This is a genomic window from Paenarthrobacter sp. NPDC089714, assembly GCF_044748905.1.
GTDB lineage: Bacteria > Actinomycetota > Actinomycetes > Actinomycetales > Micrococcaceae > Arthrobacter.
In genome coordinates this window covers 230687-288212 of sequence record NZ_JBIVGX010000005.1, presented here as the reverse complement: position 1 = coordinate 288212, position 57526 = coordinate 230687, and the positions used below count along the sequence as shown (strand labels likewise).

The 57526-nt window shown below is 64.4% G+C and carries 50 protein-coding genes (2 of these 50 cut by a window edge); 26 read left to right on the top strand and 24 right to left on the bottom strand.

All coding sequences use genetic code 11. From position 1 onward, the window contains the following. On the bottom strand, nt 1-1314 hold the 5' portion of the coding sequence (locus ACIPY3_RS12135; RefSeq protein WP_400334351.1) for a Tex family protein. Its footprint begins 1149 nt before the window's first position; the window shows 1314 of its 2463 coding nt (coding positions 1-1314); it begins with the start codon at nt 1312-1314; its stop codon lies beyond the left edge, outside the window. Nucleotides 1315-1394: 80 nt separating this feature from the next. Here ACIPY3_RS12135 and ACIPY3_RS12130 point away from each other — a divergent pair, with 80 nt between their 5' ends. Then, nucleotides 1395-1691, top strand: coding sequence for a hypothetical protein (locus tag ACIPY3_RS12130; protein WP_400271552.1), 297 nt, complete (start codon nt 1395-1397; stop codon nt 1689-1691). Nucleotides 1692-1734: 43 nt separating this feature from the next. Here the strand turns inward: ACIPY3_RS12130 and ACIPY3_RS12125 are convergent, their stop codons facing one another. After that, nucleotides 1735-2169 carry a CBS domain-containing protein gene (locus ACIPY3_RS12125; RefSeq protein ID WP_400334349.1) on the bottom strand — a complete coding sequence of 145 codons (435 nt, stop codon included), beginning with the start codon at nt 2167-2169 and terminating at the stop codon, nt 1735-1737. Between the two features lie 389 nt (nt 2170-2558). On the opposite strand from ACIPY3_RS12125, the gene ACIPY3_RS12120 reads away from it, so the two are divergent. Next, nucleotides 2559-4793, top strand: coding sequence for a hypothetical protein (locus ACIPY3_RS12120; RefSeq protein WP_400334347.1), 2235 nt, complete (start codon nt 2559-2561; stop codon nt 4791-4793). Between the two features lie 90 nt (nt 4794-4883). Here ACIPY3_RS12120 and ACIPY3_RS12115 read toward each other — a convergent pair whose 3' ends face one another. After that, entirely contained in the window at nt 4884-5336 is a 453-nt protein-coding gene (locus ACIPY3_RS12115) for a nucleoside deaminase (protein WP_400334345.1), read from the bottom strand. A gap of 109 nt (nt 5337-5445) precedes the next feature. Here ACIPY3_RS12115 and ACIPY3_RS12110 point away from each other — a divergent pair, with 109 nt between their 5' ends. Continuing rightward, on the top strand, nt 5446-9009 hold the full coding sequence (locus tag ACIPY3_RS12110) for a TM0106 family RecB-like putative nuclease (RefSeq protein ID WP_400334343.1): 3564 nt from the start codon (nt 5446-5448) through the stop codon (nt 9007-9009). A 48-nt stretch (nt 9010-9057) separates the two neighbouring features. Here ACIPY3_RS12110 and ACIPY3_RS12105 read toward each other — a convergent pair whose 3' ends face one another. From ACIPY3_RS12105 to ACIPY3_RS12050, 12 genes are all read right to left on the bottom strand, one after another. Further along, a complete protein-coding gene (locus tag ACIPY3_RS12105; protein ID WP_400334341.1) occupies nt 9058-9819 on the bottom strand; it encodes a triose-phosphate isomerase family protein in 762 nt (253 codons plus the stop codon). After that, complete coding sequence (locus ACIPY3_RS12100) at nt 9816-11165, bottom strand: MFS transporter (RefSeq protein ID WP_400334339.1); 1350 nt, start codon at nt 11163-11165, stop codon at nt 9816-9818. Before ACIPY3_RS12100 ends, ACIPY3_RS12105 begins: the two co-directional genes overlap by 4 nt. A gap of 188 nt (nt 11166-11353) precedes the next feature. Beyond that, complete coding sequence (locus ACIPY3_RS12095) at nt 11354-12118, bottom strand: SDR family NAD(P)-dependent oxidoreductase (RefSeq protein WP_400334337.1); 765 nt, start codon at nt 12116-12118, stop codon at nt 11354-11356. Nucleotides 12119-12137: 19 nt separating this feature from the next. After that, on the bottom strand, nt 12138-13106 hold the full coding sequence (locus ACIPY3_RS12090) for a 3-hydroxyacyl-CoA dehydrogenase family protein (RefSeq protein ID WP_400334336.1): 969 nt from the start codon (nt 13104-13106) through the stop codon (nt 12138-12140). Nucleotides 13107-13108: 2 nt separating this feature from the next. Further along, entirely contained in the window at nt 13109-13591 is a 483-nt protein-coding gene (locus ACIPY3_RS12085) for a ribose-5-phosphate isomerase (protein ID WP_400334333.1), read from the bottom strand. 2 nt (nt 13592-13593) lie between these two features. After that, nucleotides 13594-15336, bottom strand: coding sequence for a dihydroxyacetone kinase subunit DhaL (gene dhaL, locus ACIPY3_RS12080; protein ID WP_400334331.1), 1743 nt, complete (start codon nt 15334-15336; stop codon nt 13594-13596). 5 nt (nt 15337-15341) lie between these two features. After that, nucleotides 15342-16343 carry a sugar phosphate isomerase/epimerase family protein gene (locus ACIPY3_RS12075; protein WP_400334329.1) on the bottom strand — a complete coding sequence of 334 codons (1002 nt, stop codon included), beginning with the start codon at nt 16341-16343 and terminating at the stop codon, nt 15342-15344. Between the two features lie 669 nt (nt 16344-17012). Beyond that, nucleotides 17013-17711 (bottom strand): GntR family transcriptional regulator, encoded by a 699-nt coding sequence (locus tag ACIPY3_RS12070; protein ID WP_400334327.1) that lies wholly within the window; start codon nt 17709-17711, stop codon nt 17013-17015. A 230-nt stretch (nt 17712-17941) separates the two neighbouring features. Beyond that, nucleotides 17942-19012, bottom strand: a complete 1071-nt coding sequence (locus ACIPY3_RS12065; RefSeq protein WP_400334325.1) for an alkene reductase — start codon at nt 19010-19012, stop codon at nt 17942-17944. Between the two features lie 79 nt (nt 19013-19091). Then, nucleotides 19092-19754, bottom strand: coding sequence for a hypothetical protein (locus tag ACIPY3_RS12060; protein WP_400334323.1), 663 nt, complete (start codon nt 19752-19754; stop codon nt 19092-19094). Nucleotides 19755-19853: 99 nt separating this feature from the next. Continuing rightward, a complete protein-coding gene (locus ACIPY3_RS12055) occupies nt 19854-20468 on the bottom strand; it encodes a phosphoheptose isomerase (RefSeq protein ID WP_400334322.1) in 615 nt (204 codons plus the stop codon). A gap of 26 nt (nt 20469-20494) precedes the next feature. Next, nucleotides 20495-21046 carry a hypothetical protein gene (locus ACIPY3_RS12050; protein WP_400334320.1) on the bottom strand — a complete coding sequence of 184 codons (552 nt, stop codon included), beginning with the start codon at nt 21044-21046 and terminating at the stop codon, nt 20495-20497. Between the two features lie 315 nt (nt 21047-21361). Between ACIPY3_RS12050 and ACIPY3_RS12045 the strand changes: the two genes are divergently transcribed. From ACIPY3_RS12045 to ACIPY3_RS12025, 5 genes are all read left to right on the top strand, one after another. Further along, nucleotides 21362-22537, top strand: a complete 1176-nt coding sequence (locus tag ACIPY3_RS12045) for a zinc-dependent alcohol dehydrogenase (RefSeq protein WP_400334374.1) — start codon at nt 21362-21364, stop codon at nt 22535-22537. Nucleotides 22538-22638: 101 nt separating this feature from the next. Then, nucleotides 22639-22824, top strand: coding sequence for a CsbD family protein (locus ACIPY3_RS12040; RefSeq protein WP_397323006.1), 186 nt, complete (start codon nt 22639-22641; stop codon nt 22822-22824). A gap of 274 nt (nt 22825-23098) precedes the next feature. Then, nucleotides 23099-23470 carry a DUF6507 family protein gene (locus tag ACIPY3_RS12035; protein ID WP_400334316.1) on the top strand — a complete coding sequence of 124 codons (372 nt, stop codon included), beginning with the start codon at nt 23099-23101 and terminating at the stop codon, nt 23468-23470. Nucleotides 23471-23472: 2 nt separating this feature from the next. After that, on the top strand, nt 23473-25836 hold the full coding sequence (locus tag ACIPY3_RS12030) for a hypothetical protein (RefSeq protein WP_400334313.1): 2364 nt from the start codon (nt 23473-23475) through the stop codon (nt 25834-25836). A gap of 361 nt (nt 25837-26197) precedes the next feature. Next, a complete protein-coding gene (locus tag ACIPY3_RS12025; RefSeq protein ID WP_400334310.1) occupies nt 26198-26497 on the top strand; it encodes a hypothetical protein in 300 nt (99 codons plus the stop codon). Nucleotides 26498-26568: 71 nt separating this feature from the next. On the opposite strand, the gene ACIPY3_RS12020 is transcribed toward ACIPY3_RS12025, so the two are convergent. Next, entirely contained in the window at nt 26569-28299 is a 1731-nt protein-coding gene (locus ACIPY3_RS12020) for a purine-cytosine permease family protein (protein WP_400334307.1), read from the bottom strand. A 202-nt stretch (nt 28300-28501) separates the two neighbouring features. Here ACIPY3_RS12020 and bioB point away from each other — a divergent pair, with 202 nt between their 5' ends. From bioB to ACIPY3_RS11990, 6 genes are all read left to right on the top strand, one after another. Continuing rightward, nucleotides 28502-29527: a biotin synthase BioB gene (gene bioB, locus ACIPY3_RS12015; RefSeq protein WP_400334304.1), complete on the top strand. Its 1026-nt coding sequence runs from the start codon at nt 28502-28504 to the stop codon at nt 29525-29527. Nucleotides 29528-29744: 217 nt separating this feature from the next. After that, a complete protein-coding gene (bioA, locus tag ACIPY3_RS12010; protein WP_400334302.1) occupies nt 29745-31061 on the top strand; it encodes an adenosylmethionine--8-amino-7-oxononanoate transaminase in 1317 nt (438 codons plus the stop codon). Between the two features lie 8 nt (nt 31062-31069). After that, on the top strand, nt 31070-32200 hold the full coding sequence (locus ACIPY3_RS12005; RefSeq protein WP_400334372.1) for an 8-amino-7-oxononanoate synthase: 1131 nt from the start codon (nt 31070-31072) through the stop codon (nt 32198-32200). Continuing rightward, on the top strand, nt 32197-32880 hold the full coding sequence (gene bioD, locus ACIPY3_RS12000) for a dethiobiotin synthase (RefSeq protein WP_400334299.1): 684 nt from the start codon (nt 32197-32199) through the stop codon (nt 32878-32880). The genes ACIPY3_RS12005 and bioD overlap by 4 nt, the downstream gene beginning before the upstream one ends. After that, nucleotides 32877-34052, top strand: a complete 1176-nt coding sequence (locus ACIPY3_RS11995; RefSeq protein ID WP_400334296.1) for a cytochrome P450 — start codon at nt 32877-32879, stop codon at nt 34050-34052. The genes bioD and ACIPY3_RS11995 overlap by 4 nt, the downstream gene beginning before the upstream one ends. Before the next feature lie 143 nt (nt 34053-34195). Next, on the top strand, nt 34196-34657 hold the full coding sequence (locus ACIPY3_RS11990) for a very short patch repair endonuclease (protein WP_400334293.1): 462 nt from the start codon (nt 34196-34198) through the stop codon (nt 34655-34657). Here ACIPY3_RS11990 and ACIPY3_RS11985 read toward each other — a convergent pair. Then, a complete protein-coding gene (locus tag ACIPY3_RS11985; protein ID WP_400334290.1) occupies nt 34627-34785 on the bottom strand; it encodes a hypothetical protein in 159 nt (52 codons plus the stop codon). The genes ACIPY3_RS11990 and ACIPY3_RS11985 overlap by 31 nt on opposite strands. 205 nt (nt 34786-34990) lie before the next feature. Here ACIPY3_RS11985 and ACIPY3_RS11980 point away from each other — a divergent pair, with 205 nt between their 5' ends. From ACIPY3_RS11980 to fdxA, 10 genes are all read left to right on the top strand, one after another. Next, nucleotides 34991-35371, top strand: a complete 381-nt coding sequence (locus tag ACIPY3_RS11980; protein WP_400334287.1) for an Hpt domain-containing protein — start codon at nt 34991-34993, stop codon at nt 35369-35371. A gap of 91 nt (nt 35372-35462) precedes the next feature. Further along, nucleotides 35463-36062 carry a helix-turn-helix domain-containing protein gene (locus ACIPY3_RS11975; RefSeq protein ID WP_400334284.1) on the top strand — a complete coding sequence of 200 codons (600 nt, stop codon included), beginning with the start codon at nt 35463-35465 and terminating at the stop codon, nt 36060-36062. A gap of 164 nt (nt 36063-36226) precedes the next feature. Beyond that, nucleotides 36227-37555, top strand: coding sequence for an MFS transporter (locus tag ACIPY3_RS11970; protein WP_400334281.1), 1329 nt, complete (start codon nt 36227-36229; stop codon nt 37553-37555). A gap of 10 nt (nt 37556-37565) precedes the next feature. Next, nucleotides 37566-38930: an FAD-dependent oxidoreductase gene (locus ACIPY3_RS11965; RefSeq protein WP_400334278.1), complete on the top strand. Its 1365-nt coding sequence runs from the start codon at nt 37566-37568 to the stop codon at nt 38928-38930. 5 nt (nt 38931-38935) lie between these two features. After that, nucleotides 38936-40195, top strand: coding sequence for a CaiB/BaiF CoA transferase family protein (locus tag ACIPY3_RS11960; RefSeq protein ID WP_400334370.1), 1260 nt, complete (start codon nt 38936-38938; stop codon nt 40193-40195). Next, entirely contained in the window at nt 40192-40998 is an 807-nt protein-coding gene (locus ACIPY3_RS11955; protein WP_400334275.1) for an enoyl-CoA hydratase-related protein, read from the top strand. The genes ACIPY3_RS11960 and ACIPY3_RS11955 overlap by 4 nt, the downstream gene beginning before the upstream one ends. 51 nt (nt 40999-41049) lie before the next feature. Continuing rightward, a complete protein-coding gene (locus tag ACIPY3_RS11950; protein WP_400334272.1) occupies nt 41050-41997 on the top strand; it encodes a dihydrodipicolinate synthase family protein in 948 nt (315 codons plus the stop codon). Further along, nucleotides 41997-42809 carry an SDR family oxidoreductase gene (locus ACIPY3_RS11945; protein WP_400334269.1) on the top strand — a complete coding sequence of 271 codons (813 nt, stop codon included), beginning with the start codon at nt 41997-41999 and terminating at the stop codon, nt 42807-42809. Before ACIPY3_RS11950 ends, ACIPY3_RS11945 begins: the two co-directional genes overlap by 1 nt. Before the next feature lie 24 nt (nt 42810-42833). After that, on the top strand, nt 42834-44309 hold the full coding sequence (locus ACIPY3_RS11940; protein ID WP_400334266.1) for an aldehyde dehydrogenase family protein: 1476 nt from the start codon (nt 42834-42836) through the stop codon (nt 44307-44309). 6 nt (nt 44310-44315) lie between these two features. After that, the gene (gene fdxA / locus ACIPY3_RS11935; protein ID WP_400334263.1) at nt 44316-44633 is read left to right on the top strand and encodes a ferredoxin; all 318 of its coding nucleotides are present in this window, start codon (nt 44316-44318) and stop codon (nt 44631-44633) included. Between the two features lie 58 nt (nt 44634-44691). Here the strand turns inward: fdxA and ACIPY3_RS11930 are convergent, their stop codons facing one another. Continuing rightward, nucleotides 44692-45435, bottom strand: a complete 744-nt coding sequence (locus tag ACIPY3_RS11930; RefSeq protein WP_400334260.1) for a response regulator transcription factor — start codon at nt 45433-45435, stop codon at nt 44692-44694. A 101-nt stretch (nt 45436-45536) separates the two neighbouring features. Between ACIPY3_RS11930 and ACIPY3_RS11925 the strand changes: the two genes are divergently transcribed. Further along, nucleotides 45537-47207: a sensor histidine kinase gene (locus ACIPY3_RS11925; protein ID WP_400334257.1), complete on the top strand. Its 1671-nt coding sequence runs from the start codon at nt 45537-45539 to the stop codon at nt 47205-47207. 15 nt (nt 47208-47222) lie between these two features. Here ACIPY3_RS11925 and ACIPY3_RS11920 read toward each other — a convergent pair whose 3' ends face one another. The 5 genes from ACIPY3_RS11920 to ACIPY3_RS11900 all read right to left on the bottom strand — a co-directional run bounded on the left by ACIPY3_RS11920 (nt 47223) and on the right by ACIPY3_RS11900 (nt 56107). Beyond that, on the bottom strand, nt 47223-47468 hold the full coding sequence (locus ACIPY3_RS11920) for a PLDc N-terminal domain-containing protein (protein ID WP_400334368.1): 246 nt from the start codon (nt 47466-47468) through the stop codon (nt 47223-47225). A gap of 33 nt (nt 47469-47501) precedes the next feature. After that, on the bottom strand, nt 47502-48710 hold the full coding sequence (locus ACIPY3_RS11915; RefSeq protein WP_400334254.1) for a restriction endonuclease: 1209 nt from the start codon (nt 48708-48710) through the stop codon (nt 47502-47504). A gap of 154 nt (nt 48711-48864) precedes the next feature. Then, nucleotides 48865-51093, bottom strand: coding sequence for an McrB family protein (locus tag ACIPY3_RS11910; protein WP_400334251.1), 2229 nt, complete (start codon nt 51091-51093; stop codon nt 48865-48867). A 60-nt stretch (nt 51094-51153) separates the two neighbouring features. After that, nucleotides 51154-53082, bottom strand: coding sequence for a DUF5107 domain-containing protein (locus ACIPY3_RS11905; RefSeq protein ID WP_400334248.1), 1929 nt, complete (start codon nt 53080-53082; stop codon nt 51154-51156). Between the two features lies 1 nt (nt 53083). Continuing rightward, a complete protein-coding gene (locus ACIPY3_RS11900; RefSeq protein ID WP_400334245.1) occupies nt 53084-56107 on the bottom strand; it encodes a glycoside hydrolase domain-containing protein in 3024 nt (1007 codons plus the stop codon). Between the two features lie 166 nt (nt 56108-56273). Between ACIPY3_RS11900 and ACIPY3_RS11895 the strand changes: the two genes are divergently transcribed. Then, nucleotides 56274-57173 carry a phosphotransferase gene (locus tag ACIPY3_RS11895; RefSeq protein ID WP_400334366.1) on the top strand — a complete coding sequence of 300 codons (900 nt, stop codon included), beginning with the start codon at nt 56274-56276 and terminating at the stop codon, nt 57171-57173. An 84-nt stretch (nt 57174-57257) separates the two neighbouring features. On the opposite strand, the gene ACIPY3_RS11890 is transcribed toward ACIPY3_RS11895, so the two are convergent. Next, on the bottom strand, nt 57258-57526 hold the final stretch of the coding sequence (locus tag ACIPY3_RS11890) for a copper homeostasis protein CutC (protein WP_400334242.1). It continues 496 nt past the right edge of the window; only the last 269 of its 765 coding nucleotides appear in the window; its start codon lies off the right edge, out of view; the stop codon is at nt 57258-57260.

Sequence of the window (57526 nt, the reverse complement as noted above, 5' to 3'; positions counted from 1 at the left end):
CACGGAAGCTCCGGCCTCCGAGACCACCAGCTTCTGGACTCCCTTCACACCTATGGCTTCGAGGGACTTGATGAGTTCCGTAGCCAGCTTGTCCGTTTCCCGCGACGCCGTGCCGTTGCCAATGGCCACGAGCTCAATGCTGTGCTGCTTGGCAAGGCGACCGAGCGTGGCAAGGGCTTCGTCCCACTTCTTGGCCGGCGCGTGCGGGTAGATGGTGTCGGTGGCAACCACTTTGCCGGTGCCATCCACCACAGCCACCTTCACGCCGGTCCGGAGTCCCGGGTCCAGGCCAAGGGTGGCGCGGTTTCCGGCCGGGGCCGCAAGCAGGACGTCACGCAAGTTGGCTGCAAAGACCCGCACGGCTTCGTCCTCAGCGTCGGCGAACATGCGGCCGCGAAGGTCCGTCGTGAGCCGGTCCAGGATGCGCCCGCGCCAGGCGAGCTGGGCCGTCTGGGTAAGCCAGAGGTCGGCGGGACGGCCTTGGTTGGCGACCCCGAGTGTCTTGGCCACAGCGTTCTCGTAACGCCCGCGGGCGGCGGCCAGGGCGTCGTCGTCGTCGGGGTCTGCTTCGGCGAGGTCCAACTCCAGGACGCCGTCCTTCTCACCGCGCAACAGCGCGAGCACGCGGTGAGAGGGCATTCCCGACGGAACCTGGGTGAACTCGAAGTAGTCCTTGAACTTCTGTCCTTCGGCCTCCATGCCCTTCTTCACACGGGACACCATGCTGCCTTGCTTCCACAGGCGTTCGCGGAGGTCCTCGGCAAGATCCGGATCCTGGGCCACCCGCTCCACCAGGATGGCGCGGGCTCCGGCGAGCGCCGCGGCGGCATCCTCGATGGAGTGCTCAGCGTTGAGGTACTTGGCAGCCTCCGTCTCCGGGTTGAGCTGTGGGTTCGCCAGCAGGACGTCGGCCAGCGGTTCCAGACCGGCCTCGCGGGCGATCTGGGCCTTGGTGCGGCGCTTGGATTTGAAGGGCAGGTAGATGTCCTCGAGCCGGGCCTTGGTATCGGCACCGACGACGGCGGCCTCCAGTTCCGGGGTCAGCTTGCCTTGCGCCGCGATCGCCTCGAGGACGGTCTTGCGGCGTTCCTCCAGTTCGCGCAGGTACCTCAGCCGTTCTTCGAGGTCGCGCAGCTGGGTGTCATCGAGCGTCCCGGTGGCTTCCTTACGGTACCGGGCGATGAAGGGAACGGTGGATCCGCCGTCGAGCAGTTCCACCGCGGCTTTGACCTGCCAGGCCTGGACGCCAAGTTCCTTGGCGATGAGTTGGTGGATGGCAGAGTCGGCTGACTGGTGTTGGAGATTTTGGGTCACCCTGACAGTTTGCCCCAGATGGCTGACAGTTTTCAGGTCCGGCCCTATGCCGGGGGCGCTGTTAGTGCTGTAGTTGGACCATGCAGGAACTGCTGATCATCCTCCAGGACGGATTCGCTTCCGATGACGTGACGGTCACCGTCAACGGCAAGGAAGCCGTGTCCGAGCGGGACGTGTCCACCAAGATGCTGCTGGGCATGGCCGACGAGGTCACGGTGGAACTTCCCGCGAAGGGAGCCACCGTGGGGGTTGAGGTCAGCAGCCGGAAACTCAGCGCAACCAGGAAGCTCGCGGGTAAGCCGAAGAGCCTGATCGTTTCGATCGAGGACGGCGAGCTGGTGTTGCGTGAAGGGACGGGCCGCGAGGCGTTCCTTTAGGGAGCGCTTCGCGGCGGCTGGATTACGTGCGGCTCGAGGCCGGTCAGTGGGCCATGTGCTCCTTGGCGGAAATGTGCTCCACCATCTCGCCCAGACGCTCTTCCGGGACGTGGTTCCGGGCAATATCGCCTTGGCTGATGATGCCAACCAATGTGTGGGCGCTGATGACGGGAAGCCGGCGGACCTGGTGCTCCTCCATCATCCGGATACATTCATCAATGCTGGCATCCGCATCAATCCAATAGGGCTTGCCCTGGGCGAGTTCGCTGGCGCGGACTTCCCGGGCATCCTTGCCTTCGGCCAGGCATTTGACCACAATGTCGCGGTCGGTGATGAAGCCGGAGAGCTTGCCATCGTTTCCGCAAACAGGAAGCGAACCGCAGTCCAGTTCCTTCATCTTGCGGGCAGCTTCCTCAAGAGTCTGGTCTTCAGGAATGCACCAGGCGTTGGTTGTCATGAATTCACGTACGACACTCATGGGATCCTCCTTCATCGATTGGGGTCATCGACGCAGGGTCCTGAGGGGCGGGGTCCTTGTGGGGCTGGGTCCTTCGGCTCCGGCGCCGATGGAGCCAGACTACGCCCGGCGGTGTGCACTGACCAGCCGACGACGCTACCTGACACCCGAAAATTCCCCCACAATTCTCTGGATATAATCCATTCGTTGGAGTATTCTCGTTTTGGGTTATTCACGGCTTCTGGGCATTGGCCAAACACCCTTCGGGACTCCCCAACTCGCACCGCCTCGCCCTGAACCGTCATGCCGCCGATCCGCCCGGAGCAGGCCGACTCACAAGGTCCTGCTGCCCTCGGCACGGCATCGGCGAACGCATTGTTGTTTGCTTGCAGCGCGAGAAAGATCCTCCCATGGACATCCCCAACGTCCCCAGCACCCTCCTTGACCCCGTCCCCCATCACCCCACCGCTATCCCTTCTCCCCCTCTGCCCGCACCGTCGCCCGCGTCGTGGTCGTGGCCTACCGAAGATTGGTGGCGGTGCTGGCGTTCCGCGGCCGTGAGCGGCCGCTATGAAGGGAACCAGGCCGTCACGGGTCCCGTCGGCAGCGCGCTTGAGTTGAGGCTCGACGTCGATCCCCGCCAGGGCCTCGAATCTCCCGTCCTTAACAAGGTCAGTGGGGATTTCTTCAGCACCCGCCAGGTGAAAGTCGGCGGCCTCACGCAGATCGTCAAGACCTATGTGGAGTCGTGGATCGTTGACGCCCCCGTGGTGACCATGACCCGCTCGGATGCACACATCACCGGAACGGTCCGCTATTGGAAAGGCACCCACCCCACAACCACGGTGGACATCGTGGTCACGTGGCAGCACGGGGCCATCACGGGAGCCGTGGCTACGTTCACCGGGGGCGGCGTGGCGGGCGAGCCGTACGCCTGCAAGTACCGCTCCGACTGCTTCCGGGACGTCAACCTCGAGCTGGATTATTGCCAGTCCGTGGACATCGACCCCAAGGTCCCTGTGTACAACAGCCACGCTCATAACAACCGTCCGGCCGACCTTGCCGAGCGGACCCTGTCCATCGAGTCCTCCTACAAAGACGCCGGAGTTTCGGTAACCATCGATCCAGCGCACACGGTCATCGATGACAGTGCTGCAGGCTTCGCTTCGTGGAGTGTCGGTGAACTCCACGACGCCATGGAAACCTCGTTCGGCAAGTACAACTCGGGCTGGCCCGCGTGGAACCTGTGGGGTGTACAGGCCGGTCTCTTCGACAGCGCGGGCGTGGGTGGCATCATGTTCGACGCCGCTGCGGGCTTTGGCGGCGCCGGTCGCGGTCCCGACCGCCAGGGTTTTGCGGTCTTCCGCAACCACACGTGGTTCACCAACCTCGTCAGCAACCCCTCCACGCAGGACCAGGCCTGGGCCATGCGGCATTTCCTCTACACCTGGGTCCACGAGGCCGGGCACGCCTTCAACTTCCTGCATGCCTGGGACAAGGCCCGGCCGGACTCGCTGTCCTGGATGAACTACGACTGGAAATACGATCAGCGCAACGGTGCGGACACCTTCTGGGCGAACTTCCGCTTCCGTTTCGACGACGACGAGTTGCTCCACATGCGCCACGGCGACCGTGCTGCCGTCATCATGGGTGGCGATCCGTGGGCATCCGGTGGCCACCTCGAATCCCCTCCGGGTGCCATGACGGTCTCCGGGCCGGGCAGCGACGTGGAACTGGCACTGTCGGCCAAGAGCTACTTTGAGTACATGGAGCCGGTGGCCATCGAGTTCAGGTTGCGCAACACCAGCGATGCCCCCGTCCTGGTGGATGGCCGCTTGGATCCGCGGTACGGGAACACCACCGTCTACGTCCAGAAACCCGATGGAACCGTGGTGTTGCACGAATCCGTGGTGTGCTTCTACGGCCTGCCGGAGCTGGTGGCGCTGGCGCCCGCTGGCACCACGGACGGCAGTGACCGCTACAGCCAACTGGTCCAGCTGGCGTACGGGACTGTTGGCTTCGCCTTCGATGAACCCGGCCAATACCTGGTCCGGGCCGTTTATAGCACGGACGGCGTCGTACAGGCCTCCAACACCTTGCCGCTGCGCGTGGGGTTCCCGGTCACCAAGGAAGAGGACCGCTTCGCCCCGGAGTTCTTCACCCGCGAAGTCGGGCTCACCTTGGCCTTCGAAGGGTCCATGTCCCCACACTTGAGCAAAGGCCTGGACACCCTGACCGAAGCTGCCGAGCGGTTCAGTGGTGAGCCATTGGGCGTCAAGGCCGCTACCGCCGTCGCGCAATCCGTGGGAGACGACTTCTACCGGCGCAAGGACGACAAGATGGTCAAGCACCACACCGCCGATCCGCAGCGGGCACTCGCGCTGACGGATGCGGGACTGGCCACATTCCAGGAGTCAGGGGCTCCCACGAGCAACCTGGCCTACCGGAACCTGGTGGAACTGCGCACCGAACTGCATGTGAAGGCCGATGATTCGGCGGCCGCGAAGTCTGAGGTGGAAACGCTCGCCAAGGACCTCGGGACGCGGGGCGCCAACGCCGCCGTTGTAGCCCAGGTCAAGGAACTGATCCCTGCAACTCCGGCGGCCCGTTCCCGCCGGTCGGCTCCGAGGAAGCCCGCCACATAGTCGTCGGATGACTGTTTGACGCGTGGCTCCCCAGCAGCCGGTGACGGCGGCACCCCGCCCTTGGTGCCGCCGTCGCTCCTTGTCTGCGCCTTACTCGGCAATGTCCTCGGCCCACAGTTCGGGGTGCTCGTCCTGGAAGGTGCGCATCATCTCCACGCAGCGGGGGTCGTCGAGGACCACTACCTCCACTCCGCGGGAGCGCAGGAGATCGAATTCGCCGGGGAAGGTCACGGCTTCGCCCACCACTACGCGCGGGATCTTGAACTGGATGATGGTTCCCGTGCACATCGCGCAAGGGGCCAGCGTGGTGTAGAGCGTGGTGTCCCGGTAGGTTTTCTGCCGGCCCGCCGCACGGAGGGCGGACATCTCACCATGCGCGATCGGATCGCCGTGCTGCACACGTTCGTTGTGGCCGCTGGCGACGACTTCTCCGCCACGGGTCAGCGCGGCCCCGATAGGAATGCCACCTTCACTGAGGCTCTTCTGTGCTGCTTGGTACGCGGCTTCGAAACCGGGGTCCGTTGTGCGGGCTGATTCAGTCATGGGGGCAGTCTAGAGTGCACGGCCTCCTAAAATGTCGGGGCCCGCTGATAGCTTGGCAGCAAGGGTTCAGCTTTGCTTGGCGATTTCTAGGCGATAGGAGTAGGTCACCGTGTTCTTTCTCGATCCGGAGAGTGCTGGCGCACCGAAAGACCTGGTGTTCTCCGCGAGCGACCTCGTCGTTGCGGCCACGTGCGAATACCAGGTGCTCCGCAAACTGGACGAGAAACTTGGCCGGACACCCGTTGCCTCCTTCGCCAAGGACGCGATGCTGGAACGCACCTCGAAATTGGGAGACGTCCACGAGCACAAGGTTTTGGACGAGTTCGTGGCGGAATTCGGTCCTTGGGATGCGGCTACTGGACGAGGCGTGTACGACGTCGTTCCCGCCGCCGCGATGGACCGCGCCAGCCTTTCGGCCAAGCATGCGGAATCGATCGACGCCTTGCGGTCCGGGGCTGATGTCGTGTTCCAGGCTGCCTTCTTCGACGGCGTGTTCCACGGCAGGTCCGACTTCCTGGTCAAGAAACCGGTCGGCACGTACGCCGTGTTCGACACCAAGCTGGCACGGCATGCAAAGGTTACGGCGCTGCTGCAATTGGCGGCCTACGGGGATCAACTGCTCAAAGCCGGGATCACTCCGGATCCGGTGGTCACGCTGGTCCTGGGCAACCGGGTCCACTCAGACCATCCCTTGGCCGAAATCCTCCCCGTCTTCAAGGAACGTCGTGATCGGTTCCTGCGGATGACCGCAGCGCACATTGCCGGCAACGGCCCGGTGGAATGGGGCGATCCCCGCTACTCCGCCTGTGGCCGTTGCGACTACTGCGCCGAGCAGGTCCTGTTGCATCGCGACCTCCTGATGGTGGCCGGCATGCGCATCAGCCGGCGCAAGAAGTTGATCGAGGCCGGGGTCACCACCATCGACCACCTCGCCGCGCTGCCCGCCGAGGGCGACCACACCCTCCTGCGGCTGCGCGAGCAGGCACGGCTTCAAACGGGCACTGGAACTCCGGACGGAACGGTCAACTACAAGGACAAGGCCGGCGTGGCCAAGACCGTCTCCTACACCGTCCTCCCGGACAACACGCTCGGCAGGCTGCCCGCGCCTGATCCCGGGGATATCTTCTTCGACTTCGAAGGCGATCCATTGTGGCAGGACCCTGCCACAGGAAGGTGGGGCATCGAGTACCTTTTTGGCGTCATCGAGAACCCTGCAGAACCTGGTGGGGAGCCGGTGTTCCGTCCCTTCTGGGCACACTCGCGGGAGCAGGAACGGCAGGCCTTTGTCGACTTCCTGGATTACGTGGCCAAACGGCGTGCCCAGTATCCGGGCATGCACATCTACCACTACGCCGCCTACGAGAAAACGGCCCTCCGCAACCTGTCGTTGACGCACGTGGTGGGTGAAACCGCCGTCGACGATTTGCTGCGTCAAGGCGTGCTCGTGGACCTCTACGACACTGTCCGCCACAGTATCCGTGTTTCCGAAAATTCCTACAGCATCAAGAAGCTGGAGCCCCTCTACATGGGCCAGCACTTGCGCTCAGGTGACGTGACCGACGCCGGTGCCTCCGTGGTTGCCTACGCCGACTACTGCACGGCCCGGGACACTGGGAAGGCTGAACAGGCCGCCACGGTCCTTGAAGGTATCCGCGATTACAACGAGTACGACTGCCTGTCCACGCTGGAACTGCGGAACTGGTTGCTGGCGCGGGCCGCGGAACGGTCCATTTCGCCCGGTCTCACCGTGGCGGACGAGATCCAGGCCGAACCGGAAAAGTACGAGGCTCCTCCGGAAGAGCAGGCCCTGTTCGATTACCTCGAAGGGTTGTCGGAAGCCGAGCTGGCCTCGGCGGATTCGCGGGCGATCGGCATTGTCGCCGCCGGTGTGGGGTATCACCGCAGGGAGGACAAGCAGCACTGGTGGGGGCACTTCGACCGGCTCGAGAAGCCCACTTCCCAGTGGGACGACGGCCGCGACATCTTCGTCGCGGACCACGCCGAGTTGCTGCAGGATTGGGCCAAGCCGGGGCCGCGGAAGAACCCGGTCCGGATCGTGAAACTGCTGGGCAGGTCGGGCGACGGCGCCGGGCTGGAACCGGGTAAGAAGTACTTTCGCATGTATGGTCCGCCCTTGCCTGACGCTTTGGTGGCCAAGGAGTCATCTGTGCTCGGCCGGGCCGGCTGGAGTTCTACGGAGGTCGTCGAAGTCGGTGAGGATGGAGACTTCGAAGCCGTCACCATCGCCGAGAGCCTCCGCAAGGACTCCACGGAGTTCAGCCAACTGCCCATGGCCCTGACGCCGGACAGCCCGATTGCCACCAACGGCCAGCGTGCTGCGTTGGCCGCATTGGCCACCAAGCTTCGGGCGGCCTTGCCGTCCTGGCCGAAGGACCCGGCCCTGGACCTGGTCCGCCGGAAGCCACCGAGGCTGGCCACCCTGACGGAGTTGCCTGCAGTCCCACCGGGACCGAACGGCTACATCGAGGCCATCACCGAGGCCGTCAAGGACCTGGACAACTCCTACTTGGCGGTCCAAGGCCCTCCCGGCAGCGGCAAGACTTACGTTGGCGCCCACGTGCTGGCCAGCTTGGTGGCTGAGGGGTGGAAGGTGGGCGTCGTGGCCCAGTCCCATGCCGTGGTGGAGCACATGCTCTGCGCTGCCGTGGAGAAGGCCGGCGTGGATCCCTTGCGGGTGGCCAAGGAAGTTAAACACAACGATCCTGTGCCGTGGAACGGGTGCGCCAAAGGCGACGTCGAGGAAATCCTGTCCACGCCCGGCGGCGCGCTGGTTGGCGGGACGGCCTGGACCATGGTGGGAAGCACCGTCCCGGCCGGGTCCTTGGACCTGCTGGTCATTGACGAAGCCGGTCAGTTCTCCCTCGCCAACACCATGGCTGTCAGCCGGGCCACCAAGCGGCTCCTGCTCCTGGGCGATCCCCAGCAGCTGCCACAAGTCACCCAGGGAAAGCATCCGGAACCAGTGGACGAGTCTGCGCTGGGCTGGCTTTCGGACGGGTACAACACCCTCCCCTCCGAGCTGGGTTACTTCCTTGCCCACTCATGGCGAATGCATCCGGCCCTGTGCGGGGCTGTGTCCGATCTGTCCTACGACGGGCGCCTCGAAGCAGCCCCCGTCGCGTCAAAGCGGCACCTCGCGGGAGTGGAGCCCGGGGTTGCGTGCGTCTACGTTGACCACACGGGTAATTCCACATCCTCCCCCGAGGAAGCCGCAGTGGTGGTGCAGCAGGTCCAGGCGCATCTGGGCTTGTCCTGGCTGGATCCGTCCGAGGAAAACGACGGCCCCCGTCAACTCTCTGAGTCGGACATTCTGGTGGTCGCGGCCTATAACGCCCAGGTGCAGCTCATCAAGCACCACTTGCGGGAAGCCGGGCTCGGCGCGGTCCGGGTGGGGACGGTGGACAAGTTCCAGGGCCAGGAAGCACCGGTGGTCATCGTGTCCATGGCGGCCTCCGCCGCTGGAGAAGTTCCCCGGGGCATGGAGTTCCTTCTCTCACGCAACCGGATCAATGTGGCGGTGTCGCGCGGAAAGTGGCGTGCCGTCGTCGTGCGTTCGCCCGAACTGACCAACTACCTCCCGACGCATCCCGAAGGGCTCGAGAACCTGGGCGGTTTCGTAGCCCTCTGCCAGCGCGCCCAAGCACCCAACTGAGTCGCATTAGTGCGCGTTTTGAGGCCTCAAAACGCGCACAACTGCGACCTACTTGGGGAGGTTGAGGGCTTCGTCGAGCACGCGACCGAAGTTCACGGGATCATGCGCGAACCGGCCCAGGAACAGCCCCGACACTCCGGAAAGCTGCGGGAGGAGTCCCGGCTTGGCCGAGCCGCCGTAGATGATGGGCAGGCCCGCCAAACCCTGCGCCGCCAGCGAATCCCGCAGCCGCGACACCACCTCGGAGACGTACGCCGGCGAGGCAGGCTCAGGGGCACCAATCGCCCACACGGGTTCATAGGCGATCACCATCTGCGTGGCCACAAACCAATCGCCGGATACCGCCGCCTCAACCTGCCGGAAGACAACGTGCGCCGCCTCCGCGGCGTCACCCTCAGCGGCCTCCCCGACGCACAGCAACGGCATCAGGCCATGCTCGACGGCGGCACGCACCTTGAGTGCCACGATCGCGTCGGTCTCGGCAAAGTGTGCGCGCCGCTCGGCATGCCCGATTTCCACCAGGCCCACACCCAACTCCGCCAGCATGGACGGTGAGACCTCGCCCGTCCACGGCCCGTCCGCCCAGCCGCAGTTCTGCGCGCCGAGGACAAGCGGGGAACCAGCCATCAACTCAGCTGCCGCGGGCAAGACCGGGAAGGACGGAATGACGAACGGGACCACCCGCCCGGCCGCGAGGGCCGGACGGGCGTCCACTTCTTTCACCAGTTGCTCCAGCCACGCCAGGGATTGCGCGTAGCCGAGGTACATCTTGGTGCTGACCCCGATGTAGAGGGCCTCGGGCAATGTCACTTGCCCAACAACTCGTCAGCCTTGTTGGTGAAGGCCCGGGTTCCGAACATCATGATCGCGGCCAGGAACGGCAACACCCCGAGGGCATAAACGCCCATGGTTCCGGTGTCCGACGCCGTGACTTCGTTGACGGTGGTCCGCAGGATCGGTGCCACAAAACCGCCCAGGTTGCCCAGGGAGTTGATGAGTCCGATTCCCGCGGCCGCGGCAGTTCCGGTGAGGAACGCCGTCGGGTAGGACCACGCGATCGGTCCGATGGCGAGGAAGCTGCACACAGCCAGGGTGATGAAGATGATGCCCAACGTCGGCTGGTGGTTTGCGCCAGCCCAAGCGGAGCCGAAGATGCACAAACCGGTGGAGACGAACAGTGCCGTGCCCCAGCGACGGCGGCGGAGGACCGTGTTGGCTGCCTTGCCGATGAAGAAGCAGGCGAAGATGCCGAAGAACCACGGGATGGCGGTCAGGAGTCCGACGGCGAGGCCCACCTTCTGGCCGGTCAGCTGGGCCACCTGCTGGGGCAGGTAGAACGTCACGCCATAGACGGCTATCTGCAGGCAGAAGTAGATGATGGTGAAGTACCAGACCTTGCCGTTCCGCATGGAGGCGAGCACGCCGCGGGGACCGGATTCTTCCTTGACGGTATCCTCGAGCGCCATGACGTCCGTCAGTGCGGTCTTCTCCTCCTTGCTCAGGAACTTGGCTTCTTGAGGGCTGTTGATCAGGAAGAAGAACGCTGCGATGCCTGCCAGCACGGCCAGCATGCCCTCCACGAAGAACATGACCTGCCAACCGGCCACGCCGGGAACCTGGTCGCCGATGTTGATGAGCCACCCGGAGAGCGGAGCGCCGATCATCTGTGAGAACGGCTGGGCCAGGTAGAAGATGGCGAACATCTTCACGCGGACCTTGTTGGGGAACCAGGCGGCCAGGAACATGATGACGCCGGGGAACAGGCCTGCTTCGGTGACACCCAGCAGGAAGCGCAGGATCACGAAGGACGTTTCGCCCTGCACGAAGGCGAAGCACGCGGACACGATGCCCCACGTCACGGCGATGCGGGCAAGCCACACCTTCGCGCCGAACTTGGTGAGCAGCAGGTTGCTGGGGATTTCAAACAGTGCGTAGCCAATGAAGAAGATACCCGCGCCCAGTGCGTAGGCACCGGCCGTGATGCCCTTGTCCACACCGAGCGCGGCTTCAGCAAAGCCAACGTTGGTGCGGTCAAGGAAAGCCACCACATACAGGATGACCAGCATGGGCATGAGCCGGAAGGAAGCCTTGGAAATGGCCGACTTCAAGACCGGCGAATCCAGCAACTCCTTGGTGGAAGTTGAGGCAACGGACATTGAAACTCCTCTTTGAGTAGTCAGTTGGGGGTGATGGCTTCTTGAGGGCGCGCCATCAACGCGGCAACCCAGCGCGGAAACGATCTGTCAGCGCGGGAAGAAAATGAGCACCAGGCCCACTGCGCAGGCGAGGATGCCTACGGCGAGGTAGATCTTGCGTTCACGAGTCCAGGTCCGCATGAAAGGGCCTAGTGCATGTAGAGCCCGCCATCCACATTCAGCGTCTGGCCGGAGATGTACCCGGCGTCCTCGCTGATGAGGAAGGCGATGGCTGCTGCGATGTCGCGGGTGGATCCGACGCGGTTGACCACGAGGTCCTTGACCAACTCGTCCTTGCGCTCGTCGCTGAGGGTTCCGCCCATGATGTCGGTATCGATCGGGCCCGGCGAGATCGCGTTGACAGTGATGTCGTATTCACCCAGCTCGCGTGCCGTGGCGCGGGTCAGGCCAATGACGCCTGCCTTGGCCACGGAGTACGGGGTCTTGGAAAACGTGCCGCCGCCACGCTGGGCCGAGACGGACGAGATGTTCACGATGCGGCCAATCCGGTTCTTTACCATGGACTCGGCCACGCGGCGCGTGGCGAAGTGAACGCCGTTGAGGTTGATGCTCAGGACGCGGTCCCATTCGGCGGGCTCGAGTTCCAGGTAGCCGATGGGCGAGCTGACGCCTGCCACGTTGGCCAGTGCCACGATCTGCGGCAGTTCGGCTTCAAGCTCGTCGATGGCCGCACGGACTTCGGCTTCGCTTGAAACGTTGGCGCCGACTCCGTGGGCCTGGACACCGTATTCAGCGGCGATTTCCTTGGCGGCGGCCTTGCAGGCGGCGTCGTCAAGGTCGATGATGCCGATGTTCCACCCCTGGGCTGCGAGGTAGTTGACCGTGGCGCGGCCAATGCCACGCTCGGAGACAGCACCGGTAACGACGGCTGTGCGTGATGCGGGGAAAGTCATGTCGTATCTCCTAAAAGTGTCAGTTGATCGGTGCCGGGCCAAGCTCTTCAATGAGCTTCTGCATGGCCACGTACGCCTTGTTCCGGTAGGCGATGAGTTCGGGAGTCCGTTCGGCGGGAACGTTGAGGAAGCCGGCTCCGGTCTTGGTGCCGAGCTTGCCTGCTTCCACCAGGTCGGAAAGGATCTTCGGCGTCGCGAAGCGCTCCGGGAACCCGGTCTGCAGCGACTTGTAGCAGAAGTTGTAGACGTCCAAACCGGCCATATCGGCGATCGCGAACGGCCCAAAGAAGGGCAAGCGGAAGCCGAACGTCGTACGGACCAGGGTGTCGACGTCGTCCGCTGTTGCGATCCCCTGTTCCACCAACTGTGCCGCCTCGTGAAACAGCGCGTACTGCAGGCGGTTGAGCACGAAGCCGGTGACGTCCTTCACCACGGCGGTCTGCTTGCCCGCCGCGTGCACGAGGTCACGCGATGCGGACACCGTTTCCACGGACGTACCTGCGTGCGGGATGACCTCGACGCCCGGGATGAACGGCGAAGGGTTGGAGAAGTGCACGCCCAGGAAGCGCTCAGGGTGGGTGACTGCCTCCGCCAGAGCCGCGATGGAGATGGTGGACGTGTTGGAGCCGATCAAGGCATCCGGCTTGGCTGCGGCGCTGATCCGGGCCAAGGTCTGGTGCTTGATCTCGAGGACTTCCGGGACTGCTTCTTCGATGAAATCGGCGTCTGCAACGGCTTCTTCGATGTCCTTGGCTGCCCACAGGTTCTGCTTGAGGACCTCCGTGGAGCCTTCAGGGAACAGGCCGTCTGCGCTGAACTGATCCGACTCTTCCAGAAGGCGGTCGTAGTTCTTCTGGGCAACTTCGGCGGACACGTCCGCGAGGGCCACGCGGGCCCCACCGAGCGCCAGCACCTGGGCGATGCCGCCGCCCATGTAGCCGGAACCCACGACGGCGATCTTCCGGGCTTGGGTTTGCGTTGAGGTCATGATCAGACCGCCTTCGTGTAGTCGGGTTCGTAGGAGCAGATGGCATCCACCTTGGCGGCGGAGGCGGAGTTCTCGTCGAAGCGGTGGCCGAGCCATTCGCCCACGAGTTTCTTGGCCAGTTCCAAGCCAATCACCCGCTGACCGAGGGTGAGGATCTGGGCGTTGTTGCTTAGCACGGAGCGTTCGACGGAGTATGCATCGTGCGCCGTGACAGCGCGGATTCCGGGGACCTTGTTGGCCGCGATGGCTACTCCGAGGCCCGTTCCGCAGATCAACAAAGCGCGGTCCGCTTCGCCTTCGGCCACCTTGCGGGCTGCGTCCACGGCCACGTGCGGGTACGCGGTGGAATCGTTGGCGCCAACGCCGACGTCGGTCACGGAAGCCACGCGCGGGTCGGCTTCGAGCAGGGCCTTGAGGGCGTTCTTATACTCAACGCCTGCTTCATCATTGCCGACGACGATTCGCCAGCCTTGGGTGTCGGTCATGCTCATGCTCCGTCCCCGGCCGGCGCAGAGGCAGCGGCCAGTTGTGTATCGAGGAATTGCGAGATGCGTGCTGCGATCAGTCCGAACGAGACGGCACCGGGGTCCGGGTGGCCGAGGCTCTTTTCCGCCAGGGGACGTGCCCGGCCCTTCAACGGGCGCAGCTCGGCGGTTGCCGCGGCAGCGGACTGGGCTGCCGCAGCGGCGAGTGCCAGTGCCCGGTCGACGGGTGCGCCGCCGTCGAGCTCTGCGAGGAACGCGTCCCGGAACGGCAGGAGGGCGTCCACCATGGTCTTGTCCCCTGCGTCTGCCTTGCCGAGTTCGGTGATGGCGTTGGTAAAGGCTGTGACCGCCGCGCGGGCATCGGCGTCTGTGTACGAGTCACGGTTCCCGAGCGCCTGCCCTGCAGCGATGACGGCCGAACCCCACAGGGCACCGGAAGTACCGCCGGCCTTTTCGCTCCAGGCCTCGCCAGCCGCGAGGAGGACGCGGGCCACAGAGGAACCGGAGGCCGCCTCGCTGGCGGCCGCAGCCGCCTCCACGCCGCGGCGCATGCCGATACCATGGTCGCCGTCGCCGGCGATCGCGTCCAGCTTGCCGAGCTCTTCTTCATGCTCGACGACGACGTCCCGCACCTGCGCGAGGACCGCCACGGCCTGCCGCCCGAGTTCAGCCGCCGCCGGGGTGGGCTGTTCCACCTCGGAGGTTTCGGCGTCGTCCGTCACTGCCGAGGTGCGGAGCGCGCGAGGCGCCATGCTTCCCTTGCGGAAGGCGGGAGTGTCGGCCGGCGCGGACCAATACTGCTCGAGTTCCTCGTCCAACCACAACAGCGTCAGCGACAACCCGGACATGTCCAGGCTGGTCACCAATTCACCGCATTCGGGCTCAACGACCGTAAGTCCCGCCGCGGTCAGGAGCTTTTCGATCTTGCCGAAGAGCAGGAAGAGCTCATCGTATTTGACCGTGCCCAAGCCGTTGACGATCGCAACTAGCCGGTCCCCTGCGTCCTCGGGCTTGTCCGCGAGGAGCCTGGCCACCAGGAGCTCGGCAAGCTCGGAAGCCGTAGGCATGGGGTGCTCGGAAATTCCCGGTTCGCCATGGATTCCCAGCCCCAGGGACATCTGCCCGGCGGGCACATGGAACAGCGGTTCCTTGGCCCCGGGCAGGGTGCAACCGTCGAACGCGACACCGAGGGACCGCGTGCGGTGGTTGGTCTTGATGGCCAAACGCTCGACGTCGTCAAGGTCCAGTCCCGCTTCGGCAGCGGCTCCTGCGATCTTGAAAACGGTGAGGTCACCGGCGATGCCCCGACGCTTCTCGACCTGATCGATGGGTGCGCTTGCGATGTCATCCGTGACGAGGACGGTGCGGGTCTCGATGCCTTCGGCGTTGAGCCGCAGCTGGGCCTGGCCAAAGTGGAGGACGTCGCCGGCGTAGTTGCCGTAGCTCAGCAGCACACCGCCGCCGGCATTCGCAGCCTTGGCTACGCGGTAGACCTGGCCGGCAGCCGGGGAGGCAAACATGTTGCCGCAGGCGGAACCCGTTGCGAGGCCCGGACCAACCAAGCCGGCGAAGGCCGGGTAGTGTCCCGAACCGCCGCCGATCACGAGCGATACCTGTCCTGTGGGAACCTCGGTGGAGCGGACCACTCCACCGTCAACGCGGGCCACGTAGTTGCGGTTGGCCGCAACGAAGCCGTCCAGTGCTTCATCGGCGAAGTCTGCCGGGTTGTCGAAAATCTGCGTCATGGTTCCTAGACCCCGGCGAACTGCGTGGACGCGGGCTGGCGACCTTGGGCCACCTTGCTCTGGCCCAGTGCATAGCTGTCCTTCTTGGGCAGGACGTGGCGGCGCAGGTAGTCCTGGTTGCTCGCGGTGACGCTGAGACCGTCTCCCCCGTAGTGCTCGGTGCAGAGGATGCCCTGGAAACCGACGGACAGCGCGAACTTGAAGGCTTCGCGGTAGTTGATGAGACCGCTTTCCATGGGCGCCGGCATGGTGATGTAGCTGTCGCGGGCGACGTCTTCATCCCGAACGTAGTTCTTCATGTGCCAGTAGTTGGAGTAAGGGAGGGTCTTGTGGACCAGTTCGCGCCAGTCCTCGATGGGTCGGTGCAGGCGGATCAGGTTGCCCAGGTCCGGGTTGAGGCCAACGTTGTCCAGCCCGATGTCCTGGACCAACTGGACGGAGGAATCGCCGGTGCCGAGGAAGGTATCCTCGTACATTTCCAGGGAGACCAGGATGCCTGCCTCAGCGGCGTGCTCTCCGAGTTCGCGGATGCGGGACACTGCGTTGTTCCACGCTTCCTTGTCACCGACGGGGTCCTTGTAACCCTCTACCGTCCAGAACCACAGCTGCTTCTGCTGTTCGGGGGTGATGGCCTGGTGCAGGCCGAAGGAGACAACTTCGCAGCCGAGTTCCGCGGCGGCGTCAATGGTGCGGTGGCTGTAGGCGAGGTTCTCGGCCCACTCTGTTTCATGGATGACGCTGCGGCGGATGGCCGAGATGACGGGGACTCCGATGCCAACCTCGTCGGCGGTCTGCTTGAACTCGGCAAGGCGTTCCTTGCTGAGGTCGCCGGGACGGACCCAGCTGTCAGTGAGGTCCGCATTGGCGAAACCTGCGTCCTTCACTTCCTGGAGGACGTCGGCCCAGACGGAAACGTCGGCGTCGTTGACCTGCAGGCCGGAAGCGTCAGTGCCCGGGAACTGGAGGAGGGCCGCGGTGATGGGCCAATTTTCGGCGGTGTACGCCATGTGTGATCACTCCTTTGTGGAATCCTGTTTCCTATAGGATTTACGAATGAAGCAAAGCTGTCAACCCTGTTCTGGAAACTTCCTAGATCCTATATGTCTTACATATGATTGTGAAGGGGATCACGGGGAGGGCTGACGGGCGGGCGCACCACTTGCCGCCAACCGCACCCGTAACCACAGGAGCACGAGGCGCGAACGGGTGCGCTACCCACGCAGCACAGGAGCACCAGGCGCGAACGGGTGCGTTGAAAGGGCTGACGGGCGGGGCACCACTTACCGCCAACCGCACCCGTAACCACAGGAGCACGAGGCGCGAACGGGTGCGCTACCCACGCAGCACAGGAGCACCAGGCGCGAACGGGCGCGTTGAAAGGGCTGACGGGCGGGGCACCACTTACCGCCAACCGCACCCGTAAGCTCAGGAGCACCAGGCGCGAACGGGTGCGCTACCCACGCAGCACAGGAGCACCAGGCGCGAACGGGTGCGCTGAAAGGGCTAACGGGCGGGGCGCACCACTTGCCGCCAACCGCACCCGTAAGCACAGGCGCATCAGGCGCGAACGGGTGCGCTACCCACGCAGCACAGGCGCACCAAACACGAACGGGCGCACGCACAAGTGTTCTTTCGGCGGTGGTCCGCCCTGGCGGTGGTCCGCCCTGGGGAGGGGATCAGCCCTGGGGAGCGTCGGCGATTGCCCGGCCGCGGACCTGCTCAACATGGTGGACCATCGCTTGGGCGGCTTGCTCTGGATCGCCGCCCAGCATGGCATCGAGGACGGCCTGATGTTCTGCGATGGCCTGCTCGGCGTCCGTGATGCCCACTCCCCCGAACAGGCGGAAGCGTTGAATCTGCCCACCCAGGGTGTTGTAGGCGGCGAGAAGGAACTGGTTGTTGGCTTGGGCCGCGATGAGTTGGTGGAAGCGCTCATCGGCTTCGAGGTAGCTGCGGTACTCCGCGAACGTGCCACCCCGCGGCGCCGTCTTCAGATCCTCCACTGCCTGCCTCAGCGCATCCAGTCCTTCCGGCGTCATCCTTGTACACGCCAACCGCGCATTGACCGGCTCGATCGATAGACGCGCTTCCATGAGCTCGGCGAAATCTTCCCGGGTGAACACCGGAGCGACGCGATAACCCTTGAGCGCCACACGCCGGACCATACCGGTGTGCTCCAACCTGGCCAGCGCCTCGCGCACCGGAGTGGGCGAGACCTCAAGTTCCCGGGCCATACCATCGATACTCACGGCCGCGCCGGGCTCCAGCCGACCGTCCATGAGCCATTCAAGGAGGGCCTCATATACATGGTCGGCCAGGACTTGGCGGCTCACGGCAAAGCCGGTACGGACAGAGCTCGGGGAAGCTTCAGGCATGCCCAAATCCTATAGGAACGCCCTCCACAACCCTCCAACATCCCCAAAAGCGCCCACCATTTTGCCGTCACATTCCGCCCACACTCCCCCCCAACTGAGTCGCATTTGTGCGCGTTTTGAGCGTTCAAAACGCGCACAAATGCGACCCAGTTGGGTTCGCACCGGTTAAGGTTCGACGCCGGCACTCGGGTGAGTGCCGGCGTCGGGATCCTGCTGGGGTGCTTTGCGCTTTAGTTGGCGTAGAACGGGTAGTCCGTGTAGCCCTCTGCGCCGTCAGCGTAGAACGTGGCCGCGTTCGGTTCGTTGACGGGAAGGCCTTCGCGCCAGCGGCGTGCGAGGTCCGGGTTGGCGATGGCGGGACGACCAACAACCACACCGTCGGCGAGACCGTTATCGATCAGTGCGGTTGCCTCATCACGCGTGGTGATTGCGCTGAAGCCGGTGTTCACCAGGAAGGTTCCGTTGAAACGCTCGCGGAGGTCCTGCACCAAAGACCCCTTGGGATCGTGGTGCAGGATGCTGAGGTACGCGAGGTTCAGGGGCGCGATGGTGTCCACCAGGACCTCGTACGTGGCGCGCACGTCCGCAGCGTCCACTTCCGCGATGCCCTGCACGTTGTGTTCCGGCGAAATCCGGATGCCAACGCGGTTCGCGCCAAGCGCTTCCACCACTGCATTGACGGTTTCGATGACGAAGCGTGCACGGTTTTCCGGCGACCCACCGTAGCTGTCAGTGCGGACGTTCGAGTTCGGAGCCAGGAACTCATGCAGCAGGTAGCCGTTGGCGGAGTGCAGTTCCACACCGTCGAACCCTGCCTCAATGGCGTTGCGGGAAGCTGCGACGATTTCCTGAATCACGGCGGGGAGCTCGTCGGTGCGCAGTTCGCGCGGAACCGGATACGCCTGCTTGCCCTTCGGGGTGCGGAGTTCACCTTCGATGGCAACGGCGCTGGGTCCGACGATTTCGTGACCACCGGTGATGTCAGCGTGCGAAACGCGGCCACCGTGCATTACCTGGGCGAAGATCCTGCCACCGTCGGCGTGGACGGCGTCCGTGACCTTCTTCCAGCCCGCGATCTGCTGTTCGGTGACGAGGCCGGGCTGGCCCGTGTAGGACTGGCCGGCAGGCGTGGGATAGGTGCCTTCGCTGACGATCAGGCCAAGGGAAGCGCGCTGGCGGTAGTGCTCGGCGATGAGGTCGTTCGGAACGCCTTCCAGGCCCGCGCGCAGGCGGGTCAGGGGCGCCATGACCAGTCGGTTGGGAAGTTCGAGCTCACCGAGTGCCAGTGGAGAAAACAGCATGCGCAGTTCCTTTCAGAATGAATCAGGTTCACTCTGCCCAACTGTGCGGCGTCTGCAACTATTCCAGATGAGGCGCAGATCACAGCCCGCGCTCTATGACGGCCTGTCGATCCAAGAGGACCCGTATCTCACCGAAATGCTTGTCCCAATACTGACGACACATGTCTTCATTCATCACCGCGGGCTCAGGCACCTCGAACTCACTCTCGACAGTCAACTTCGCTCCCCGAGGTGCAATTTCGAGTCGATACGTCGTTTGGGTTTGCACATCTCCAGCGGGCAACACGGGGCGCGTAACAGCCAACTGTTCTGGAATCTCTTGGACAACTTCAATGGCCCCTATGTTGCCGTTGCGATGGAAGAAGCACTGCAACTCCCCGGGTCCATCGGGAAGGGGAGGGACGGAGACGGCGTGATACACGCCGTCGGTCAGCGATAGTGCCGACTCGGCGGGACGGATCAGCGCCCACACCGCCGAAGGCGGGTGCGGAAACTCCGCAGAGCTGGAAACAGTGACAGTTTTGTAGCGCGGCGGTCTGCTCGCTGACGCCCGTTGAGCGCGGCCTCTGCGGTCCGCCGTGAGCCCGTAGATAAACGTCAGTAACAACCCGCCCACAACCAGCGCCAAGACGACCAGACCCCGGCCGTCGTTCTTTTGCACCATGGACGCCCCCAACACGCTGAGGGTTACCATCCCGACCAGCGCCATCAAGACAAAGTAGGTCAAAACAGTGTTCTTCACGAGGTTCAGGGTGCCACAGGGACGGAGCCACACCGCGCAAGGACACCCGTCCAGGATCCCCGGAAGGAAGGGACCAGCAGACGTGCCAGCCAGTTTGCTTTACTTGGTTAGCTCCCGTATCGATTCATCGAAGCACTCGCAGAGCGTCAGGACGGCCACCAGGTGCGCTTCTTCGGCGTGGGGCGGGTCCGTGTTGACGCAGATGGGCTCGCTGACCAACTGCCCCAGGTCCTTGGACTCCTTGCCTGTCAGTGCCCACACTTTGGCCCCGGCGGTCTTGGCGGCGGCTGCGGCGTCGCGGAGGTCATCGGCGATGCCACCGGAGGCGAACAGCACCACGATGTCGCCTTTACGGACGTGTTCCGTGAGCTGAGCACCAATGGACCCACCCTCACCATCCTTGCGGGCAGTGATGGTGGTGAAAGCCGAGCCGTCGCCTCCGTTGCGGGAATCATGCACGGCCAACTCAATGGTGAACCGGTCGGCTTCGTGGGCGGACCCTTTGCTTCCCGCCGCGAAGATCCTGCCGCCGCGGAGTTTTACCCGGGCCAATTCCTCGCCCCACTCCGCCAGCCTCGATGATTCCCGCCGCAGGGCAGCAACAGCCGGGCCAATTTCGCCCAAGTGGCCGAGGACCACATCAACCGAATGCCTGTTTGGCTTGACTTCCGTCGAGCGCATCGCCTGCCCTGTCCGCCTTACCACGATGCTCACTTTCTTCCTCCGTCTCTTCCTAGAAACTATGCGTTCCTATCGCCGTCCCGTAAAGGCCTTTCGCGCACGGATTCTTCGCGGGTCGTGCCCTCAGCTACATTTCCGTCATGCCTCGTTCCGTCAGGGATCCCGGCGTTGCGGCCGGTACGATCCCGGGTCAGCCTCTGCCCCTGGGGCTCAGCCACTTGCGCCCTGACGTCATCGTCGGTGCGGGCCTGCTCCGAAGTTCGCGTCCCGTCCTTGGTGGTGCGCACATCAGGGTCTACTTTGTCCGCGTGGCGCAAGTGTTCGTCCACCCGCTCACTGGCTTCCTTGGCTTGCGCCGAATGACGCTCGGCTTCGCGGCGGAGCCGGTTCGCTTCCGCTTCAGCCTGCACGGCAGCCGCTTCCGCCTGGGCGGACTCGACTTTGGCCTGGTGGGCACCTACGGCTTCCTGATCCGCTTTTTCGCGCAGATCGACTGCTCGACGGCGGTTCGCTTCAGTCTTTTTCCGCCGACCAACCACCACCGCGATAATCACCGCGGCTATGACGATGACGGCCACTACGATAATCAGAACCAATTGCCCGGTATCCATGTGGATTGCCTCCTTGGTGAACGGCTTTCTTGGGCGCCGCTCCTGGCCCACGCTGTGCGCGGTCGCCGCCGTGATCGCGGTGTACCCCGCCGGCCCCGCTTCCAATCGCCATGCATTCACTCCCCGGTCTTCACTGTCCGACAAATGTTTGTACCTTCCACCATCTTAACACTTTTCATCAGGCTGCTTACTAATGCGGGCGGGCGGCAGCTTGTCCCGGAGTCCGGGTCCCTTGTGCCCGGGCCGGGACTCTGATTCGCTGGGAAGGTCTCCTGCAGCGCGGGACTACTCCAGGCAAGAGCAGGGAGATCAATGATGAAAGCAGTGACATGGCAGGGACGACGCTCAGTGGGCGTCGTTGACGTACCGGATCCAACCATCCAGGAACCCACGGATGTGATCGTTCGGATTACCTCAACAGCGATTTGCGGCTCGGACCTGCACCTCTACGAGGTCCTCGGGCCTTTCATGCACAAGGGCGACGTCATAGGGCACGAGCCCATGGGCATTGTGGAAGAAGTGGGGTCCGAAGTCCACAGGCTGAAAAAGGGCGACCGTGTGGTGGTCCCGTTCAATATCTCCTGCGGCCGCTGCTACATGTGCAACCAGGGCCTGCAGTCGCAGTGTGAAACCACGCAGGTCAAGGAAAAGCATTCCGGGGCAGCACTCTTTGGCTACTCCGAGCTGTATGGTTCCGTTCCCGGCGGACAGGCACAGTACCTACGGGTTCCCTTCGGCGACTACGGCCCCGTCAAGGTGGACTCCGACCTGCCCGATGAGCGGTACCTGTTCCTTTCAGACATTTTGCCCACCGCGTGGCAGGCCGTCGACTACGCCAGCGTCCCCGACGGCGGTACGCTCGCCGTTCTGGGGTTGGGGCCGGTTGGACAGTTCGCTGCCAGGATTGGCAAGCACCAGGGCTTCCGGGTCATTGGCGTGGACCCTGTCCCCGAACGTCGGGCGATGGCCGAAGAACATGGCGTGGAGACGATGGACTACAGCCCTGACGTCTCGGAAATGATCCGGGACACAACGCTTGGCCGAGGACCTGATTCCGTCGTGGACGCGGTAGGCATGGAAGCGCATGGCTCCCCTGTGGCGTCGTTCCTCCACAAAGCGGTTTCGCTGCTTCCCGACAAGCCGGCACAGGTGGCCATGGAGACCATCAGCGTGGACCGGCTGGCCGCCTTGCACACCGCCGTCGATCTGGTGCGCCGCGGTGGGACCATCTCGCTCAGCGGCGTCTACGGCGGGCAAGCGGACCCGATGCCAATGATGACGATGTTCGACAAGCAAATACAACTCCGTATGGGGCAGTGCAATGTGCCCCGGTGGACCGACCAGCTGCTCCCCCTGGTGGAGGACGACGCCGATCCGCTGGCAGTCATGCATTTGGTCACCCACACCGGTGGTCTGGAGGAGGCTCCGGAGCTCTACGAGAAGTTCCAGAAGAAGGAAGACGGCTGCATCAAGGTAGTCCTCAAGCCCTGATGCCAACGCTCCGGAAGACCGCAGCGGATACTCAGCAAACTTACAGAATTGCTAGGTAATCTAGCGATTGTCAGCGTTCGACTATCCGGAAGGGGGCCCTCATGGGACTCGGAGACAAGATCAGCAACAAGGCCCAGGAAGTCACCGGCAAGGCAAAGGAAGCCCTGGGTGACGCCACCAACAACGAGAAACTGCAGGCTGAGGGTGTAGCCGACCAGGCCGCCGCGAAGGCCAAGCAGGCCGGCGAAAACGTCAAGGACGCCGCCAAGGACGCCTTCGACAAGTAACCCGCATGAGGGAAAAGGACGCTTTGGCCCACCGGCCAAGGCGTCCTTTTTCGTGCGCGCAACCAGGAAGTTCACCACCTAGATGATTTTCTCTTCCACCTAATTTTTGAATATCAGCACCTAATTTCCCCTGTTTCGGTCTAGGGAAGCCATTTTTTGCCACCTAGACCGATTTTCGTGTGCTCACAATGACCCCGACCGTGTGACCAATTCCGGTCTTCGCCACCCATCAGGTTCGCGGTGGGTGATGGTTCGAGGCTGTTGGGGGCTCTTGATGGGTGTTTGGGATATCGACTTGGCTGCTGCAACCACTACGCTGACGGCCGCTGCGTCACAGATTGAGACGACGCAACCATCAGTTGCCGGGATGGGTAAGGCACTGCAAAAAACGGCGGAGGCGATCCCACCGGAGGCTGCGACGGTCCTGAATGCACTCAATGACGTGGTGGAACTGAAACTCACGCCTGCTGCCACCGAGGTGGCCAGCCGGTCAGAGACCATCATCACCTCCACGGCGAAGGCCCTGGCTTTCTACCGGCAAGGTGACCTGGACATGGCAGCCGTCGCCCAGCGCAGCGCTGCCCAGGTGGAGGCCCCCGACCCGTCACCGGTCCATGGTGGCCCCGCCCTGCCCTTGCGGGGTTAGGGATGAGTGCCTTCCCTGAGACGTCGTCCGGATTAAATCCTTCGGGTGGTTTTGCGTTGCCCGATGTTGACGACCTGGATGCCGGAGCACGTTCATTGCGGCAGCACGCTGATGATTTCCTGACGGATTTCTGTACTACCACCGCGCTGTGGCGGCAGCTCTCCACCTCGTACAAGACCGATGACTCGGCGACCGTACTGGCGGCCTTTGACCATCTGACCCCAACCGCGCAGCGCGTCCAAAGCACAGCGACAGCCTCGGCAAAGGCCCTGGAGACGTTCTCCACCACCTGCCGGGACTTGAAGCTTCGTTTGGAGGCGTATGGCCGGGCTGTACACACCTTGGATGCGGACATCTCGGTCTATCCCACCAGCGTTGAGGTCACCCACCGGCTCAAGGATGACGAGATCACCATCACCGAGCACCGCACATGGAACGGCGACGCGGACCTCAGCGACAGGCGCGCCCGGCTCGCCGCTGACATCAAGTCAATCCATGAGGAATACCTGACGGCGCAAAATACCTGCGCCGCGTCCCTGGCCGAGGTGTCCGGCGGCACGGTCTACACCGCCAGCGCGCTGCCACACGTCGATCTGCGGTCGGGCAGCGTGGTGGATGAGATCCTGTACGACGCCGGGACCACACTTGGCGTGGACCACCCCGAGCCGGAACCGCCGTGGGGCCGGGCGACGGTGCCGTACCGGCCATACGACGCTCTGGGGTTCATTCAGGGCTTTGGCGCCGGCGCGATTGAGCTGGTGGACGGCGTGTGGTCATTCGTGGGGACCGGAAACGACACTAAATCCGAGCTGGCTTGGGGTGGCGTCGGCGCTCTGGCCAGTGCTGCTCTAACTGTTAATTGGGCCAAAGTAAACGAGGGCTTCCGGAAGGAACACGCCGAGGAGGTGGCCCAGGCCGAGGAACTGCTCGGATCCCTCGGACCGGCCCTGATCCACACCAACGAGCACGCCACCAATCCGAACTGGGCCGCTGGCCAAAACATGTTCACGGTGGCCAGTGCTTCCGTGGGTTACGGCGCCGGGGCACTCATCAAATCAGGAACGGTCTTCAGCAAGGCGGGGGCACTCGCCGTACGGATGTCCGTAGCGGCCATGGAGAGTGGCAAGTACGCGGCGTTGGCCGCCAGGCTCGCCGCGAGCTCCCATATCCTTCTCACCGCCGGGGACTTCCTGGCCAAGCCAGGCTCCCTGGCGTTGAAGGTTTCGGACATCCTCGCCCCCGCCACCACCGCGAAGGTCCAAGCCGCGTTGACCAGAGCCAGCGTCGGTGCCTGGAAGTTTGCTGGAGCTGTTCCGACGGCAGCAGGCGAACTCGTCACCGGTGCCAAACGTGCCACTGCCGAGGCCCTCACCAAACTTGCAGACGGAGTACGGGCCGCAGACGCCGTCCTGCCCAAGGCCGCGTTTCCCGATGCCCATGGGACCCTCACCCACACCCACACCGGTCTCGCCGACGGGCTCGAGGCCAAAGCCGCAAAGATCCGGGAGGACAACCCGCCCGCTTTCACGCCGTCCCACCGCGCAGAACCGGACACCCCGCGGCCGTCATTTGCCTCGGCGATGGAGACCAGGTTCCCCAAACCCGGGCACGTGACCGACACTGTGACGCTGCGGCACGGTGACCCCAGCTTCCCGATCCACCGCAAGGAGAACTTCGCCGCCCGAACCAACCTCAAGCCCAACACCGAGTACATCGTCGAGAACCGGCGCGTCATGAAGGGCAGCGAGGGAAACGTCGACGTACCCTCCCTTGAGAAGTACTACACCGACGAAACCGGACAAGTCACTCGCGTGGACACGTACGCAGGTGTAAGGGGTGCGTGGTCGCCGGAGCTGAACAAACCCATGCCCAACGTGACCTACAACGTCATCGCCGAAGTGGACGGCGGCCTGCGGAACACGTTCACCCTCGTCATGGACCAGTACGCCCACCTCGCCTCCGCCAAGGGCCACGTCGTCTCCACCCTCGTAGGGAATTCGAACCGGAACGGCTACCAACAATGGAAGGCCGGCAGGCTCGGCGGGCCAGGCTACGACGGCGGCCACGCCAGCCCGTCCGCCCTCGGTTTCATCGGAGAGAAAGCCGGTCTTTTCCCGCAACACCAGTGGCAAAACCGTGCAGCGGGCAAACCCAACGATGACCACAACTTCCACGAAGTCGAAATGGACGTGATCAACAAGGTCAAGAACGACCTCATGAATGGCGAGCCCGTTGATCTCAGATGGGAAATGGTGCTGAACCGATCCGACAGTGAGGCAGTCCCGGCGTCAACCGACCTATGGTTCTCATTCGACGGTATGGATCGAACAACTGCCCGGTTCAATAATCTCAAGACAAGTGAGTAGGCTTCATCAAATGGAAAAATTGGATCTGAACCAAGACCCATGGATCCGCCAAGGTCTTGCAAGGCTTCGCGAGGAGGCTTTCGGGCCACGTGGCTTTGCAATCGGCTCCGATGAGCTTGTTGACGTCCTTGTCCACCGAACGTCAAGCACCTTCCGACGTGGCCGCATGTACAGGAGTGGCCAAATCGTACCTCGCCTCGATCATGCCCAGTATGCCGGGAGATTGGTTGAGGACTGGTTGACAGAATGCAGGATTCGAAGTTACCTGCCGGGGTGCGGAACGTGGACCACTGCTGAGGTCCACGTTTACCCTGACAGGCCGGGACATGTGGATTTCTTCGACGAAGAGCACCTCGATCGAATGTCTGATGGAAGCTGGTTCCCAGGGGGCTACCCCTCCAGCGCCGCCGCTTGGGCACGACAGTTGCTCTTTTACCCCCGCACCGTCGACAACATCCCGCCCTGGATGTGGGACATCTTCCGCGCCGAAGGGATCACCCCACCCGTCTACAACCCCCGGTTCAACTCGGTCGACTGGAAGAACCGACGCCGCCCGGTCACAGAGCGCGGAACCGACCTGACAGTGGAACCCACCATCATCGACCCCTCGAAAGAACCCGGTCGCCTCGCGAAATTAGCCAAGAAGCTCTTCAACAAGTAGAGCGAAAAAACAGAGCGCGCTGTGATGCCCCACAACGCGCTCCGCTGCATCTCGGCACCGGGTACGGACAGTTAGCGCTCCGACGCCGGCAGCACCAATGTGCCTGACTTGTCCGTGGACAAGGCGAGGGACGAGATGTACTGGGGTTCGCCGTCGGGCCCGTCCTGGGCCGACCGCAGCATATCCGGGCGCTCGAACTCGAGGCCGGTGACATGGCAAAGGAGTTTGGCATCGCTGGGGTTGCCGTCGGCGTCGAACATGGGGAGATCAATGCCGTCGTCGATCCGGCGAAGGTAGCAGCGTCCCCGGGTCCACAGGGCCAGGACCGGCGGCAACACGAGCGCCAGGAGCACTGCGAAGATCGGCGAGTACGGCTGCACGGCAGAACCAAAGGCTCCGAAGAACACTGCGATGGACACCCCTGCCGAGACCAGCATGGACACGAAGCCCACCGGGTTGATGGCGTAGAGCATGCCGCGGCGGAATTCCGGAACCTTGGGCGAAATCTTCAGGAGGTACTTGTTGATGGTGATGTCCGAGGCCACCGTGACCACCCAGGCCATGGCGCAGTTGGCATAGAACCCCAGGATGGTGTTGAGGAAGTCGAACATGTTGGACTCCATCAGGATCAGGGCAATGACCAGGTTGACCACCACGAAGACCATGCGGCCCGGGTAGGTCTTGGTGATCCGGGTGAAGGAATTCGTCCAAGCGAGCGAGCCGGAGTAGGCGTTGGTGACGTTGATCTTGATCTGGGAGATGACCACCAGCACCACGGCCAGTGTCATGGCCAGCCAAGCAGGCATCATCTCCTGGTACACGCCAAGGAACTGGTGCACGGGTTCGTTGGCGTGGACGGAGGCGGCGGGATCGAGCGTGGCGATGAGGTAGATCGCGATGAACAGGCCAACGATCTGCTTGATGGCACCGAACAGGACCCAGCCCGGGCCGGCGAGGATCACAGCACGCCACCAGGCGCCCTTGTTTTCAGCGGTCTTGGGTGGCATGAAACGGAGGTAGTCGATCTGCTCGGCGATCTGGGCCATGAGCGAGAGGCAGACACCCGCGGCCAGCATCACGGAGGCCAGGTTGGGTCCGCCGTCACCTGATTCACCTGTGTAGGCGAAGAAGGAGTCGATGCTTTCCGGGTGGGAGATGACCAGGTACCCCACGGGGACCACCATCAGGAGCAGCCACAGTGGGGTGGTCCAGACCTGCAGCGTGGCCAGTGTCTTCATCCCGTAGATCACCAAGGGAATGATGATGATGGTTGAAACCGCGTAGCCCAACCACTGCGGAACACCCAGGCCGAGCTCCAGTCCCTGCGCCATGATGGAGCCTTCCAGGGCGAAGAAGATGAACGTGAACGTCGCGAAGATAACGTTCGTGACCACGGATCCGTAGTAGCCGAAGCCCGAACCGCGGGTGATGAGGTCCAGGTCGATGTTGTACCGGGCGGCGTAATAGGCCAGCGGGAAACCGGTAGCGAAGATGATGACCGCTGCCACGATAATGCCGAGGATGGCATTCACCGTGCCGTAGGCGATGCCGATGTTGGCGCCAATGGAGAAATCGGCCAAGTAGGCGATTCCGCCCAAGGCACTCGTCGCCACCACACCGGCACTCCATTTCCGGTAGGACCGCGGGGCAAAACGAAGGGTGTAGTCCTCCAGGCTTTCCTTGGCCGCGCTCATCGCGTCGGCGTTGCCTGCCGCTGCCGCGATGGGGGCGCCGCTTACGACGGCGGTACTCGCCGCCGTCGTCGGCTCCAGTGTCCGGGTACTGGTCACATCGTCACTCATGCGTCATCACTTTCCTTGGCCGGTGGTTCGCCCACGACGCTAGTCACGCAGCGCGTCAAATCAGTCACAAGCATGTTTCACGGCTGTAACTTCTGCACCTAGCGTCACGCCTTGAGTTCGCAGAAGCCGTCCAAAATGGGCCCTGCCGGTTTGTGAGCACCCCACAAAATCGCTGTTCCGCGGCGCGGATACCGTCTACTGCATGACCACCGATTCAACCCAAGAAACCACTGCTTACGCCATTCTTGACCTCGCAAGGGAGCAGGTCCTGGATCGCGGCGAAGGCCTCACCGAAGCCCAACTTGTGGAGATCCTCCAACTCCCGGACGAAGCGATCCCTGGCGCGCTGCAATTGGCGCACGAGGTCCGGCTCAAGCATTGCGGCGAGGACGTGGAGGTTGAGGGCATCATCTCCATCAAGACCGGCGGCTGCCCCGAGGACTGCCACTTCTGCAGCCAGTCCGGACTGTTCGACTCCCCCGTCCGCGGCGTGTGGCTGGACATCCCGGAACTGGTCAAGGCCGCGAAAGAAACGGCTGCGACTGGTGCCACCGAATTCTGCATCGTGGCCGCCGTCCGTGGTCCGGACATCAAGCTGATGAACCAGATCAAGTTCGCGATCGACCGCATCAACGAAGAAGTGGACATCAACATCGCTTGCTCGCTGGGCATGCTCACCCAGCGGCAGGTGGACCAGCTCAAGGAGTGGGGCGTCCACCGCTACAACCACAACCTCGAAACGGCCCGAAGCTATTTCCCCGAGGTCGTCACGACACACAGCTACGAGGAACGCCTGGAAACCTGCGCCATGGTCAAGGCTGCCGGGATGGAGCTGTGCTGCGGTGCCCTGATCGGCATGGGCGAGACGCTCCACCAAAGGGCCGAACTCGCGGCCCAGCTCGCTGCACTGGAACCCCACGAGGTCCCCTTGAACTTCCTCAACCCCCGCCCCGGAACGCCCTTGGAAAACCAAGGAATCATGGGCGGCAAGGACGCCCTGCGTGCCATCGCCGCCTTCCGTCTGGCCATGCCGCGCACCGTCCTGCGCTACGCCGGCGGCCGCGAACTGACCCTGGGAGACCTCGGCACCAGGGACGGCTTGCTCGGTGGCATCAATGCTGTGATCGTCGGGAACTACCTCACCACCCTGGGCCGCCCCGCCACCGCGGACCTCAACCTCCTGGTGGAACTCAACATGCCCATCAAGGAATTCCAGAAGTCGCTGTGAATGCCGAAGCCGGCTACTGCGGACACTGCGGCGGCGAAGCTACAGGCGAGACAGCCACCCAGGGTGGGAGTCCGACGTCGGCCGCCCACCACGGCTGCCAACAGCAGTTGGTGATGGAGCCACCCAGGTACTGCGCCCAGTGCAGGCGTCGCATGAAGGTCCAGGTCACTCCGCTGGGTTGGACCGCCGAATGTTCCCGTCACGGAAGGGGCACCCCATGAGATCGCTCATCGAACGGGACCGAGCCAGCTTGTGGCACCCGTACGCCCCTGCCTCGGAGACCCTGCCGTTGTGGGCCGTGGAGGCGGCCGACGGCGTGGCGCTGCGGCTGCGGGACGAGGACGGACGGATCCATGAGGTGCTCGACGCGATGTCCTCGTGGTGGTCGGTGATCCACGGCTACCGGCACCCCGTACTCGACGCCGCCGCCCACCGCCAAGTGGAGCATTTCAGCCATGTCATGTTCGGCGGCCTGACCCACCAGCCAGCAGTGGAACTCGCGGAACGGCTTGCAGCTATGACGCCGGGAAACCTCGAACGGGTGTTCCTGGCTGATTCGGGGTCCATCTCCGTGGAGGTGGCGCTGAAGCTGGCCGTGCAATTCCAGACGGCGAAGGGGCGTCCGAAGCGCCGACGCTTCCTGACCATCAGGGGTGGGTACCACGGGGACACCTTCGCTGCCATGGGCGTTTGCGACCCAGTGGACGGCATGCATTCGGCGTTTCCCGGCTTGCTGGCAAAGAACGTCTTCGCGCCACGTCCACCGGCCGCAGCCACCGCGACACCTGCCGCGATGGAACAGTGGCGTGCCGACGTCGAAAGCCAGGCAAGCGAACACACCGATGAGCTGGCCGCAATCATCGCGGAGCCCCTCCTGCAGGGCGCCGGCGGCATGTTCGCCTATCCCGCTGAGTGCGTGCGGATCCTGCGCGAGGTGGCGAACCACCACGGACTGCTGCTCATCCTCGACGAAATCGCCACGGGTTTCGGACGCACCGGCGAGCTCTTCGCAGCCGACCACGCCGGTGTCACTCCGGACATCATGTGCGTCGGCAAGGCCCTCACCGGCGGCTACCTCACGCTTGCCGCAACCGTGTGCACCGCGGAGGTAGCGAAGGCTGTGTCCGGTGGAGATGCGGGTGCGTTGCTGCACGGGCCCACGTTCATGGCCAACCCCTTGGCGTGCGCCGTGGCGAACGCCAGCCTGCGGTTGCTGCAGGATGGCGCATGGCGCGCTGACGTGGCCCGGGTGGGTGCCGGGCTCGCGTCCGGGCTGACCCCGGCGTTGAAGCTCGACGGCGTCACGGACGTTCGTACCATTGGCGCTGTAGGGGTCATCGAGCTGAGGGACGCCGTGGACGTCGCCGCGGTGACGCGGACCGCCGTCGAGCATGGCGTCTGGGTACGCCCCTTCCGGAACCTCATCTATGCCATGCCGCCCTACATCAGTTCTGCGGCCGAGGTGCAGTCCATCGCTGAGGGAATGGTGGCGGCCGCGGAGGGCGTTCAGGCAAGCGAAGGGGTGGCCGCATGAGCCGCGCCATGACCAATTGGCTGGAACAGCAGGCCGCCGTCCGCGAGCGCCGGGGGCTAACCAGGACGCCGGGAGTGCGCGGCCCACGGGACGGGATGGTGGACCTGGCCGGCAACGACTACCTTGGGTTGGCCACGGATCCACGCCTGGCTGAGGCCGCAGGAGAAGCTGCTGCCCGGTGGGGCACGGGTGCCACGTCGTCGCGGTTGGTGGCCGGGACTACAGAACTCCACATGGAACTCGAACATGAACTCGCAGGCTTGGTGGGGGCAGACGCGGCGTTGGTATTTTCCTCCGGCTACCTGGCCAATCTGGGGATCATCACGTCCCTCGGCGGGCCGGGGACCTTGATCGTGGCGGATGAGCACTGCCATGCCTCCATGATCGACGGGTTCAGGCTCAGCCGCTCGGAGACGGCAACGTTCAGGCACAACGACGCCTCCCACGCGGGATCGTTGCTCCAGGGCAGGACGCAACCACGCGCGCTGGTGGTGGTCGAATCCATCTACAGCGTGGGAGGTGATGCCGCGCCCTTGGGTGACTTGCTGGGCCTGGCCGAGGAGCATGACGCTGTGCTGTTGGTGGACGACGCCCACGGACTGGGCGTTGCCGGATCGGACACCCATAGGGGCCATGGTTCCGTCGCAGGGACGGCCCTTGCCGGCCATCCGAACGTGGTGGTGACGGCGACGCTTTCGAAGGCTTTGGGTAGCCAAGGAGGGGTTGTGTTGGGTTCAGCCTTGGTTCGGGAGCACCTGGTCAATCGCTCGCGGAGTTTCATTTTCGATACCGCCCTGACCCCGCCCGCAGCGGCGGCTGCGCTTGCCGCCGTCGGGATTGTCCGGCGGGAGCCTTGGCGCGCGGCCGCGGTGCACCGGAACGCGGCACGCCTCGCCGCGCACCTGGAGCTGGAGCTTTCCGCGGGCGCCGTGCAGACCCTCCGCATGCCTTCAGCCGAAGCCGCCGTCGCAGCAAGCCGGGCAGCGGCAGTGGCGGGCGTGCGCGTTGGCTGTTTCCGCCCACCATCGGTTCCGGACGGGACCTCCCGCCTGCGCCTGACCTTCCACGCGGGCCTCACCCCGGACCACCTTGACCACGCGTGCGCCGTGCTGCGCCACATCCTGGAGGAAACCCCATGACCCTTGCACGCATCATCCTGGTGACCGGTACCGACACTGGGGTTGGGAAAACCATGACGACGGCGGCGCTCGCCGCAGCCTTGCAACAACACGGGCACGCTGTGGCCGTCTACAAACCGTGCCAGACCGGCAACAACGTGGGCGACTCGGACATGTCCGAAGTGCTCCGGCTCGCGGGACCCCTTCGGGCCGAGGCGGGCGTTGTGTTGGAGGAACCGATGGCGCCGGTGCCTGCCTCCGAAATCGAGGGGGTGGCACTGCCGCCGTTGCTGGTACACGCCGAGCGCATCCTTAGCCTGGCGTCCGGCCACGACTACGTCTTGGTGGAAGGGGCCGGCGGTTTGCTGGTGGAGTTGGATCACGACGGCGGCACTTTGGCTGCGTTGGGCTCTGTCCTTGGCAGCCGGGCTGGTTTCGTCGTGGTAGCCCGGCCCTCGCTGGGCACGTTGAACCACACCGCCTTGACGCTCGAGGCCCTGGAGCGGCGTGGCCTGCATGTTTCCGGGGTGGTGCTGGGACGGTGGCCGGCCACGCCGGGTTTGGTGGAACGGGGCAACAGGGCCGCCTTGGGTTCGGGGCGTGTTCCTCTTCTGGGCGCCGTCGATGACGGCGCGGCGACGTTGGAGCCCGACGTGTTTCGCCAACGGGCAACCTCTTGGTTTGAGGGGGCCGCCGTATGAGCGGGGCTGTGGCCATGCCCTCGGTTCAGCCCGCGGTGCTCGAGTGTCCCTACAAGGTGGTGCGGGACCCGGATACCGTGCGCCAGGTCCTGCACCGGCCCGATGATTTCAGCCCGGCCAATGCGCTGCTGGCTGTCACTCCCCTGAGCGGTCAAGCCCTTCGGATTTTGCAGAAGGCCCGGTTCGCTCTTCCGCCTGTCCTGGCCAGCAACCCTGGCCCGTCACATGCCGGTATCCGCCGGGTGGTGGCCGGCTTCTTCACACCGGCCAAAGTAGCTGCGATGGAGCCACGGATCCACGCTTTGGCCCGCGATGCGGTGGCAGGGGCAGGCAGTGACCTGGCTTCGAAGGGCACCGTGGATCTGGTCCAGTCGGTTGCTGCGTTCCCTCCTGCAATTGTCATGATGGAGATGCTGGGGTTGCCCGTCCGGGACCTTCCACAGCTCAAGGCCTGGAGCCTGGACTCGCTGGAGCTGTTTTGGGGCTGGCCAGAGCCCGTGCGGCAAGTGGAACTGGCGCACAGCGCCGCCGGGTTCTACACCTGGTTGCGCGAACTGGTCCATGAAGCCGTGGCGGCCCCCGGCGTGAACCTGTTTAAGGCGTTGGCACAGCATGGCCTGAGTGTTCCGGAGGTGTGCTCGCTCGGATATTTCCTCCTGATCGCGGGGCAGGAGACCACCACACAACTCATCAGCACCGCACTGTTCCGGCTCCTGGAAGGGTCGCGGGGCATGAACTGGGAGGATGCAGCGTCCGGTGCCAAAGCCCGGGACTTCGTCCGGCATATCCTGGCCACGGAGTCATCCGTTCCAACGTGGCGGCGGGTCGCGGTCCGGGACACGGAGCTCAAGGGCGAGCCCGTTGCTGCGGGCCAGGAGATCCTGGTTGAACTGACCGGGAACCACGGATTTCCATGGGCTCCGGCAGGCGACCCTCCCGGCGTCGGAGATGTACCCGGGCAGCCGGGCCCCACACCCTATGGCCTTGCTTTTGGCTCCGGCATCCACCGCTGCCTCGGTGCGAAACTCGCGGAGCTTGAGGCCGCCGTCGTGGTTGAAGAGACTGCCTCGGCGCTCAAGCGGGTCAGGCTGCACGGACCCGCCCCGGAGTGGTTGCGCCTCCTGTCCTTCCAGGCACCCCGGACCGTCACGGTAGCCGCCCCACCCAACTAGCCACAGCCCCGCCCCTGCCCAACTGGGTCGCATTTGTGCGCGTTTTGACCGTTCAAACGCGCACAAATGCGACCCAGTTGGGTGCACGGTGGGCGGGCGCCTGGGTAATGCGCTCGGATAACGCGCCTGGGTATGGTGGAGCCATGGGCCAAAGCCGGGACCTGCTGACGCCCGAACAGCGCAGCCGCAACATGTCCAGGATCCGGGGCAAGGACACCAAACCGGAGCTGCTGGTCCGGAGCCTCCTGCATTCCAAGGGGTACCGTTACCGGCTCCACGGACAGGCTGGCGCGGGAAAGCTGCCGGGTCGTCCGGACCTGGTGTTCGCGGGCCGCCGCAAAGTGATTTTCGTGAATGGGTGCTTCTGGCATTTCCACGATTGCAAGGTGGGCCTTCATGCCCCGGCAGCGAACGCTGAGTTTTGGGAGGCCAAGCGGACCCGCACCCGCGAGCGCGACTCGCAGCAACGGGCGCAGTTGCATGCCGCCGGCTGGGCAGTCCTGACGGTGTGGGAATGCGAACTCAAGGACCGGTCAGTGCTTGAGGAGAGACTGACGGACTTCCTTGAGAAGGGTTACGGGGCCGAGGACGCCGAGCCGCTCTGATCCGATTGGGCGTGGGAGGACTGTTCCCAGAGCGCGAAGGCGGACGTGCCACCAATTCCCAGCAGCACGGTCATGCAAAAGACGATGATGACCATCAGTCCCGGCGAAGGCCGAACACTGCTTTCCATGCTGCTTTCCTTCCCTGAATCCATGCCCCGAATCCCCCTGGTCCGCGATCACTCGACTGGTGATTGTCACTTTCCGGCAGTCCCCTCAAGACTTCCTCTGGGTCCGCTCAAGATTGGATCAAGCTTTGATTTTGCGGCACTTGCGTTGTTCCGGCGGTCCTACTGTTGAATCGTGAATCCATTGTCTGGAGGCGGGAGGAGTTTGGTGTCCGAGTACGACGAATGCACAGACTCGTTGGTGGACCACACCGTCCTCACCGAACTCCAAGCCGAGCTGGGCGGGGACCACTCCCTGGTGAGCACCTTTGTCCGCAACTACGTGGCAATGCTGCCCTGGAGGGTAGCCCGGCTCCACCATGCCCTGGACAACCTGGACCTGGAAGACGCCATGGACGCGGTACTGAGCCTGAAGACGTCCAGCGAGATGGTGGGAGCCGTCTGCCTGCGAAGGCTGGCCCTGGAACTCGAAATCAGCATGAAGCTGCTGCCCGACGGCGACCATCTGGGACAACTGAACCCCTTGGTGGACGAGATTGACGCCTTCGTTTTTGGCACGATCTGCCAGCTTGAATCACCACTTTCCTAAAAAAATTCACGTTAGTGAAGAAGAAATCATTGACTGGCTAAAAATCTTCACTATAGTTGTGTGAGTTAGCTCACCAACGAAGGATGCGGCAATGACCACCGAGACTCCTGCTCCACCGGCCACCAGCGAATTGCTGGCGACTGTAGGGAACAAGGTGCGCACCATGCGCAAGGCAAAGGGCATGACCCTCGCCCAACTCTCGGACATCACCGGCCTCAGCCAAGCAATCGTCAGCCAAATCGAACGCGGCATGGCGAACCCATCCTTCACCACCTTGGCCCAACTGGCACATGGACTGGACATCCCCGTAGGGAGGTTCTTCATTGGCCAGGACGAATCCCGGTCCCCCTTGGTCCGCAGGTCCGATCGACGCAACTTGAAAAACGTCACCCGGGAATCCGTGGGCGAGGCAGTCCATGAACTGCTCACCCCCAACCGGGACGGAAGCATCGAAGCGCAATGGATCAGTACGCCCCCAGGGCACGACACCAGCGCAACACCTTTTACCCACAGCGGTGAAGAGTTCTGCTACATCATCTCCGGCCGTAAGGACGTCTATTTGGACGGCGTCTGCTACAGCCTTGAAGAGGGCGACTCGATCACCTACTCCTCCGAAATCCCCCACTGGTACAAGAACAGCTACGAAGAGGTATGCGTAGCCATCTGGGTCAACGCACCACACGCGTGGTAACGCCGCCGCTCCCGAGCGGCCCGAGCGTTTTCCCTTAACTGTCCGGACACGATCCCGTGGCCGCTGACACTCCTTGCCACTTTCGCATCAGGCGCCTCCTTCAACGGGCGTTCCTGCGTCATACCCTTTCACGCCCTCCCGGGCGTCAGCGTAAGGAAACTTCCATGCTCGACATCCAAACGGACAACGCCGTCCCCTCACCAAAACCAAGCACCGCCACCCCCGCCAAGAACGCGAAGTTCTCCCCCGAGGTCCGTAAGGGCCTCCTGGGCCTGGGCCTGGGAAACGCCCTTGAATGGTACGACTGGATGGTCTTCGGCCTCCTGTCCGCCTTCATCGGACCCAACTTCTTCCCGAACACCGATCCGCTTTCCGCTACTTTGAACGCTTTGGCCGTGTTCGCGGTGGGATTCGCGTTCCGGCCGCTCGGCGGCATCCTGTTGGGAACCCTGGCGGACCGCATTGGCAGGCGCCGGGTGATGCTCCTGTCCATCATGCTCATGGCTGGAACAACCCTGGTCATCGCGATCACTCCGAGCTACGCCACCATCGGCGCCTGGGCCGGCATCATCCTGTTGGCCTGCCGCGTCCTGCAGGGCATCTCCACCGGCATCGAGGCTCCGCTCTCCACCTCCCATGCCGTGGAACTGGCACCCGAAGGCCGTGAAGGCTACGTGGCCGGCATCATGTCCTTCTACGTCAACATCGGCATCCTCATGGCTTCCCTGGTCAGCTTCCTTTGCAGCCTGCTGATCGGCGGAGCGGCCATGGGCGAATGGGGCTGGCGAGTGCCCTTCATCATCGGTGCCTTGTTCGGTTTCGTGGTCCTCTACCTGCGCCGTTCCCTCCCGGAAACCCTCAAGCAAGAGGAAATGGCCACCAATACCCCGCGGGCCGTCTGGAAGGGCGTTGGCAAACACTGGCTCTCCGTCCTGGCCATCATCTTCGTGGTGGGCGCCGCACAGGCCTACAACTACGCCTGGAACGTCGGCCTCCCCAGCGCAGCACGCAGCGGCTTCAAGGAAGACCCCACTGCCGTGTTCGCCCTCACCACCGTCCTGGGTGCCATCCTGGTTGTCGGATCCTGGGTCATCGGAAAGCTTGCCGACGGCAAGGCGATGTCCAAGTGGTTCCTCGTGACCCGCATCCTGGCCATTCCGTCCGTGTTCCTGATGCTGCTCTACGTCCAGCCGGGCATCGGCGGCTTCGCAGCAGTCCTCTTGGGCGGCTCGATTGTCCTGGTGCTCAACATGACCCTCTACAACGTGGTCAGCTCCTCCCTGATGCCCAAGAACATCCGCGGCACAGGCGTCGCGCTCGGTTACGGCATCGGCGTGGCAGTCTTCGGCGGCACCGCTTCCTATCTTCTGGTGTGGTTCCAATCCCTGAACCTCACCTGGATCTTCCCGGTCTACGTGGCCGTCCTGTCCATCCTCAGCATCGTTTTCTACCTCGCCGCACGCCGTTCCAACGGCATCTTCGTCGGCAAGTAAGGACCTCACCATGAACTCCCTCGAACTCAGCACCACGACGGCGGACCTCACCGCCCCGGTCATCTCCCGTTCCGACGTACTCGTCGTCGGTGGCGGCCCTGCAGGTGTGGCAGCCGCCGTCACGGCAGCCCGATCCGGCGCGAAAGTCACCCTCTTGGAGCGCTACTCGTCCCTGGGCGGCCTCGCTTCCGGTGGCATGGTCCTGGTGCTCGATGACATGATCAACGGCCAGGAAATCACCGTCACCGGCATTGTCTCCGAGTACGTGGAACGCCTGCAGAAGCTCGGCCTCGCCATCGTCCCGCCTGCCGATGACCGCAAGACCTCCGAGGAACTGTGGAACAAGTGGGGCCGCTACGGCACCTTCGACTTCCACTCGCACACCAACCCGAAGCCCATCTGCTACGCGGCAGCCTTCGATCCCGACGGCTGGAAGCGGGTTTCCAACGACCTGGTCCGCGAAGCCGGCGTGGACCTCCGCCTGCACTCCTGGTTCTCCCGCCCCATCGTGGACAACGGAGTGATCAAGGGCGTCATCTGCGAAACGAAGTCCGGACCGCAGGCCTTCACGGCCGACGTCGTCATCGACACCACCGGCGACATCGACGTTGCTTCACGTGCCGGCGCCAGCTACGCCAAGGACAACTACCTCACCACCCTCGTCTTCCGGCTGGGCAACGTGGACACCAACGCGGCAGAGGCCTTCGAACAGGCCAACCCCAAGGAAGCCCGTGCCATCAACCGCAAGATCAAGCGCCTCCTCGGCGGTGCCTGGGAACTCTGGTGGCTCAAGACCCCCATCGACGGCGTGGTGTGGTGCAACGCCCCGCACATGACCGGATTCGACGGCGTGGACCCGGCAGACATGACCGCCGCCGAGTTCGCTGCCCGCGACCGCATCTCCGAGGCTGTGGAGTACGTCCGCGCCAACCTGCCCGGCTTCGAAAACTGCTACATGCTGGACGTCGCCTCCCAGATGGGCGTCCGCCAGACCCGCCTGCTTGAGGGCGAATACGTCATGACCAAGGACGACGTCACCCAGCGCCGCCACTTCGAAGACACCGTGGCCCGCGGCCGCGACTACTACTACCCCTACCGCTCGTTGCTGCCCAAGGAAGTGGACCAGCTCCTGGTGGCCGGTCGCCACTACTCGGCTACTCCCGAAGCCCAGAAGATGTCCCGCGAGATCCCACCCTGCATGGCCATGGGCCAGGCCGTCGGCGTCGCAGCAGCCCTCGCCGTCGAGAACAACCTCCTGGTCCGCGATGTCGCGGCAGCGGACATCCAGCTGGGCATGCGCCGGCACGGTGCCGACCCGGGCGACGTCCCGTCGTCGAACGCCACCATCGACTCCGACGCAGTGGTGCCGGCATGAGCACCATGACAGTTGAACAAGCCGAAACCGCTGAACAGACTGAAAGCACGACGGCGGCCCGCGCCGCGGCGGCACCGGCACCCGTGCCGCTCCCCCTGGACGGCATCAAGATCGTGGACTTCACGCAGGTGTTCATGGGACCGTCGGCCACCCAGCTGCTGGGTGATTACGGCGCAGACATCATCAAGGTGGAGCGCCCCGGTGCCGGTGACATCTCGCGCAATTCCTTCCCGGACCAGGACGGCCAGGACAACCCGATCTTCCTGTCGATCAACCGGAACAAGCGCAGCGTCTCGGTGGACACCCGCACCGACGAAGGCCGCGAGGTGCTCCACCGGCTCATGGCCGACGCGGACGTGGTGGTCAGCAACTTCCGTTCAGGTGTCATGGAGCGGATGGGCTTTGGCTACGAGGACCTCAAGGCGAAGAACCCGGGCATCATCTGGGCTTCGGGCACAGGCTTCGGGCCCGAAGGTCCTTACTCGCACAAGGGCGGACAGGACGCGATCGCGCAGGCCTACTCGGGCGTGATGTGGCGCCGCGAGTCCGATGACACCAAACCGGCGATCTATCCCACCACCCTGTGCGACTACATCACGGGCATGCACCTTATGCAGGGCATCCTGCTGGCGCTGCGCACCCGCGACGCCACCGGCACAGGCCAAAAAGTGGAAGTGACCATGTACGACTCCATGCTGCACCTGCAAATGCAGGAAGCGTGCATGCAGCTCAACCGCGGTTACGAGGTCAACTGGGGTGCCATGCCGCTGAGTGGAGTCTTCGAGACCACCGACGGTGCCGTGTGCATGGTGGGCGGCTTCACGCCCGATCCCCTGGCCCGCATCTCCGAGGCCCTGGAACTCGACGAGGACCTCACCGAACGGCCCGGCTTCGCCACGCTGGAGCAGCAGTTCAAGAACAAGCCCGCGCTGCAGGCCATCTTCCGTGAGCACTTCGCCACGAACACCACCGAATACTGGGCCGCAAAGCTTGAAGATCAAGGACTGCTCAATGCGCCCGTGCACACCTTGGAGCAGGCCCTTGCCGATGCCCAGACCGAGGCCAACGGCATGATCGTCGAGGCCGAACACCCCTCCGTGGGAACCGTGCGCATGCTCAACGCACCCATCCGGCTCTCGGCCACTCCCCCGTCCATCCGCCGCACGGCCCCGCGCTTGGGCGAGCACAACGTGGAGGTCCTGTTGGAGAACGGCTTCGACGCAGCGACCATCGAACGCCTCCAGCAGTTGGGAGTCCTCCGATGAGCGTGGCTGTCGACACACGCGTGGACACCGTCACCCTGGCCATCAACGACGGTGTCGCCACGGTCACCATCGACCGGCAACATGTCCTCAACGCCGTGGATGGGACCACCCACGCCAGGCTCAACGAGATCTGGGATCAGGTGGAGGCAGATCCCTCCGTACGGGCCGTGGTGGTGACCGGCGCCGGCACCCGCGCCTTCTGCGTTGGTGCCGATATGTCGGCCGACGCCGTGGACAAAACCGGCCTGGAATACTGGGCCGGCCTGGATCCCAACGGCTTCGGCGGACTGAGCCTCCGCACCAGCCTCGATGTCCCCGTCATTGCCCGTGTCAACGGCTACGCCCTGGGTGGCGGCATGGAAATCGTCCTCGGCGCGGACATCGTGGTGGCCGCCTCCAGCGCGAAGTTCGGCTTGACCGAGCCTCGCGTCGGGCGGTTGGCGCTCGACGGCGGCATCCACCAGTTGGTCAGGCGGGTCCCTTACACGCAGGCCATGGGGATGCTCTTGACCGGCCGCAAAGCCGACGCTGCAGAGATGCAGTCCATGGGCCTGGTCAACGAGGTGGTCCCAGCAGAGGAACTCGACGCCGCCGTGCAGCGCTGGGTAGACCAGATCGTGGCTTGCGCTCCCACGTCCGTCCGGGCCGTAAAGCAGATGGTGACCCGGACGTCGCACCTTACTGCCAAGGAAGCCCGCGGGCTCCGCCTGCCCGCGCTTATGGCGGCCCTCGACAGCGAAGACTCCGCCGAAGGGGTCAGGGCGTTCCAGGAAAAGCGCCCTCCGGTGTGGCCCGGGCGCTGACGCACCCTCCCATCACCCACAAACCCCGTCCCGCACTGAAAGGAACCAACCATGCCGCAGTCCCCTGCGCCCAAAAACAGCCTCCGGACCAGTCTTCCGGGCGGGGTTTGGGGCGTCGTCGCCACCCCCTTCCAAGGCAGCACCCTCGACGTGGACCTTGACAGCCTGGCCGAACTCGTGGAGCACTACCAGGCCATCGGAGCTACCGGGCTCACCGTGCTCGGGGTCTTCGGCGAAGCAGCCGCGCTGACCCCGGAAGAACGCCGCGACGTCCTGGAAACCGTGCTCGAAAGCACCACGCTTCCCCTGGTGGTCGGCGTGACCGCGCTCGCCACCAGGCCTGCCATCGAGGAAATCCTCGCCGCCCAGGACGCCGCCGGCAACCGCCTCGCGGCCGTCATGGTCCAGGCCAACTCGGCACGCCCGGAAACCGTCATTGCCCACCTGGACGCCATCCACCGGGCCACCGGCGCCCAGGTTGTCCTGCAGGACTATCCGCTGGCCAGCGGCGTCAGCATTGCCACGCCGGCGCTGATCTCAGTTGTGAGGGCCTGCGCTTACATCATCGCCATCAAAGCCGAGGCCCCGCCAACCAGCGTCGGCATCGCAGAATTGAGTGCCGCCGTCGACGTTTCCATCTTTGGTGGCCTCGGCGGGCAAGGACTCCTGGACGAACTCATGGCCGGCGCAGCCGGAGCGATGACCGGGTTCTCCTACCCCGAGGCACTCATCGCCTGCGTCCGGGCATGGCAAGCGGACGGCTACGAGGCGGCCCAGCGCGAACTGCTGCCCTACCTGCCCCTGATCAACTTCGAACAGCAAGCCAAGGTAGCCCTCACCATCCGCAAGGAATGCCTCCGCGAGCGCGGACTCATCAAAGACTCCGGGGTGCGTGCACCGGCGGCCGGGTTCCCGGAAGTCCTGCGGGAGTCCATGGGCATCCACCTTCGCGAAGCCGCAAACGCCCTCGAGGCGCGTTCAGCAGTAGGGAGTTTCTGATGGACCTCGGAATCGCAGGAAAGACCGCACTGGTTGCCGCCTCTACGGGTGGACTGGGCTTGGCCGTCGCCCGTGCGCTTGCCGCCGAAGGGGTCCGCGTGGCGGTGGTTGGACGTCGGCGGGACCGCGCCAAGGAGATCGTGGCTGACCTGCAGGCGGCGTACGGGACGGGCTCCCTTGGCAGCGCGGGTTTTGACGCTGTCGCCATTGAGGCGGATCTGGGCACGGAGGAGGGCATCGTGTCGGCCGTGGACCAGACCGTGGCGAACCTTGGACCGATCGACATCCTGGTGCTCAACGGCCCCGGTCCCAAGCCCGGCGCGGCCGCCACGCTCAGCTCCGAGGAGATGGCCGCGGCCTTCGATCTGCTGGTCAAACCGCACCACGCCCTGGTCTCGCGGGTCCTGCCCGGGATGCGGGAGCGCCGTTGGGGTCGCATCCTCGCGATCGGTTCCAGTGGAGTCACCGCTCCGCTTCCCAACCTCGCGGTCTCCAACACGGGACGGGCCGCCTTGGCCGGCTACCTCAAGACCCTCGCAGCCGAAGTGGCTTTGGACGAAGTCACCGTCAACTTGCTCCTGCCGGGCCGGATCGCCACGGACCGCGTCACCCAGTTGGACCAGGCCGCAGCCAAGCGCCGCGGTACCACCCTCGAGGACATCCAACTCGAGTCCCGGAAAACCATCCCGGCCCGCCGTTATGGAGAACCCGCCGAGTTCGGTGCCGCGGCCGCCTTCCTGTGCAGCGCACCGGCGTCGTACATCACCGGCGTGGCACTCCGGTGCGACGGCGGCCTGATCCGCAGCCTCTGAACCCCCACACTTTAAGGACTTGCCATGACTTCAACAGCGTTCGAAACCACCCTGACAGCTGAGGCAACCACCACTGCCCAGCACCTCATCAACGGGCAATGGCTCGGCGAAGCCACCACGGAACGGATGAACCCGGCACGCCCCGGCGAACTCGCAGCCCTCTCCCCGAGCGGCACGGCCGAGGACGTGGACGCCGCCATCACCGCCGCAACCGCTGCACAGCCCGCGTGGGCGGCACTGCCTGCACCCTCGCGTGGCGCCATCCTGATCGCCGCCGGAAACCTGCTGATCGAGCGGCAAGCCGCCATTGCCGAAGACCTCGTTCGGGAAGAGGGCAAGACCCTGGCCGAGGCCAAAGGTGAGGTCAAGCGGGCCTCGGACGTCCTGCGCTTCTTCGGCTCCCTGGGCTGGGCCGCCACCGGCGAAGTGCTGCCGAGCGGACTTCCGGACACCACCATCACCACCCGCCGCGAACCACTGGGAGTCGTTGGCCTGATCACGCCCTGGAACTTCCCCATCGCCATCCCGGCGTGGAAAACCGCCCCCGCCCTGATCAGCGGCAACACCGTGGTGATCAAGCCCGCCGAGCTCACCCCGTTGTCCGCGACGCATCTGGCCCGGGCGCTGCAGGACGCCGGGCTCCCGGATGGCGTGTTCAACGTGGTCCACGGCAAAGGCCGCGTGGTGGGCGATGCCCTGGCCCGCGATCCCCGCATCGCCGGGCTTTCCTTCACCGGCTCCACCAACGTTGGCCTGGCGCTGCAGGAAATCCTCAACGCCCGCCGGGCCCGTGTGCAGCTGGAGATGGGTGGGAAGAACGGGGTCCTGGTGCTGGACGACGCCGATCCCCGCAAAGCAGCCCAAGTGGTCGCGGCAGGTGCCTTCGGACTCACCGGCCAGGCCTGCACGGCGACGTCCCGCGTCTACGTGACGCCAGGCATCCGTGCCGCGTTCCTCGATGCGCTGGTCGCGGAGGCCGCGGCGTACAGCACTGGCGACGGGCTCGCGGACGGAACCCGGATGGGCGCTGTGGTGAGCCGGCAGCAATTCGAGCAGGACCAGGCAGCGGTGCATACCGCCGTCGAACGCGGTGCCACGCTCCTGCACGGACGGTACGACGGCGACCCCTCCGGCGCGCTGTTCTTCCCGGCGGCGGTCCTCACCGACTTGCCCTTCGACGACGCCGCAGTGACGGAGGAAATCTTCGGCCCGGTGGTGGCGGTGCTGGAAGTCCCCGACTACGAAGCCGGGTTGGCTGCCATCAATGACTCCCGCTACGGACTGACCGCAGGTATCTGCACCGATTCCCTGGCGTTGGCCACAGACTTCGCTGCCCGGGCGCAGGCCGGTGTGGTCAAGGTCAACCGACCTACGGCGGGCCTGGACCTCAACGTACCGTTCGGCGGCGTCAAGGACTCCTCCACCAACACGTTCCGCGAACAAGGACGGTCCGCGCTGGAGTTCTTCACGTGGGGCAAGACCGTCTACACGGGCGTGTAGCAAGCCATGAGTTATGTGATCGCGCAGCCCTGCGTGGATGTGAAAGACAAGGCCTGCATCAACGAGTGCCCTGTGGACTGCATCTACGAGGGCGCGCGTTCCCTCTACATCCATCCGTCCGAATGCGTGGACTGTGGTGCCTGCGATCCCGTGTGCCCGGTTGAAGCGATCTACTTCTCCGAGGACGTCCCGGATGAGTGGGCTGACTATGTGAGGGCCAACGCGGAGTTCTTCGACGACGGTCCGGGTTTAAGCCGGCCGGACACAGACCACCCCGTGATCTCCGCAGAACCCCTCCGCCTCCCCGTCCCCCAACCCAACTAGGTCGCATTAGTGCGCGTTTTCAGCCCTCAAAACGCGCACAACTGCGACCCAGTTGGGGTTAGTTGTTCTGGGCGGCGGGCGCCAGGCGGTAGCCCACGCCGCGGACTGTTTCCAGCCAGCGGGGGCTCTGGATACTGTCGCCCAACTTCTTGCGCAGATTACCCATGTGCACTTCCACGGCACGCTCGTCCGCGTCACTGACGTACGAGCCGACGTCGTAGGGCTCGTTCCGCAGGCGGCGGGCGAGGTCCGCCTTGGTCCGCACGATCCGCCCGGTTTCCAGCAGCGCAACCAGGAGGTCGAATTCCGTGCGGGTCAGCTTCAACTCCGTGCCGTTCAAGACGGCGGTACGGGAGCCCGCGGAAACGGCCAGTCCGTTGTGGCTCACCTCGGGATCCGCCTCTTCCGCAGCGGCCTTGGAGTCCGACGACGACCGCGGCCTGCGCATCATGGCTTCCACCCGGGCGCGCAGCTCGCGAGGCCGGAAGGGCTTGGTGAGGTAATCGTCGCCACCGGCTTCGAGGCCCATGAGGGTATCGAGCTCCTCGGCCCGGGCCGTCAGCATAATGATGTACGCATCCGAGGTTTTCCGGATCTGCCGTGCAACCTCGAACCCATCGATGTCCGGAAGGCCAAGATCAAGGGTAATAACGTCAGGGTTGAGTTCCCGGGCAGAGGACACACCGGCCGATCCCGTGGAGGCAACGTGGACATCAAACCCGGCCTGCGAAAGAACCACACGGACCAATTCGCGTATATCCTGGTCGTCCTCAATAACCAGCCCCACACGTACTTCACTCATCGCTGCCCCTCAGCCCCCTTAGATAACCCTTCGAAGTATAACCATTATGGTTAGGCTGATCTCATGAACAGACTTTCTTCCGCCTCCCCGCGGGTTGCGCCATGACCAACCCGACCATCTGGGATTTGGGCGAAAAGAAGAATCTGCTGGTCTTTCGGCGCTCGTTCCACGAGCACACCCTGCGCATGCGCGTAGTCCTGAGCCAACTGCCCCTCTCGGTATGCGTCTGCCTCTCCGCGATCCTCGTGTGGCTGTTCTTCCCGGCCACCTTGGACAACCCCCTCTTCCTGGCCTTCCTGCTCAGCCAGGCACTGCTGTTGGGGCTCTGCATCGCTGTTCCGTGGCACAAACTGCCTTTCCCGAGTTTCCTGGCCATCCCCATCCTGGACATGGTGTCCATTGGATTTGGGCGTGAGGGCGGCCAGGATGCCCTCACCGGCCTCAGCGTCTTGGTGGTCCTTCCAGTCATCTGGCTCTGTGCGTCCGGCCTGTACCCGAGGCTGGCCATCGCGTTGTCCTTCGTGGGCCCCTTGGCCATCGTGTGGGTACCGCTTTTCCTGCGGGGCGCCGTCACAGAGCAGAGCCTCACCAAGCCTCTCCTCTTCCCCATCCTGATCGTAGGCATCGGCGTGTCCGTCAGCGTCCTGACGCTCAGCATGATGCGGCAGCAAAGAGCCCTGGAGGAGAAGGATGAGGAACTCAAGGAAGCGCTGGACGCCAGCACCAAGCAGGAGCGCCTCCTGAACACCGTCATGGAAGCCCTCCCCTTGGGAGTCGTTGCCGTGGACGGGAATGGCCACGACCTTCTCATGAACCGCCGCCAGCGCCAAAGCCACAGCCTCGCGACGCCGCCCGACAACCCGGATCCCAACGAGGCCGAACTGCTGGTCTTCGACACCGACCGGACCACTCCCCTGCCGGCAGACCAGCGTCCCGTCCGCCGGGCCGTTTTGGGCGAACGGTTCACCGACCAACTCGTGTGGCTGGGCAGCGGGACTGACCAGCGCGCCTTCACGGCAAGCGCCAGGCCGATGGTGGATGACGACGGAAAGTTCGCCGGCTCCGTGGTGGTGTTCAATGACGTCACCGAACTGGTCAACGCCCTGGCAGCCAAGGACGACTTCGTAGCCAACGTGTCCCACGAGTTCCGGACGCCGTTGACGTCCATCCTGGGCTACGTGGAATTGATCCTGGACGATCCCCACGGCCTCGATCCGAAGTACCGGATGCAGTTGGACATCGTCCGGCGCAACGCCGAACGCCTCCTCACCCTCGTCTCGGACCTGCTGTCCGTGCGGTCCGGCCAGATTGCCATCCAGCCCCACACCGTGGACGTGGTGGAACTGGTCCGCAGCAGCGTCACTTCAGCCGAGCCCCGCGCCGCGAAGGCAGGCATCCGGCTGTCCATGGACGTGCCTCCCGCGCTGGAAGCCCGCGTGGATTCCTCCCGGATGTCGCAGGTGCTGGACAACCTGGTCTCCAACGCCATCAAGTACTCCCCCGACGGCGGCGATGTGGTGGTGGCCGCCTGGGAGGACCAGGATTACGTTTTCTGCCGGGTCTCGGACACGGGCATGGGCATGACCGAAGAGGAAGCGTCAGAGGTCTTCACCAAGTTCTTCCGGGCAGGCGGAGTCCGCAACAGTGCCATCCCGGGCGTGGGGTTGGGGCTTCCCATCAGCAAGGCAATCGTGGAAGCCCACGGGGGCAGCATAGAACTGGAAAGCGAACCGGGACGCGGAACCACCTTTACGGTCAAGGTTCCTGCCTAGCCACGGCTACGCACCTTAGCGCTTGGCCGTCACCGCACCGGAATCACGACGGCGGCCAAAGAGGAAGTAGCTCACCGGACCAAAGAAGTTGATGAAGGACGCTGCGCGCCACAACACCTTCTTGCCCCTGATCTGCGCTTCCGGGGTCTTGGCCAAACTGCGTTGCGCGGCGATCAGCAACGTCAGGTTCACCGCACCACTGATCATCAGCATCACGCGTTGGCCTGTGCTCATGTCTCGCCAAGACTTCTTGCGGGCCATCATGCCTCCATCCGGGAACGTGTACTTCTCAGGCTAGTCTTCGGCTCCGCGACCCGCCACAGCCTGCCGCACTACTTCACCCCAGGACTGTTCGGCGAGGTCCTTGATGGCGGCCAGGATGTCCTGCGGCGGCAGGGAGAGGTCCAGCGGGTACTCCACAATATCGATATCCGTATTGAGGATCCGCCGCAGCTTCATCTCCCCTTGCCCTGCATAAACGAGCCACGCCGTGGGAACCCGCAGGGCCGTGCAGTAGGCCAGCAGTTGGTAGTGATCGGCGTTGAGCGAGGCGCCTGCGTCACCGGCTGCCGTGTATTTGGAGTCGTAAACCACCACGGGACGTCCGCCCAGGAAATGTGCGGCGTCTGGCCTGACCATCAAGCGATCGGTGTCCCGGACAGCTTCGTTGAGCAAGGCACCGTACTGCAGGCGCATCTCTCCCGGGTGCGAACTCATGGCTTGGCGCAAGGCCGTGCCCACGAAGTTCTCGAACACTTTGGCCATGTCCACCACGAAGGACGCCGTTTGCTGCTTGCCCTCTCCTGCCTCCGCGGACGCGTTGCGCAGGATCACTTCGGCCAGGCGGAGCACCGCGTGGTACCGCAGGTTCATCCTGCTGGCCTTCCACGGCGGCAGTGGTGCTCCGGACTGGAGGCGGGTGACGGCGTCGAGCTTTCCCTTGAGCTGCCGCAGGCGGCTCTGGACATCGGCGCGGACGCCGGGCACTTGCGCCATGCGCTCCAGCGCGGCGCGCAGGATCCGGTTCTCGGCGATGTCCTCGGTGAATTCGTCGTAGGAGACTTCCAACGGAACCATCATGCCGGGGCGGCGGGAGATCTGGTCCGAAATCCGGATCCGGCCCTTCACGGTCCGCAATGATTCGTCCACGGTGAGGTAGCCCTGGAGGACCCCGCGGCTCAGGGCACGGTCGGCCAATTGTGCCAGGGATGCGGCGAGCGCACTCCACAGGTCCGGGTGCTCCACGGCTTCCACGGCGTGATCGCCAAAGCCTTGGTCGCCGGCGTAGCTCAGCAGGAACAGGAGCCGGTTCAGGCCCAGGCGATCCTTGGGGCGCACCTCCAGCTGAATGGTGGAGGTGCGTACAGAGCCCACTTTGCCGGCCGGTTCGATCCGGTAGAGCCCCATGCCCATGGGCGAGGTCTTGGCCAGGCCGCTGGCATTGATGAACGCCGCAGACTCGGGGTCCAGTTTGTCCACCACGCCGCGGGACAGTTCGTCCATGACGATGTGCCGTGGTCCGGTCAGCCTCCCCTGGCCCCGTTTAGCTACGGCCGCCGCGGTTCTGCCAACGGCCGGGGTGACGCTCCGCGCCGGAGCGCCCGACGGCTCAGCTGCGGCGCTGGAAGGCGGCCGCCCCGGGCGGGGCGGGATGGCCTTAGCGGGCCGCAAGTCGTCCCAGCAGCTGGTCCAGGCCGAAGCGCTCTTCCAGTTGTGCACGGTTCAGTTGGCCGTGGTAGTGCTCCTCAAGGAGGGGCATGAGCTCGTACTTCCAGATCCTGCGCAGGCCCGTGGGGTTCTGGGCAGCGTTCTTCATGAAGTACGACGGCCCGATCATGAGGTCCCGGTCCCAGTCGTCAATGGCCTCGTTGAGGGCATCCAGGAGGTCCGCGTTGAGGGTATCCAGCCCGCGGGCTTCGAGGAAGCGGCGCAGGGAGCCCTTGACCGGCTCCACGTTGGGGTGGAGCTCAATGAACGCAAAGCGGCGGCGGATGGCCGCATCCATCATGGCGATGGAGCGGTCCGCGGTGTTCATGGTGCCGATGATGTACAGGTTGTCCGGCAAACTGAAGGGCTCGTTGGGGCTGTACTGCAGGTAGATGCGGTCGTCCCGGTACTCGAGCAGGAAGTACAGCTCACCGAACACCTTGGCCAGGTTTGCCCTGTTCATTTCATCGATGATGAGGAAGTACGGCTTGTGGGCGTTCTCCGGTTTGGCGGCTTCTTCGGCGAGCCTGCGCAGCGGCCCGGCGACAAGCTTGAAGGACACTTGGCCGTCGTCGGTCTTGTCCGGGCGATAGCCCTCAAAGAAATCCTCATAAGCGTACGAGGGGTGGAACTGCACCAGCTTCACGCGTTCGTCCGTGCTGTCTCCGGCGAGTTCAGCCGCGAGGTGCTTGGCCAGGTACGTCTTGCCGGTGCCGGGCGGACCGTAGAGGACCAGTTGACGGTTCTCTTCCAGGAGTTCAGCGATTTCCTTGAGCGGCTCGAGGTCCATGTGCAGCGACGCAGCGAACTCTTCGGTCAAGGGACGGAAGCCCTGCTGCACAACCTCGACGGCGACAGTCGGAGGCGCTTCGTCCTCGCCATCGGTTTCGGCTTCCACAGGGAGCAATTCCTGGAGCGCCTGGATGACCCGGGTGACGTCCACAATAATGCCGGGGGTGGACAGCTGCCGCTGGGCATGGCGCGGCAATTCCGTGATGGCGTAACTGTCGTCGAACCAACGGACCTTGCGGCGGATCCGGCGGTTGTCCTCATCCGGTTCGCCCAGGACCACGCCGACGCGCACGCGGCCGCCGTTTTGGTAGAGCGTGAGGTCGCCGGGCTTCATGACGGTGAGGAAGGCGAAGACGGCGGTTTTGGTGTCCTCGCGCTCTACGTAGCCAAGGTGCTTGCAGTCCTCGTCAACGGCATGCTGGACCACGCCGGCGGTGACTCCGGCGTCCAAGGAACGGAGGTGTTCCACATCCAGCGTGGCTTTTTCTTCGCCGAGCCATCCGGCGAGCAGGTCGGCGTTGTCGTGGTGCGTGCGCAGGAGCCATGATCGGCGGCCAGGGTCGCCCACCTTGCGCCACTGGCTCACCAGTTGGCGCGCGTACCAGTCGATCCGCTGGCCGGCCTGCTCATCCAGGTGGAGCCGGATCCGGTGGATGTCCGCAGTGATGTCTTCCTCGGTGTCGCCGTCGGCCCCACCCACCAACGATGCGAAGGCGTCACGGATTTCCCGGCGCTCCACGTCGGCCACCACGGGCTCGAAGTAGCTGGGCCACACGAGGTACTCGATGCTGCGACGGAGGGCGGGCTGGTCCTCGGGTGTTCCAACGGCCAGTTCGTGGAACTTAAGGGGATCGGACAGTGCCTCGCTGATGGTCTCCGTGCTTTGGCTGTCCACGTGCTCCACGAAGCGGCACAGCCACACCAGGTGGTCCCAAATGGTCCAGTTGAATTCAGCCGTGCGGTCCCGGATGACGCCGTGGTCCGTCATGCCTTCATAGAGTTCTTCGGGCAGCTCGACGGCAGGCTCCACCCACGAGGCCGCCTCGGCAACACGCGCGCGCTTGACCCGGAGCGACTTGACCTCGTGGGCCAGCGGCAACGACTGCAGGAACAGCAACTCGACGGCCAGCAGCTTGGCCTCGCGGGAAGCGCCCTCGAGGTTCTGGCGCAGGTTGGTCATCATGGGCGCCTTGGAATCCGCCACTCCCCGCTCGAGCCGTTCCAGCAGTTCCCGTGCGGCGTCGGCCGTCCACGTCAGGGTCCTCCCATCCAAGGCTGACGGTCTGCCTTGGAGGGCCGGACTGAGCACGTACCACGCCGCGTCCTCGATCTCCTTGGAGATTCCGGGGGCGCGGTCAATGGCAGGCATCACGGAGGGGGTCACCATGCCAACTTACCTTGTTTGCTTTAAGTCGGCATCTGGATTTCCACAGGGTTCATTCAGCTTTTAATGCATCCCAAACCGGTAGACAGCAGGGACGGGTTCGCCAGGACATACCTCCTCCCACAGGTCCGCGATGGCGTCCTCGCCCTCCCGCAAATCAGGGATCTCGACGCCGTCACGGAGGATCGCCGCGGCCTCGGCTCCGTGCCCGCCGCGGGCGAGCGCCAGCGCCCTGAGGAACGTCAAACGTCCGACGGCGGCACCCTCCTTGGGTGCCGACTCCGCCAGGTCCAGCGCCATGACCGGGTCTCCGTGCCGGATGCTCAGGGTGACGGCTTCCACGAGCAAGGCGGTGACGGTTGAATCAGTCTCCACACCGTTCCGCAACTCAGCGAGGCCTTCTTCGTTTTTCCCCGCAGCGAGCAGGGCCAGGCCCAAACCACGGTGTGCCAAGGCCTTCGTCCGCCTGTGGGCATGCTTGGCGCCAAGTGTCCGTTTGTACCATTCCTTGGCGCCATTGAGGTCCTGCCGGGCATGCCGCATGGTAGCCACCTGGAAGTCCGCTTCCGGGTTCCCCTGCGCTTCAAGAAGCTCCTCCCAGTCCGCGCCGGCAACAAAGGAGGGCGCGCCGTCGAACGGTTGCCCTTTCAGCAGCCCCAGCCAGGGTTCCTGCTCCGCCGTGACGCTTTCCGTGACGAACGGCGTGCCGCTTTCGTCGATCCACCGCTTGCCGGTGCGCCGGCGTCGGGCGCGTTCGGACACTCCCCAGCCGCTGCCGGTCAGCAGCATTTTCGACGGCGGCACGTCGGCGTTGCTGATCGCGGTGGGAAGCATGGCTTCCAGTTCCCCGTGTGGCAGCAGTGTCTCCAGCTTCCGGCCGGCGTGTTCCACGGCAGCGTCCCAATCCTGGCAGTGTGAAATGCCCGGATCAAGGTGCCCGTTGCCATAGGCCTCCACCCAGGACCACACCGCTTCGGCGGGCATGACGAGGTGTTCGAACTGGGTCTGTGCCAGTCCCGCCTGGATTTCGGCGTAGGGGCCGGCGCCGGGGCTCAGCCACTCTTGCCATCGTTTGCCTCCCTGCCCCTGGCCCCAGACGAAAAGCTTCTTACCCCGCAACAGGCCGGTGGAGAGCATCGCGAGCCCATCGCCGTCGTCGTCCGCTGCCACTACCCAACGGCGCTCGGCCGGATCGATGTCGAAGAAGAAGTCGGCCGCGTGCGGGCTGTTGACCAGCCAGGTGCCGTCGTAGCCTTCATGGGCCGTGGGCCGGACGCGGGTGATGTCCGTGGCGTAGTCGCTGCCGAACGCCTCGTCCGCGGGCGCGATCACGCGGGTCCTTGCTGTCTCCGGGATCGCCGCGTTGCTCCACCAGTACATGGGAACGTCGTGGTCATTGGGGTTGCGGATCCGCACGGCGGCGAACAACACGGCCGAATCCTCCGGCAACCAGAGGTCCACTTGGAACACCACTTCGCGGAGCCGTTCGAATTCCCACATCCGCAGGAGGTGCTTGCCGTCCGGGGCGTGGACGATCGCCGTATGCAACGGATCGCAACTGGTGGGCGAATGGCCGCGCGTTCCGATGTTCCACTCCAAACCGCCGGCAAACCATGCCTTCCGCAGCGCGATATTGGCCAGCTGCGGCGCTCCGTGGGTGTGCAGGAGCTGCTTGCCCGTGGCTTTGTCGAACAACTCCCAGATCCTGCCGCCCAGCGACGGCAGCACCGTGGCGCGCAGCTTGCTGTTTTCAAGCACGACGGCGGGAAACTCCTTGGGTGCCGCGTCCCGGTCATAGCCGTCCTGCATGAGGTATGGATAAACGTTGGGCACCAGGCCGTACCGTGCGGACGCCTGGAGCTCCTCGGGGATGCCCTCGCCCACGGTGTAGGGCTGGTCGAGTTCGGAGGCCACCACGGGCAAGGGGTTCAGGGGGCCAAGGTCCGCCATGCCCAGCGTCAGGGTTGTCACTGTGAGGTTGGATGATGCCACGTCAGTATCCAATCGTGAGGAGGAGCCCGCGGTTCGGCTCGATGGTGATGGTGGCGCCGGGCTCATAGTGCGCGGCATTCTGGAAGCCGTCAATGGCAGGGGCGTCCATGTCCACGGACGCAAGGTGGGCGGAACCGGCGTCGAAATTCAACTGCACGTCCACAGTCTCCTCGGACCACGAAGCCAGCGCTACTACTGCCTTCCCGCCGTCCGTCCACGTGGTGGCCAGGATGTCAGCATGGCTGGTTGTGACCGGCGCCTGCGGATCCCAGTGGCCCACCATCTCCATCTGCTCCAGCCCTGTCTTTGCCCAGAAGTCCCACAGGGGCCGGTTGTCCACGCGCGGCGCCCTGCCCGTCATGCCGAACACCATGCCTCGCCAGGGATTGCCGCCGTTTTCGAGCATTTCGCCCATGAGGCCGAACGGTATTCCGGACAACTCCACCAGCCAGTAGTCCGGGTCGGTTCCTTCATAGTCGAAGTACTCCCCGAGCCAGAGCCTGTCCACATAGGGCAGCTGCTCCATGTACAAGTTGGCTGACGACGCGTAGCCATCGTGGGCGGTGAATTGGTTGGCCGAATGCAGGTCGATCTCCGGGCCGTCAGTGGCGCGCTCCCGGCAGGCTCTTTCCAGCACTTTCCGGACCCGCAGCATGGTGTGCCGGTCGAAGGCGATGTCATCCAGGTAGATCCCGTCGATGCCGTCCTCGCCTTTGGACAGCTCGGCGAGGCTGCGGACGTAGAAGTTCTCCAGCCGCGAGCCACCTGTGGTGACCACCGCAATGTCATCCACGTTGGGTGCAAACCACGCGGAGACGTAACCATCCCCGGCGTGTTCCTGGAGCCAGATGTGTCCCTTACCCGGCCCGTCGCTGAACACCTCATGGTCCAGGTGGAGCATGGGCAACAGCTCAGGACTGTGGAAGGTGAGCTCCCGGACGGTGTTGTAGACCTTGGCCTTGAGTCCGTGCTTGTGGCACTCGGCGATGTAGCTGCGGAGCTTGTCCTCACTCAGCAGTGGATCGTTGATGTAAGGGGCGGGCGCCGTGGCGTGATGGATATTCACCACTGTGGCGCCGGCGTTTGCTATGCGTGCAGGGTCCGCCGGCTCGTGGAAATACCGCTTGCCCAGATGTTTGCCAGGTTCGATCGGTTTAAACGGAGTCAGGAGGAGCCGGAAATCGAAGTCGAGTGCTTGCCCGGAGTCCAGGGCGCGTGGCCCGCTGGTGGCTCTTACGGTGACAATGCCGTCCTGCGTCCGGAGCGAGACTCCCCCGGTTCCCCACGAATCCGGCTGCAGCAGCGGCTTCTCGAGGTAGAAATTGGTGTTCAGCGGCCGTTCGTAGCTCCTGTCACGGAGGGCGAGTTGCAGCCCCGCATGAGCCCCGCCCAGCCACAGCGCATCCTGGTTCTTGCTTGCCACGTCCCACAACCAGTCCAGTTCCGCGGGTCGCCGTCCGCCGGGGATTCCCAAACCCATGGCGAGCGGTACCGCAGCCTCATGCAATCCAAGCCGCAGCCCGACGTCGGGCACGTCCACAGTCCCGTGTGCGCCCAACCGCAGCCCGAAGTGAACGGCACCATCCGCGTCGAGCGTTCCGGTCAGCTCCAGCGACGCCACTGTCTTGCTGCCCTGCAGGCCCGTCCACTGGCAGGACCACGAGACCCGCGCCGGTCCCGCCACGGTGTAGTCGATAGGCCCGTAGGCCCAGTCGATGGTTCCCGTTTCCAACGTCATCGCTTGCGCTAAAAGCCCGACGGCGGGACCGTCCGTTGCCGTCACGCCCGCAGTGAAGGTGGAGGTCACCTGCGCCGGGAGACCCGAATCTCCCAGTTTGAGGGTCCTGCCCAGGATCCCCAACGTCCGGCGTTCTTCATCCAGCGTGACAGGGGTAAACGGGGCCACGAGCCCGGCGTCCTGGGCGATGGTCGAGTCGATCCACGCGAGCCGCCTGAGCAGCCGCGGATCGTTGGTGGCTTCCGTGCGTTCCCTAAGATCCAGGGCCACGGCCAGATGCTGCGTTAGGCCGTCGTCGTTTCGGACCGTGATGCCCGCTGTGACCACGCCGTCGGCATCATCGGGGATGGGGACGATGACGAACAACGCCTTTACTGTTCCCGCGGGGATGCTGAGGGACTTCTTCAAGGGCTTGCCGAGCCGGTCCGTTCCGTCGGTGTTGATGCAGCGCCCGTTCGCTACCTCCACCGATACGCCGTCGAGGTCCTTCAGTGCATAGACACCGAGCTGGACCACGTAATCCTCACCCGGCTCGGCCGTGCCCCGGAAGTGGCCGGTGGGTCCGTTGATGGCCCAGTGCGCGGCCAGCCCGTGCCGCATGGAGATGGGGTTGAGCCGGTCCTCGGCGAAGATGAGGAAGGCTTCGCCGGCATCCTCCTGCTGTAGCTGCTCCAGTTCCGCCGCTGTTGCCGTGAAGTTCATGGGCGCAAACGAGTCACGCTCGCTGGCGGCCTCGTAACGCACTGCGTGCGCTGGTGGGAGCCGGGTTCCGTTGCTGTCCGCCCACAGGGAACCCACGACGGCGGCCGCCCAGTCGGGCGCTGCGGCCGGCCTGCGTGGGAGGTACTGCGCTTGGGGATAGTGCGCCTTTCCCAGCATCGCGTACGGCAGGTAGTACACGAAGTAGGTTCCGGGGCCATCGACGGCTTGGAAAACCAGCGTGCCGGACTCGCGCGTAGCTACTTCCGCTATGACGTTCCGGACCCTCGTCCCGGAGTGGGCGGCCACGACGATGATCTCCACACCGGCAGGGTCCTGGTCTTGTCGCCGCCAAGGAATGACCACCCTCCTGTTTTGGCCCAGGCCATCGTCCGGGACCTCCACCACGAAGCGGTGGTTGCCGTACAGGAGCTTGTCCCAGTGACCTACGCCGCACTCCACTTCCGGGTGCCCGGTAACGCGTTGGGGTACGTGTTGCCGGGTGGAGCCGATGTGCGGGGATTTGATGGATTGGGCGGGCTCGGAGGGGCGTGTTGTGGCCGGTGTGAGCGGCTCGGGCAGCGGCATCGCTGGGACTCCTGAAGGTAGCTTCCGGGGTGGTTTCACCGAGTTGGTGAATCCTTACATCATTGCCGCGTTCCGTGAAGGCTGTAAAGGGTATTGCGATGCGCGATGAGTGTCATTGGCTGAGTGTTTGACCAGCACGGATTGTGCGTAGGCTTGGTCAGTGACCATGCATGCGAATCAGCTCAGTCTTGGGCTGACTGAAGCTGTGCGGCTGGTGCGGGGGCTCCTTCCGTCGACCGACGCATCGGAGGTCGTGGCGGTGGAGAGTTCGGGAACGGTTAACTACCTGTACCGGATAGGACCAGGTTTCGCCGCGAGGTTTCCGATGCAAGGCACGGACGCTGCCCTGGCCCGCGAAACCCTTCTCGCGGAACACGCCGCGATGCGTGAGTTCGCAGCAGTCAGCACGGTTCCATCACCCGTGCCTGTTGCGATTGGCGAGCCGAGCGCCGATTATCCGCTGCCGTGGTCTATCCAGACCTGGATCGAGGGCGAAACTGCTACCGCGACGTCAGCGGCTTCGTCGACAGCCTTTGCGCTGGACCTCGCGGCGCTCATCGCGAGCCTTCGGCAGGCCGACACGAAGGGCCGTTCATTCTCCGGTGGGGGCCGCGGAGGCGAACTGGTCACCCATGATGGGTGGGTGGCACAGTGCCTCCGACGGAGCGAGGGACTCCTGCCGGTTGACCGGCTCCGCCTGGCTTGGTCCTCGCTGAGGCTGCTGCCTCGTCATGGTGACGACGTCATGTCCCACAAGGATCTCATTCCCGGAAATGTGGTCGTGGGCGCCGACTGCCTCGCGGGTATCCTCGACACCGGTGGCTTCGGCCCCGCCGACCCTGCACTGGACCTCGTTGCCGCTTGGCACATGCTCGACTCCAGCAGGAGGAACGTCCTGCGCACGACCCTCGCCATCGGGGACCCCGAATGGAGACGAGGCGCCGCTTGGGCCTTCGAACAAGCTATCGGGCTCGTCTGGTACTACGCCGACACGAATCCTGCGATGAGCGCACTCGGCCGGAGCACCCTGGAACGTCTTCTCGCCGATCCCGCGTTGGCCCTGTAGAGACACGCTGTCCCGGTCAAGAGTGCTCCGTGGGACGCCCCGGCCTATCGTCCCTGCGCAGCCCCAATCATGGCAGGCCAAGCCTCACGCCCGCGACTGCAGATTGACGGCATTCACCGCGGCCCTCGCTGCGCGCACTGTCTCGCGGTCTGTCACGGAATAGGCTGTGGGATCCGCGCCGTCCTGGCTCCCGAGGGAAATGGCGGAGTCGGCGGGCGTGGACACAGTCCTCTTGGCGGACAAGTGCACCGCGGAGAGGCCTGCCGCATGCATGGCGGGGATGTCCGAGAGCTTGAGCCCTCCCCCGGCCATGATCTCGATGGCCCCAGCGGAACGTTCAACCAGTTGTGCCA

Bases quoted from the DNA above. Each gene is read 5' to 3' on its own strand.
- ACIPY3_RS12120 (WP_400334347.1), top strand. From the start codon at position 2,559: ATGGACATCCCCAACGTCCCCAGCACCCTCCTTGACCCCGTCCCCCAT.
- ACIPY3_RS12065 (WP_400334325.1), bottom strand. From the start codon at position 19,012: ATGCTGTTTTCTCCACTGGCACTCGGTGAGCTCGAACTTCCCAACCGA.
- ACIPY3_RS11995 (WP_400334296.1), top strand. From the start codon at position 32,877: ATGAGCGGGGCTGTGGCCATGCCCTCGGTTCAGCCCGCGGTGCTCGAG.
- bioB (WP_400334304.1), top strand. From the start codon at position 28,502: ATGACCACCGATTCAACCCAAGAAACCACTGCTTACGCCATTCTTGAC.
- ACIPY3_RS12005 (WP_400334372.1), top strand. From the start codon at position 31,070: ATGACCAATTGGCTGGAACAGCAGGCCGCCGTCCGCGAGCGCCGGGGG.
- ACIPY3_RS12045 (WP_400334374.1), top strand. From the start codon at position 21,362: ATGAAAGCAGTGACATGGCAGGGACGACGCTCAGTGGGCGTCGTTGAC.
- ACIPY3_RS11950 (WP_400334272.1), top strand. From the start codon at position 41,050: ATGCCGCAGTCCCCTGCGCCCAAAAACAGCCTCCGGACCAGTCTTCCG.
- ACIPY3_RS12040 (WP_397323006.1), top strand. From the start codon at position 22,639: ATGGGACTCGGAGACAAGATCAGCAACAAGGCCCAGGAAGTCACCGGC.
- ACIPY3_RS12025 (WP_400334310.1), top strand. From the start codon at position 26,198: ATGTCTGATGGAAGCTGGTTCCCAGGGGGCTACCCCTCCAGCGCCGCC.
- ACIPY3_RS12100 (WP_400334339.1), bottom strand. From the start codon at position 11,165: ATGTCCGTTGCCTCAACTTCCACCAAGGAGTTGCTGGATTCGCCGGTC.
- bioA (WP_400334302.1), top strand. From the start codon at position 29,745: ATGAGATCGCTCATCGAACGGGACCGAGCCAGCTTGTGGCACCCGTAC.
- ACIPY3_RS11975 (WP_400334284.1), top strand. From the start codon at position 35,463: ATGACCACCGAGACTCCTGCTCCACCGGCCACCAGCGAATTGCTGGCG.
- ACIPY3_RS11945 (WP_400334269.1), top strand. From the start codon at position 41,997: ATGGACCTCGGAATCGCAGGAAAGACCGCACTGGTTGCCGCCTCTACG.
- ACIPY3_RS12090 (WP_400334336.1), bottom strand. From the start codon at position 13,106: ATGACCTCAACGCAAACCCAAGCCCGGAAGATCGCCGTCGTGGGTTCC.
- ACIPY3_RS11955 (WP_400334275.1), top strand. From the start codon at position 40,192: ATGAGCGTGGCTGTCGACACACGCGTGGACACCGTCACCCTGGCCATC.
- ACIPY3_RS11965 (WP_400334278.1), top strand. From the start codon at position 37,566: ATGAACTCCCTCGAACTCAGCACCACGACGGCGGACCTCACCGCCCCG.
- ACIPY3_RS12020 (WP_400334307.1), bottom strand. From the start codon at position 28,299: ATGAGTGACGATGTGACCAGTACCCGGACACTGGAGCCGACGACGGCG.
- fdxA (WP_400334263.1), top strand. From the start codon at position 44,316: ATGAGTTATGTGATCGCGCAGCCCTGCGTGGATGTGAAAGACAAGGCC.
- ACIPY3_RS12030 (WP_400334313.1), top strand. From the start codon at position 23,473: ATGAGTGCCTTCCCTGAGACGTCGTCCGGATTAAATCCTTCGGGTGGT.
- ACIPY3_RS12075 (WP_400334329.1), bottom strand. From the start codon at position 16,343: ATGGCGTACACCGCCGAAAATTGGCCCATCACCGCGGCCCTCCTCCAG.
- ACIPY3_RS11900 (WP_400334245.1), bottom strand. From the start codon at position 56,107: ATGCCGCTGCCCGAGCCGCTCACACCGGCCACAACACGCCCCTCCGAG.
- ACIPY3_RS11990 (WP_400334293.1), top strand. From the start codon at position 34,196: ATGGGCCAAAGCCGGGACCTGCTGACGCCCGAACAGCGCAGCCGCAAC.
- dhaL (WP_400334331.1), bottom strand. From the start codon at position 15,336: ATGACGCAGATTTTCGACAACCCGGCAGACTTCGCCGATGAAGCACTG.
- ACIPY3_RS12095 (WP_400334337.1), bottom strand. From the start codon at position 12,118: ATGACTTTCCCCGCATCACGCACAGCCGTCGTTACCGGTGCTGTCTCC.
- ACIPY3_RS11920 (WP_400334368.1), bottom strand. From the start codon at position 47,468: ATGGCCCGCAAGAAGTCTTGGCGAGACATGAGCACAGGCCAACGCGTG.
- ACIPY3_RS11940 (WP_400334266.1), top strand. From the start codon at position 42,834: ATGACTTCAACAGCGTTCGAAACCACCCTGACAGCTGAGGCAACCACC.
- ACIPY3_RS11970 (WP_400334281.1), top strand. From the start codon at position 36,227: ATGCTCGACATCCAAACGGACAACGCCGTCCCCTCACCAAAACCAAGC.
- ACIPY3_RS12130 (WP_400271552.1), top strand. From the start codon at position 1,395: ATGCAGGAACTGCTGATCATCCTCCAGGACGGATTCGCTTCCGATGAC.
- ACIPY3_RS12085 (WP_400334333.1), bottom strand. From the start codon at position 13,591: ATGACCGACACCCAAGGCTGGCGAATCGTCGTCGGCAATGATGAAGCA.
- ACIPY3_RS11925 (WP_400334257.1), top strand. From the start codon at position 45,537: ATGACCAACCCGACCATCTGGGATTTGGGCGAAAAGAAGAATCTGCTG.
- ACIPY3_RS12035 (WP_400334316.1), top strand. From the start codon at position 23,099: ATGGGTGTTTGGGATATCGACTTGGCTGCTGCAACCACTACGCTGACG.
- ACIPY3_RS11895 (WP_400334366.1), top strand. From the start codon at position 56,274: ATGCATGCGAATCAGCTCAGTCTTGGGCTGACTGAAGCTGTGCGGCTG.
- ACIPY3_RS12125 (WP_400334349.1), bottom strand. From the start codon at position 2,169: ATGAGTGTCGTACGTGAATTCATGACAACCAACGCCTGGTGCATTCCT.
- ACIPY3_RS12050 (WP_400334320.1), bottom strand. From the start codon at position 21,046: ATGGATACCGGGCAATTGGTTCTGATTATCGTAGTGGCCGTCATCGTC.
- ACIPY3_RS11930 (WP_400334260.1), bottom strand. From the start codon at position 45,435: ATGAGTGAAGTACGTGTGGGGCTGGTTATTGAGGACGACCAGGATATA.
- bioD (WP_400334299.1), top strand. From the start codon at position 32,197: ATGACCCTTGCACGCATCATCCTGGTGACCGGTACCGACACTGGGGTT.
- ACIPY3_RS11910 (WP_400334251.1), bottom strand. From the start codon at position 51,093: ATGGTGACCCCCTCCGTGATGCCTGCCATTGACCGCGCCCCCGGAATC.
- ACIPY3_RS11915 (WP_400334254.1), bottom strand. From the start codon at position 48,710: ATGGACGAACTGTCCCGCGGCGTGGTGGACAAACTGGACCCCGAGTCT.
- ACIPY3_RS11985 (WP_400334290.1), bottom strand. From the start codon at position 34,785: ATGGAAAGCAGTGTTCGGCCTTCGCCGGGACTGATGGTCATCATCGTC.
- ACIPY3_RS11960 (WP_400334370.1), top strand. From the start codon at position 38,936: ATGACAGTTGAACAAGCCGAAACCGCTGAACAGACTGAAAGCACGACG.
- ACIPY3_RS12115 (WP_400334345.1), bottom strand. From the start codon at position 5,336: ATGACTGAATCAGCCCGCACAACGGACCCCGGTTTCGAAGCCGCGTAC.
- ACIPY3_RS12070 (WP_400334327.1), bottom strand. From the start codon at position 17,711: ATGCCTGAAGCTTCCCCGAGCTCTGTCCGTACCGGCTTTGCCGTGAGC.